At 40.6% G+C, this 57,671-nt stretch carries 45 protein-coding genes and 2 pseudogenes (1 of these 47 running past the window's edge); 19 read left to right on the top strand and 28 right to left on the bottom strand.

Going from position 1 to position 57,671, the window contains the following annotated elements; all coding sequences use genetic code 11:
- Both ACEYW6_RS24120 and ACEYW6_RS24115 read right to left on the bottom strand, forming a co-directional pair.
- A protein-coding gene (locus tag ACEYW6_RS24120; protein WP_190894075.1) for a pentapeptide repeat-containing protein crosses the window boundary here: on the bottom strand, positions 1-517 show its 5' portion. The gene continues 131 nt to the left of window position 1, outside the view; only the first 517 of its 648 coding nucleotides appear in the window; its start codon is at positions 515-517; the stop codon falls past the left edge of the window.
- A 159-nt stretch (positions 518-676) separates the two neighbouring features.
- Positions 677-1,171 (bottom strand): hypothetical protein, encoded by a 495-nt coding sequence (locus ACEYW6_RS24115; RefSeq protein ID WP_190894076.1) that lies wholly within the window; start codon positions 1,169-1,171, stop codon positions 677-679.
- A 600-nt stretch (positions 1,172-1,771) separates the two neighbouring features.
- Between ACEYW6_RS24115 and aroF the strand changes: the two genes are divergently transcribed.
- Both aroF and ACEYW6_RS24105 read left to right on the top strand, forming a co-directional pair.
- Positions 1,772-2,641, top strand: coding sequence for a 3-deoxy-7-phosphoheptulonate synthase (aroF, locus tag ACEYW6_RS24110; RefSeq protein ID WP_412981745.1), 870 nt, complete (start codon positions 1,772-1,774; stop codon positions 2,639-2,641).
- A gap of 28 nt (positions 2,642-2,669) precedes the next feature.
- The gene (locus tag ACEYW6_RS24105) at positions 2,670-2,990 is read left to right on the top strand and encodes a hypothetical protein (RefSeq protein ID WP_412981744.1); all 321 of its coding nucleotides are present in this window, start codon (positions 2,670-2,672) and stop codon (positions 2,988-2,990) included.
- A 221-nt stretch (positions 2,991-3,211) separates the two neighbouring features.
- Here ACEYW6_RS24105 and ACEYW6_RS24100 read toward each other — a convergent pair whose 3' ends face one another.
- From ACEYW6_RS24100 to ACEYW6_RS24085, 4 genes are all read right to left on the bottom strand, one after another.
- Positions 3,212-3,622, bottom strand: a complete 411-nt coding sequence (locus ACEYW6_RS24100; RefSeq protein ID WP_190894094.1) for a response regulator — start codon at positions 3,620-3,622, stop codon at positions 3,212-3,214.
- 195 nt (positions 3,623-3,817) lie between these two features.
- On the bottom strand, positions 3,818-4,528 hold the full coding sequence (locus ACEYW6_RS24095) for a Crp/Fnr family transcriptional regulator (protein WP_412981743.1): 711 nt from the start codon (positions 4,526-4,528) through the stop codon (positions 3,818-3,820).
- Positions 4,529-4,608: 80 nt separating this feature from the next.
- Positions 4,609-5,355, bottom strand: coding sequence for a Crp/Fnr family transcriptional regulator (locus ACEYW6_RS24090; protein WP_412981742.1), 747 nt, complete (start codon positions 5,353-5,355; stop codon positions 4,609-4,611).
- 189 nt (positions 5,356-5,544) lie between these two features.
- Positions 5,545-6,282: a Crp/Fnr family transcriptional regulator gene (locus ACEYW6_RS24085; protein WP_412981741.1), complete on the bottom strand. Its 738-nt coding sequence runs from the start codon at positions 6,280-6,282 to the stop codon at positions 5,545-5,547.
- 1,378 nt (positions 6,283-7,660) lie between these two features.
- On the opposite strand from ACEYW6_RS24085, the gene ACEYW6_RS24080 reads away from it, so the two are divergent.
- Complete coding sequence (locus tag ACEYW6_RS24080) at positions 7,661-7,807, top strand: CopG family transcriptional regulator (RefSeq protein WP_230966947.1); 147 nt, start codon at positions 7,661-7,663, stop codon at positions 7,805-7,807.
- A 914-nt stretch (positions 7,808-8,721) separates the two neighbouring features.
- On the opposite strand, the gene rpsU is transcribed toward ACEYW6_RS24080, so the two are convergent.
- Positions 8,722-8,913: a 30S ribosomal protein S21 gene (gene rpsU / locus ACEYW6_RS24075; protein WP_094333031.1), complete on the bottom strand. Its 192-nt coding sequence runs from the start codon at positions 8,911-8,913 to the stop codon at positions 8,722-8,724.
- Positions 8,914-9,033: 120 nt separating this feature from the next.
- A complete protein-coding gene (locus ACEYW6_RS24070) occupies positions 9,034-9,348 on the bottom strand; it encodes an RNA recognition motif domain-containing protein (protein WP_190730472.1) in 315 nt (104 codons plus the stop codon).
- Positions 9,349-9,658: 310 nt separating this feature from the next.
- Here ACEYW6_RS24070 and ACEYW6_RS24065 point away from each other — a divergent pair, with 310 nt between their 5' ends.
- Together ACEYW6_RS24065 and ACEYW6_RS24060 are read left to right on the top strand one after the other, a co-directional pair.
- Positions 9,659-11,053 (top strand): TldD/PmbA family protein, encoded by a 1,395-nt coding sequence (locus tag ACEYW6_RS24065; protein WP_412981740.1) that lies wholly within the window; start codon positions 9,659-9,661, stop codon positions 11,051-11,053.
- 430 nt (positions 11,054-11,483) lie between these two features.
- Positions 11,484-12,014, top strand: coding sequence for a pentapeptide repeat-containing protein (locus ACEYW6_RS24060; protein WP_412981739.1), 531 nt, complete (start codon positions 11,484-11,486; stop codon positions 12,012-12,014).
- A gap of 26 nt (positions 12,015-12,040) precedes the next feature.
- On the opposite strand, the gene ACEYW6_RS24055 is transcribed toward ACEYW6_RS24060, so the two are convergent.
- From ACEYW6_RS24055 to ACEYW6_RS24035, 5 genes are all read right to left on the bottom strand, one after another.
- Positions 12,041-13,228 (bottom strand): phosphatase PAP2 family protein, encoded by a 1,188-nt coding sequence (locus tag ACEYW6_RS24055; RefSeq protein WP_412981738.1) that lies wholly within the window; start codon positions 13,226-13,228, stop codon positions 12,041-12,043.
- A 129-nt stretch (positions 13,229-13,357) separates the two neighbouring features.
- Positions 13,358-14,008 (bottom strand): HMA2 domain-containing protein, encoded by a 651-nt coding sequence (locus ACEYW6_RS24050; RefSeq protein WP_412981737.1) that lies wholly within the window; start codon positions 14,006-14,008, stop codon positions 13,358-13,360.
- 450 nt (positions 14,009-14,458) lie between these two features.
- Positions 14,459-15,346 carry a M23 family metallopeptidase gene (locus tag ACEYW6_RS24045; RefSeq protein ID WP_412981736.1) on the bottom strand — a complete coding sequence of 296 codons (888 nt, stop codon included), beginning with the start codon at positions 15,344-15,346 and terminating at the stop codon, positions 14,459-14,461.
- A 211-nt stretch (positions 15,347-15,557) separates the two neighbouring features.
- Entirely contained in the window at positions 15,558-15,995 is a 438-nt protein-coding gene (locus ACEYW6_RS24040; RefSeq protein ID WP_190901688.1) for a DUF6918 family protein, read from the bottom strand.
- Between the two features lie 257 nt (positions 15,996-16,252).
- A complete protein-coding gene (locus ACEYW6_RS24035; protein WP_412981735.1) occupies positions 16,253-17,908 on the bottom strand; it encodes a mechanosensitive ion channel family protein in 1,656 nt (551 codons plus the stop codon).
- Between the two features lie 392 nt (positions 17,909-18,300).
- On the opposite strand from ACEYW6_RS24035, the gene ahcY reads away from it, so the two are divergent.
- Complete coding sequence (gene ahcY / locus ACEYW6_RS24030; protein WP_179071452.1) at positions 18,301-19,578, top strand: adenosylhomocysteinase; 1,278 nt, start codon at positions 18,301-18,303, stop codon at positions 19,576-19,578.
- Between the two features lie 100 nt (positions 19,579-19,678).
- Here ahcY and ACEYW6_RS24025 read toward each other — a convergent pair whose 3' ends face one another.
- On the bottom strand, positions 19,679-20,431 hold the full coding sequence (locus tag ACEYW6_RS24025) for an HNH endonuclease (RefSeq protein ID WP_412981734.1): 753 nt from the start codon (positions 20,429-20,431) through the stop codon (positions 19,679-19,681).
- 459 nt (positions 20,432-20,890) lie between these two features.
- Between ACEYW6_RS24025 and ACEYW6_RS24020 the strand changes: the two genes are divergently transcribed.
- Entirely contained in the window at positions 20,891-21,307 is a 417-nt protein-coding gene (locus ACEYW6_RS24020) for an element excision factor XisH family protein (protein ID WP_412981733.1), read from the top strand.
- A complete protein-coding gene (locus ACEYW6_RS24015) occupies positions 21,295-21,630 on the top strand; it encodes a XisI protein (protein WP_412981732.1) in 336 nt (111 codons plus the stop codon). The genes ACEYW6_RS24020 and ACEYW6_RS24015 overlap by 13 nt, the downstream gene beginning before the upstream one ends.
- A 120-nt stretch (positions 21,631-21,750) precedes the next feature.
- Here the strand turns inward: ACEYW6_RS24015 and ACEYW6_RS24010 are convergent, their stop codons facing one another.
- Entirely contained in the window at positions 21,751-22,998 is a 1,248-nt protein-coding gene (locus tag ACEYW6_RS24010) for a bifunctional sterol desaturase/short chain dehydrogenase (protein WP_412981731.1), read from the bottom strand.
- A 264-nt stretch (positions 22,999-23,262) separates the two neighbouring features.
- Between ACEYW6_RS24010 and ACEYW6_RS24005 the strand changes: the two genes are divergently transcribed.
- The gene (locus ACEYW6_RS24005) at positions 23,263-23,700 is read left to right on the top strand and encodes a hypothetical protein (RefSeq protein WP_412981730.1); all 438 of its coding nucleotides are present in this window, start codon (positions 23,263-23,265) and stop codon (positions 23,698-23,700) included.
- Positions 23,701-24,395: 695 nt separating this feature from the next.
- Positions 24,396-25,214, top strand: a complete 819-nt coding sequence (locus ACEYW6_RS24000; protein ID WP_412981729.1) for a PEP-CTERM sorting domain-containing protein — start codon at positions 24,396-24,398, stop codon at positions 25,212-25,214.
- A gap of 139 nt (positions 25,215-25,353) precedes the next feature.
- Here the strand turns inward: ACEYW6_RS24000 and ebsA are convergent, their stop codons facing one another.
- Positions 25,354-25,728 carry a type IV pilus biogenesis protein EbsA gene (gene ebsA / locus ACEYW6_RS23995; RefSeq protein ID WP_190893651.1) on the bottom strand — a complete coding sequence of 125 codons (375 nt, stop codon included), beginning with the start codon at positions 25,726-25,728 and terminating at the stop codon, positions 25,354-25,356.
- 622 nt (positions 25,729-26,350) lie between these two features.
- On the opposite strand from ebsA, the gene ACEYW6_RS23990 reads away from it, so the two are divergent.
- Positions 26,351-27,757: a glycosyltransferase gene (locus ACEYW6_RS23990; RefSeq protein ID WP_412981728.1), complete on the top strand. Its 1,407-nt coding sequence runs from the start codon at positions 26,351-26,353 to the stop codon at positions 27,755-27,757.
- Positions 27,758-27,823: 66 nt separating this feature from the next.
- On the opposite strand, the gene dnaX is transcribed toward ACEYW6_RS23990, so the two are convergent.
- Positions 27,824-30,427, bottom strand: a complete 2,604-nt coding sequence (dnaX, locus tag ACEYW6_RS23985) for a DNA polymerase III subunit gamma/tau (protein WP_412981727.1) — start codon at positions 30,425-30,427, stop codon at positions 27,824-27,826.
- Positions 30,428-30,812: 385 nt separating this feature from the next.
- On the opposite strand from dnaX, the gene ACEYW6_RS23980 reads away from it, so the two are divergent.
- Together ACEYW6_RS23980 and ACEYW6_RS23975 are read left to right on the top strand one after the other, a co-directional pair.
- Positions 30,813-31,499 (top strand): hypothetical protein, encoded by a 687-nt coding sequence (locus ACEYW6_RS23980; RefSeq protein ID WP_412981755.1) that lies wholly within the window; start codon positions 30,813-30,815, stop codon positions 31,497-31,499.
- Positions 31,500-31,797: 298 nt separating this feature from the next.
- The gene (locus tag ACEYW6_RS23975; protein ID WP_412981726.1) at positions 31,798-35,661 is read left to right on the top strand and encodes a tetratricopeptide repeat protein; all 3,864 of its coding nucleotides are present in this window, start codon (positions 31,798-31,800) and stop codon (positions 35,659-35,661) included.
- Positions 35,662-35,719: 58 nt separating this feature from the next.
- Here ACEYW6_RS23975 and recR read toward each other — a convergent pair whose 3' ends face one another.
- Positions 35,720-36,277 (bottom strand): recombination mediator RecR, encoded by a 558-nt coding sequence (gene recR, locus ACEYW6_RS23970; protein ID WP_199344772.1) that lies wholly within the window; start codon positions 36,275-36,277, stop codon positions 35,720-35,722.
- A gap of 238 nt (positions 36,278-36,515) precedes the next feature.
- Positions 36,516-36,866: a histidine triad nucleotide-binding protein gene (locus ACEYW6_RS23965; RefSeq protein WP_412981725.1), complete on the bottom strand. Its 351-nt coding sequence runs from the start codon at positions 36,864-36,866 to the stop codon at positions 36,516-36,518.
- Positions 36,867-37,087: 221 nt separating this feature from the next.
- Here ACEYW6_RS23965 and ACEYW6_RS23960 point away from each other — a divergent pair, with 221 nt between their 5' ends.
- From ACEYW6_RS23960 to ACEYW6_RS23950, 3 genes and pseudogenes are all read left to right on the top strand, one after another.
- Entirely contained in the window at positions 37,088-38,614 is a 1,527-nt protein-coding gene (locus ACEYW6_RS23960; RefSeq protein WP_412981724.1) for a glycosyltransferase family 39 protein, read from the top strand.
- 182 nt (positions 38,615-38,796) lie between these two features.
- The gene (locus ACEYW6_RS23955; RefSeq protein ID WP_412981723.1) at positions 38,797-40,743 is read left to right on the top strand and encodes an amino acid transporter; all 1,947 of its coding nucleotides are present in this window, start codon (positions 38,797-38,799) and stop codon (positions 40,741-40,743) included.
- 29 nt (positions 40,744-40,772) lie between these two features.
- Positions 40,773-41,379: pseudogene (locus ACEYW6_RS23950) on the top strand (Uma2 family endonuclease).
- On the opposite strand, the gene ACEYW6_RS23945 reads toward ACEYW6_RS23950, so the two are convergent.
- From ACEYW6_RS23945 to ACEYW6_RS23910, 8 genes are all read right to left on the bottom strand, one after another.
- A complete protein-coding gene (locus ACEYW6_RS23945; protein ID WP_412981722.1) occupies positions 41,376-41,552 on the bottom strand; it encodes a hypothetical protein in 177 nt (58 codons plus the stop codon). The pseudogene ACEYW6_RS23950 and the gene ACEYW6_RS23945 sit on opposite strands and share 4 nt — an antisense overlap.
- Before the next feature lie 57 nt (positions 41,553-41,609).
- Complete coding sequence (locus tag ACEYW6_RS23940) at positions 41,610-42,608, bottom strand: hypothetical protein (RefSeq protein ID WP_412981721.1); 999 nt, start codon at positions 42,606-42,608, stop codon at positions 41,610-41,612.
- Between the two features lies 1 nt (position 42,609).
- Positions 42,610-46,746 carry a hypothetical protein gene (locus tag ACEYW6_RS23935; RefSeq protein ID WP_412981720.1) on the bottom strand — a complete coding sequence of 1,379 codons (4,137 nt, stop codon included), beginning with the start codon at positions 46,744-46,746 and terminating at the stop codon, positions 42,610-42,612.
- Between the two features lies 1 nt (position 46,747).
- Positions 46,748-47,590 (bottom strand): hypothetical protein, encoded by an 843-nt coding sequence (locus ACEYW6_RS23930; protein WP_412981719.1) that lies wholly within the window; start codon positions 47,588-47,590, stop codon positions 46,748-46,750.
- A 206-nt stretch (positions 47,591-47,796) separates the two neighbouring features.
- Positions 47,797-48,426, bottom strand: a complete 630-nt coding sequence (locus ACEYW6_RS23925; protein WP_412981718.1) for a response regulator — start codon at positions 48,424-48,426, stop codon at positions 47,797-47,799.
- 6 nt (positions 48,427-48,432) lie between these two features.
- Positions 48,433-51,219 carry a PAS domain S-box protein gene (locus tag ACEYW6_RS23920; protein WP_412981717.1) on the bottom strand — a complete coding sequence of 929 codons (2,787 nt, stop codon included), beginning with the start codon at positions 51,217-51,219 and terminating at the stop codon, positions 48,433-48,435.
- A gap of 782 nt (positions 51,220-52,001) precedes the next feature.
- Positions 52,002-52,781, bottom strand: coding sequence for an SDR family oxidoreductase (locus tag ACEYW6_RS23915; protein ID WP_412981716.1), 780 nt, complete (start codon positions 52,779-52,781; stop codon positions 52,002-52,004).
- A 139-nt stretch (positions 52,782-52,920) separates the two neighbouring features.
- A complete protein-coding gene (locus tag ACEYW6_RS23910; protein WP_412981715.1) occupies positions 52,921-53,760 on the bottom strand; it encodes a nuclear transport factor 2 family protein in 840 nt (279 codons plus the stop codon).
- A gap of 84 nt (positions 53,761-53,844) precedes the next feature.
- Here ACEYW6_RS23910 and murG point away from each other — a divergent pair, with 84 nt between their 5' ends.
- Entirely contained in the window at positions 53,845-54,918 is a 1,074-nt protein-coding gene (murG, locus tag ACEYW6_RS23905; RefSeq protein ID WP_412981714.1) for an undecaprenyldiphospho-muramoylpentapeptide beta-N-acetylglucosaminyltransferase, read from the top strand.
- Between the two features lie 38 nt (positions 54,919-54,956).
- Complete coding sequence (locus ACEYW6_RS23900; RefSeq protein WP_412981713.1) at positions 54,957-56,300, top strand: hypothetical protein; 1,344 nt, start codon at positions 54,957-54,959, stop codon at positions 56,298-56,300.
- A 367-nt stretch (positions 56,301-56,667) separates the two neighbouring features.
- On the opposite strand, the gene ACEYW6_RS23895 is transcribed toward ACEYW6_RS23900, so the two are convergent.
- A complete protein-coding gene (locus ACEYW6_RS23895; protein ID WP_196513319.1) occupies positions 56,668-57,030 on the bottom strand; it encodes a VOC family protein in 363 nt (120 codons plus the stop codon).
- A gap of 315 nt (positions 57,031-57,345) precedes the next feature.
- On the opposite strand from ACEYW6_RS23895, the pseudogene ACEYW6_RS23890 reads away from it, so the two are divergent.
- Positions 57,346-57,671, top strand: a pseudogene (locus tag ACEYW6_RS23890) (photosystem II q(b) protein); the annotation flags it as partial.

Raw genomic sequence — 57,671 nt, 5'->3', positions numbered from 1 at the left:
GATCCGCTCCAATCAAATTAGCAGCGCGTAAATTTGCCTCCCTGAGATCCGCTAAAAGTAGGTTTGCTCGAAATAAATTTGCTTCAGACAAATTCGCACCTCTGAGGTTGACTTTGTGCATAAAAGTATCGCTGAGATTAGCACCGCTCAAATTGGCATAACTCAGATTTCTGCCAGATAAGTCTTTATTGCTCAAATTTGCCCGACTGTAGTCTTTGCCACTCAAGTCTGAATTTTGCTTTGGTGGTTTCTGGGTTGTTTGAGATGGTTTTTCCTGTTGAGGTGGAGGTGAGTGATATGTGGTTTGATGTTTGGTTTTTAGAGAGCGCAATTTTTCACGAGCTTCATTTATGGCTTTCAGCTTGTCTTGTGCTTTCTGCTGTAAACGGAGATTGTCTTTGGGAATGCGATCGGGATGCCAAACAAAGACTAAATCTTTGTAAGCCTGGTTCACTTCGTCAAGTGTTGCCCCAGGCTCTAATTCCAAAACTCTATAGTACTGCTCCAGATCGCTCATACGATATTTTGGTGGACAATCAACTTAATTATGAGTGATGGAGCCATCTATTCGCTGCATCATTATGTCATTGATCATGAGGCATTGGGCATGGGGCATTGGGAAAAGGAGGCAGAAGTTCTTTAATTTTGAATTTTGAATTTTGAATTGATTGCTCCCTCATCTCCCCATCTCCCCATTTCTCCATCGCGCGATCGCTCTCAAATATGCTGAAACTGGAATCTGATAAATTTCAATCACAATCCAAACAATAATTGATAAATGTGATAAGAAAGTTAATATAGTCCAAATATATGGCATCCAGGTAATGGGTTCTTTGAGATTAGCAGGAAAATAGTAAGCTACTATGCCAATTAGAGTAGTGGGAAGAATTACAAAAACTGCTGCTGCTAGTCCATAACCCCAACCTAATTCCACACCTTCCAACTGGCCTTCTGTCCAACTAAACCCATTCCAACGCCAAATTAAGGGTGGTTGCCTAGAAGGCATCTTGATTTGCTGTAGTTCTAAGTTGACTGTAAAAATCTCTTGGCAAAAGTCACAAGCCATAGCTTCCATCAATGGCATGTGAGAAATCTTACCTATCCGACAGACTGGGCAGGGGTAAACTCCATAATAGTCGAAAGATTGGGCTAAGATTTTGGAACTGGGCATAATGAAACTGAATGATCCTAAAAAGTTGATCTGGTCAATGAGGACTTGGGCAAGAATAATGTATGGCGATCATCAATTGTCTGCAATAAGCTTTCGCAAGATGAGATGACAAGTCAGGAGAATTATATATTTTAACTTCTCAATTCTGGTTACTGGTCTTGACTCCCACAGTTGTACTGAGTCTATCGCTTTTTTATGTTTTGTGGGGGTCTTGACACCGCCTACTCTTCCTGTTAATGTTACCTTACATAGGTATAGTTTTTACGTTTTCCAGCAAAAGCCCCGCAAATGCTTAAGACAAACTCCTACTTTTATTTTTGGTTTAGGGTGGTTCACCGGGAGTGAATTGAGTTTCCTAATGGAAACCGCCCGGTGAACCGCAGAGGGGACTCTGCGGTTTTTGTTTTTTTAAGGAGAATTTCATCGTCATGACTTATTTCAGTAACTGGTTTTATAGCTTTTACTTTTGGCCCAGAGTAAGTTCCGGGTAAATAGCGTCATGCCGATGAATCAGAACGCGCCCGGAACTTATAAAAGGTTCCGGGCTTTTTTGTTATCGCAAAATAGTACCCAATACTTAATTTTTAGGAGAATAGAACCATGATTAATGCCAAACTTGCCGCACAATCCCATCGGAATCACCAGACAATTGTTAAAATCTCAAAAAAAGTCGCTTTCGGGGGCGAAGAACTGGTAATTATCGGCGGCCCCTGCACTGTTGAAAGCCTAGAACAAATGGAGATAGTCGCCCAAAAGTTATCTACTGCATCCGTGCAAGGGTTGCGTGGCGGTGTCTACAAACCCCGCACATCTCCCTACGCTTTCCAGGGTATGGGAGAGTCAGGATTGGAGATTTTGGCAAAGGTGCGATCGCATTACAATATGCCAGTTGTCACCGAGGTGATGTCAATTTCCCAAATTGAAGTGGTCGCCGCCTACGCTGATATGCTTCAAGTTGGTAGTCGAAATATGCAAAACTTCGACTTGCTCAAAGCTTTGGGACAAGCTGGTAAACCGATACTACTCAAACGTGGTTTAGCAGCGACAATTGAAGAATTCGTCATGGCTGCTGAATATATCCTCAGCCACGGTAATCCTGATGTGGTGTTGTGCGAAAGAGGTATTCGCAGCTTTGATGATTACACTCGCAATGTCCTAGATTTAGGGGCAGTGGCAGCACTCAAGCAAATAACCCACTTGCCTGTGATTGTAGATCCTTCCCATGCTGTCGGGAAACGAGAACTAGTAGCACCTGTGGCTAGGGCTGCGATCGCTTGCGGTGCAGATGGATTAATTATTGAATGTCACCCAGAACCAGAAAAATCTGTTTCTGATGCCCGTCAAGCACTTTCTTTAGAAGATATGGTGCATTTAGTTGATAGTTTAAAGCCTGTAGCAACAGCCGTTGGGCGCAGTATATCAGATGTCGGGGCGGGTGTGGAACCTGCCCCGATTTTTTGGGCTGCTTAAATTTAGTCATTTTAGTCATTAGTCATTAATGACTAATGACTTCGATTTTCGCACGGCTTTTTATGAAAACGAGCGATCGCAGGAGCTTGCCGGAAAGACAAGCCTTTTAGGAGAGAGGTCAAAGTATATTGCTTCCATTCGAGAAGTGCTATATTTTGGAGGGCTGGAACAGATTTTGGCAAGCTCACTGCAAATGGAAATTTCTTTAGATGAGATTGCCAACCAAATTGTAAATGATGAGGAAATCGCGCGATCAATCAAGGCTTTGGCTCGATTGTTGAATATCATCGAGCAAAAGAGAATTTACAGGTATCTCAATACGGTTTGGTTAAGGAAAGAGACGCGATAAATCGCCGTCTCTACAAAGGACTGATTATTGTAAAGACGGCGATTTATCGCGTCTTTGTGATCTATAACTTTCATCAAAAAATCTTATCCGAACTGTATTGACAGGTATCTATCATAAAGCTATGGCTATGCCCGCCAAAAGCATCACAGAACTTTTCGGTCTACTGAATTGAGTTAAAGCTTTCTTGCTTACTGGCTTCTGCCTTGTTGCATCCAAATATGTCAAACGTATTGTTCGAGTCCAGCTAAACTAGCAACCGTAGAAGCTAAATCGTCTAAGTCTATCGGCTTACATCGGTATATATCGTAACCTGCTAATAATGCACGATTACGGTCTTCGTCCAAAGCAGATGCCGTCAGAGCAATAGCTGGAATCTTTCTCCCTCGCTTTTCTTCCAGATTTCTGAGCTTCATGAGCAGTGAGCAGCCGTTTTCATCTGGTAAATAAATATCACTAATCAGAATGTCTGGTTTAAACAATAACATTATTTCTAGAGCCTCACCTGCTGAAGCAGCTGTGATAACCTCCGCTCCGTCTAATTCAAATAGGAAGCTAAGTAACGTTCTCGTATCAGGGTCATCATCAACAACGAGTAATCGCAGACCTTGAAAAGACATCGATTGATTAGACATTATTCTCACCGCCGTCTGGCTCGAACACTTAGACTAGTAATTGCATCAAAAGGCACGTATTTGTAAATGCCATTTGATGCATACTTTACTAAATCTTAATAGAACTAATTAGCAAGCGTCTGTCCGGTTTCGGACATAGTAAGGTAAAATCATTCACTAGCGATGTCTAGGACGGGCTACGCCTACGCGCCTTAACTAATTCCCCAGCAACCGAGCAAATTCTTTTTGGATGACTTGATAACACTCACAGGAAGTTGCTTCCAAATCCCCTCGGTTCAGGATGTTAATTTGACCACGCTGATAGCGAATCATTCCGGCTCGGCTCAGGGTGCTAGCGGCTACTGTTACACCGGAGCGCCGTACACCCAGCATCTGGGCAATAAATTCCTGCGTCAACAGAAATTCTTCTGATTCCAAACGGTCAGATACTGTTAACAGCCAACGAGCCAGCCTTTCTTCTAGTGTATGAAGACGGTTGCAGGCACATGATTGTGTAAGTTCAGTATATATAGCTCGTAAATAGCGCAGTAGCAGCTTTTGAAGCGCTCCGCCCCGTTTGAACTCGTTTCGAACTACATCTGCATCCATCTGCATTCCAGCGCCCGAAATTTGCACAAATGCTTTTGTGGTTGTTGTATTGCCACCTAAAATTACTGGGATACCCACCATGCCTTCATTGCTCACTATCCCAACTTCCACTGTCGAACCATCTTCCATAATAGTGACTATAGAAACCACTGCATTTTGGGGAAAATAGACCTGTGTGATGGGTTCTCCTGGTTCGTAAATGACTTGCCGGGTGGGAAACGAAACTAACTTCAGGTGCGGGACAAGGCGCTCATAATCACTGGTTGGCAAAGCCGCGAGTAACTTATTTACTTGCGGCTTAAGAGTCTTTTCGCTCACTGAACATTAAAAGAGAAATTTGCTCAGAATACTTTAAATTAAGTTACTTTTGCGGGTCTGTTCGGTTTCGCACACATAACTCAAAAAAATTTTCTGGCTCGGTTACTCGGCATGAAGCCGAGTAACCGAGCAAATTCCTTTTGTATGACTTGATGACACTCGCAGGAAGTTGCTTCCAAATCCTCTCGGTTCAGGATGCTAATATGACCACGTTGGTAGCTGATCATTCCGGCTCGGCTGAGGGTGCTAGCCGCTACTGTCACACCGGAACGACGTACACCTAGCATCTGCGAGATAAATTCTTGCGTGAGGGGAAAATCTTCTGATTCCAGACGTTCAGAGACTGTCAGAAGCCAGCGAGCCAGCCGTTCTTCAAGTGTATGGAGACGGTTGCAGGCAGCACCTTGCGCCAGTTCAGAGTATACAGCTTGTACATAGCGCAGCAGCAGGTTTTGAATAGCTCCGCCCCGATTGAACTCGGCTCTCAATACATCTGCATTGATTTGCATCGCAGCACCCGCAATCTGCACAAACGATGTTGTGGTTGTGGTATTGTCTCCTAAAATTACTGGGATACCCACCATGCCTTCATTGCTTACTATCCCAACTTCTGCCGTTGAGCCATCTTCCATAGTGGTGACTATAGAAACCACTGCCTTATCAGGAAAATAGACCTGTGTAATGGGTTCGGCTGCTGCGTAAATAATTTGTTGAACTTGCAGCGGAACTAGCTTTAGATGAGGGACAAGGCGTTCATAATCACTGGCTGGTAAAGCTGCCAGCAGCTTATTTGGTCGTTGCTGAAAGAGGCTTTTATCTAGTGACATTAGAAATCACTCTCCTTAAGGTAGGTGACTCTAGAAAAGCCAACTCAAGGCATAAGGAAAGAATTTCAGAATTTGATCCTAATGTCGAAAGGTGTATTCTCTAAAGGAACATGGGGACGATCTAAAAAATCTTAAATGAACACAGTTGTTCAAGTCGGTGCAATTTCGTACATAGAAGCTCAAAAAAAATTATTTTCGTCGTTTATTGGGCTTATTGCCCAATAAACGTACATATTCATCTTCTATAATCTGATAACATTCGCAGGAGGTTTTTTCTAAAGCCTCTCGATTCAGGATGTTAATCTGACCACGCTGGTAGGTGATCATTCCGGCTTGGCTCAGGATGTTTGCTGCTTCAGTAACACCAGCACGACGTACACCCAGCATCTGCGAGATAAATTCTTGCGTGAGTGGAAATTCTTCTGATTCCAAACGGTCAGAAACTGTTAACAGCCACCGAGCCAACCGCGCCTCTAGTTTATGAAGACGGTTGCAGGCAGATCCTTGTGCAATTTGAGTGTACATACCTTGCACGTAGCGTAGCAACACGCTCTGAAGGGCTGTACCCCGATGGAACTCGCTTCTAAGTATATCCGCATCTATCTGCATAGCACTGTCTGGAATCTGCACTAATGCCGTTGTGGTTGTGATGTTGTCTCCTAAAATTACTGGAATACCCACCATGCCTTCATTACTCACTAAACCAGCTTCTACAGTCGAGCCATCTTCCATAGTGGTGATTATAGAAACCACTGCTTTATTAGGAAAATAGACCTGTGCGATGGGTTCGCCTGCTTCGTAAAGTACTTGCCGATTTGAGAGGGAAACTAGTTTTAGATGGGGGATAAGGCGCTCATAATCATTGGGTGGCAGAACTGCCAGCAGATTATTTGCTGGTTGCTCAAGGATATTTTTGTCTAATGACATTGGGATTCTCCTGAATGTAGCAGTCTCTAGAAAAGACAACTTGCGGCATAAGGAGAAAATCAAGAGTATAACCCTAATGTCAAAAGGTGGATTTTCTAAAAAAGTTGTAATAAAAAGTTTATCTTTTTATACTCATATTTATAATATAACATAACCAAATTATTTCTTCATAGTAATAAAAAATCTAGATTCTAGACTAAAAAACTTGGTATAAATGTCTAAAGTATCTATCTAAAGGCTAAATAAAATTAATACAAATTAAGAGGTCCTCATTAAGTACATACTACAGCAAATAAGCATATTGACGTTGTTAAATCCTGGCTTTAGCAAAGTTAATAGAAAGTATAAAAAATCTCTGTCCTCGGTTTAAAGGTAAGGAAACTCAACAATTTAAATTGCTAGTTTTCACTGTAATTGCGCTTGCGATCGCATAATTAACTATAGTTATGTTCACTTCCTTACTTTTCAGTATTGCTTTACTTTATAGTATCTAAATCTAAGCAAAATCTACTAACAGTAATAGCTGATTTAATGCAAAATTAAGTATTAATATGGCGCGTTATAGCTCTATATTAATGCATCAAAAATATCATCATTGTCTCAGCAAATATTTTGATTATTAGTATAACTTTTCACTTAGACTACTAAAAATATATGGTTATAGACATGAGCAGCATTGGAAGCGATCGCAACGGAAAGGGGCGATCACTAATTTTATGCAGTGTCATCACCAAAGCTGAGGTTAATAGATTTCCTTAGAAATAAGTTAAGGCAATAGCAATAAATCTGCCGATTGACCTTTTTTTAATTAAAAGTTAAAAATTAAAAATTAGTGAAGAAGAATAATTTGTAATTAATTTTGGGTACAGAGCCAACACTAAATAAAAGATTTAGTGGTATACAATCAGTGGTGGGTTCAGAGCCAACACTGATAGCCTCGGCGGTAAGCGAGTCCGCGAGCGTCTTGCAATTTTTAATTTTACATTTTTAATTGGAGCGTTCGCGCAGCGTCTCGTAGAGAAGCGACTTGACTGATATCGGGGTAATGGCAATCGCAAAAAAAGATAGAGTGCTAAATCAAAGGCACATGACTTGCTAAATTATCTTAATTATTTAAAATACGACAGTTGGTGAGAATACTTATTTTAAGTTTACTGTCTTTAATATGCTTTTCACATTCTATTTATAATTACTGCCCTAACAGTAGCTAAACTTCATACTTGAGAATATACCCTACTTCTTCACTATTGCTTAGAAAAACATAATATCTGCTTCATGATTACTTAAATTAAATGTCATTACTTATACCATTGTAGTAGCAGCTTAAAAGATTGATATTAGAGAAGTAGTTTAAAAATATAGCTTGTCTGTCTAGTACATGAATAAAAAATGGGCTGCTAAACGACTTACAATCAATCTCACATCAAGCGAGTCAGAGAAGCTTGAAAAATACTGTTCAATCACGGGGAGGCCAGCAACTGATGTGATTCGGGAGTTAATTCGCTCTCTTTCTATTCAAGAGTAAAAAGTTTCTCAAACCTAGTAAATCATACTGAACAAAAAACAAAATCATGATCTGCACATCTCAATTTCTGAGTGAAATATACTGTTTTACAGTTAAGCTGATGCGCGTCTAAAGGATATAAACACTCTTGATGGTCGTTGACTGTTGACTGTTGACGGTTAACAGTCATCAGTTATCAGTCATCAGGTAAATGTACAAATATAAATGCGTAACAGCTGATCAGTTATTTTCCTGCAAACACGCGCTATAGGTAGCAACTGAAGATAATCCCGATGTGATTATGCTGGATTTAGCCATCCCCAATATGGATGATTTTAAGCTAATAGTTCACCTAAAAGCGAATCTGCAAACCCATTCTGTTCTGATCATTTTTATTACTAGTATATTCGAGGAAAATCGCTAGTGGAGTTTAGAGGCAGGGGCAACAGCATTCCTGCTCAAACCCCTCTAGGTCAAGGAACTACTCAATAGGCTGTAATCGCTGCTGGGAATGAGATGTATGCACAATCTTCATCTCAGCAGTTTACCCAAGTGGGGGTTTTCATGCTACTTCCTCTCCTTTTCCGTCACGAGAAGGATTACAGGTTGGGCATTATCTGCTCATCGTGCCACAACTTTCCAAGACAGACCCTTCAAAAGTCTTGTTGACTATTAAGAGAATCCCAAAAATAAATTTTTCAGCCAAATTTTAGTAAAATCAGCGTAGCGATCGCCATCCCGGAAGTAACTATAAAAAGTTCTTTGTCAGTTGTGGGACACACCGTTATTTACATGGCTCATCCCATAATCAGTAATGGCTTTACCAAAACCTACCCTTTAGATTTACATGCAGGTGTACAGCGATCGCCTCTTCGACAGCTAAGAATCTAATGAGAGGATAAGTAAACTCCGCTTACCTTACGTATCGCTTGTTCTCAATTGCGACGGAAATTTCTCTTACGTTGCTTGTGCCTTGCAACTTCTTTGCGCTTGTGTTTTTCCAAAGGTGTTTCAAAGTGACGATGCTTTCTCATGTCTGGAAAAATACCTGCTTTGGAAACTTCCCTTTTAAATCGACGTAAGGCTGACTCAATTCCTTCATTTTCACCCACAAATACTTGGGTCATTTTCATCTCCTACTTAATTGGTACTGGGCAATTTTAAGCTATCCAGTAGACCGGAGCGCAAAAAGGGCAGATAATGATTCTGCCCTTTAGACGTTAAAACTTAATTTTTGATCTTAAAGCTTAGTAGCGTCCGCGAGAGTATCCGCCGCCGCCGCCACCGCGACGGTCGCCACCAAAGGAACCGCCTCTATCTTCCTTAGGTTTAGCTTTATTAACTTTGAGATCGCGTCCCATCCACTCAGCACCATCAAGAGCTTCAATGGCAGCTGTTTCTTCAGCTTCTGTGCCCATCTCTACGAAAGCAAAGCCGCGTGGACGTCCTGTTTCACGGTCAGTAGGTAACTGAACACGTTTTACAGAACCATGTTCCGCAAAAACAGAGGTGAGGTCTTCTTGTGTGACCTCGTAGGATAGATTACCTACATAAATTGACATGCGTTATCTCCAAAATCATAGGTGTGTAGAGATTTAGATTTCGGAGACAAGCTTGTTAAGACCAAAAGGGAAAAGCCTGTCAATACTAAAAACAAACACTGTAACCGAATTTTATTCTCACTTAATTACCTTAGCACATCATTCAGTTCTTACCCATCGTAAAAAAGGAAGTACTCAGAGTGAGCGATCGCTTGTGGACTCCTCAAACAACCTCTAGGTCATAGATTTATAGGCAACTCTAATATTTATTAGCAGATATTCCCCAAATAATTGCAAAATAAATGCAGTTCGTCATTGTTACTACTTGGAAATGCCGACTACACTTGCTGACGCACAAAATTTACTTTCTGACCTGATTGCCCGCTACTCACAGCGTGTAGATTATCTGATGATTCGCCTTGAAGAAGCAGAAGGGACTGATATCTTGTTGCGTGGCGACAAGGTAGAAACCCTCAGTGAAGGCATCTCCATTGGTGGACATATTCGCGCTTGTTATAAAGGTGGATGGGGGTTGAGCTGCTTTAACGAGCTGGCGACAATTAAGGAGCGGATAGAAGAAGCGATCGCTGCTGCGCGGATGGTTGGTGATGAAGAAACTTTACTTGCACCCATTGACCCGGTGCAAGCAGTATGCATCCTACCCCTAAAAGGCACCGATCCCCGAAAAATCCCACTATCGAAGAAAAAGCAATTATGCGATCGCTATACTGAATTGCTCAAAAGCGTTGATCGCCGGATTACCACTACCTCGGTGCGCTATGGAGACAGCGCCCAAAAAGTGATCATAGCTACCTCAGAAGGCACTTTGATCGAGCAATCTTGGGTGGATATGGAAATGCGCTTTGCCGCCACCGCCAGAAATGGCGAAACCGTACAAACTGGACGGGAAACTACTGGCTCTCGCAAAGCTTACGAAGATTTGACTGGTTTGGATGAACAGGTAAAAAGTGCTGCTCAAAGAGCGATCGCAGCTTTATCTTTGCCATCAGTCAAAGGCAATACCTACACCGTTGTCATTGACCCAATTCTTACGGGTTTATTTGTCCACGAAGCCTTCGGACATCTTTCTGAGGCTGATATGGCTTACGAAAACCCCGATCTGCTGGAAGTTATGACCATCGGGCGGCGGTTTGGCCCAGAAGAACTCCAAATTTTTGATGGTGCGGCTCCAGAAGGACATCGCGGTAGCTATTTTTACGACGATGAAGGCACGCCTGCTACTACTACTCAACTAATTAAAGATGGAGTTTTAGTTGGACGTTTACATTCTCGTGAAACCGCGGGCAAATTGGAGGAAGCACCTACAGGTAACGCCCGCTGTCTCAGCTATCACTTTACTCCCATTGTCCGAATGACAAATACCTGGATTGAACGGGGTAAAACGCCAGTCAAAGACTTATTCACCGATATCAAAGAAGGAGTGTATGCCCGTAATTGGTTAGGTGGGATGACGAATGGGGAAATGTTCACCTTCAGTGCAGGGGAAGCGTGGATGATTAGAAACGGCAAAATTGCGGAACCTGTGAGAGATGTAACGCTTTCGGGCAATGTATTTCAAACATTAGCGGATATTGAGGGAATTGGTAATGATTTTTACTGGGATGAATCTGGCGGTTGTGGTAAGGGAGGGCAAAACGGTTTGTCAGTGGGTTGTGGTGGCCCTAGTCTCCGAATTCGAGATGTAGTTGTTGGTGGGGAAACGTGAACTACTGGCCGCTATACCCGATATATCGGGTTAGCTTAGGTTTGTAATACACTGTGGCGGAAGTTTGCCTACCTTTAACAAGGGGCAAAATCCCCTTGTCTGGATTTGGGCCGAATTGTAGTCTGCAAAAGAATACGAATTGGTTTTGCCATAACCTCTGCTAGATGAGCACCAGAATTGAGTATAGCGATCGCTTTTTACTAATACTTAAGTTTTTAAGTCCCCGATCATCTATCCCAAGGATGAAAGTAACTCACATCTCTAGATACTAGCGCCAGCGGTTGAGGATGGCTAATCTAGACAAAGGTGATTCAGGATTCACTCTGGCTTAATTCACCACACCAATCCTCTGTGGCGCGTGCTGAGGATTTGCGGTCTCTGGTTAACCTGGATAGCCTCAATTAAATGTTCTTTAGCACAGCGACAGATTATGAAAGCAGATCAACTCCTGAAAAACTATGCCGCAGGTGTCAGAGACTTTAGTGGTGTCAACTTGAGCGAGGCAAACTTAAGAGAAGCCAATCTCAGCGGCGTAATTTTGGATAGAGCAATTTTAGATGGAGCTAATCTGAGTCACGCTAATTTAGTTCAAGCCAGTTTGATTGAGGCAGACTTAAATGGAGCAAATTTGAGCAATGCTGACCTCAGTGGTAGCAACTTAAGCGGAGCTATCTTGGATGGAGCTATCTTGGATGGAGCAACTTTGGATGGAGCAAATTTGAGTCAAGCTGATTTAACGGTTGCTAAGTTGATTGAAACCAACTTGAGTGAAGCCGATTTGCAGGAAGCAAGTTTGATAGCGGCGAATTTAGATGGAGCCGATTTGAGTGGTGCAGACTTAACTGTAGCCGACTTGTCCCAGGCAAATCTTACCCAAGCAGATTTGAAGCAGACAAATTTGAGTGGAGCAAATTTGGAGGGAGCCAATATAGAAGGAACAATCCTGGATGAGAATGTTTAAATCTAATAAGGATAATTGCTGACAAATCAGCCTGCTTCCAGTGACAAGTGATATTTTTGCTGCGATTCCAAGTTAAGGATACAGGCAATCAACCACACTAAACCTGCGGCATAGCCAGCTGTCACATCAGTTAGCCAATGGACTCCAAGATAAAGCCGACTGAAACCAATCGCAGCAATTAAGGCAAAAGTCAAACCATAAATCCAAAAGCGCCATTGAGGAAACTGCTTTGCCAGAATATAGCCCGTAAAACCGTAAATAACTATTGAGACCATTGCATGACCGCTGGGAAAACTGTGTTGACCCACATTAATAATATGCTTCCACAATGCTGGACGCGTTCTACCAAATAATATTTTCATTAAACAATTTAGCAAGATTGCACCGACTCCAGCCATGCCCAAGATCGTTGCATCCCGGTGACGGTTATAATATAAAGGACTAATTGCCAACCCTAAAGAAGATAACAGCATTACTAGTGGATCGCCCAGAAAAGTGATACTAAGCATAATGCGATCGAGCAGTGGTGTATGCAGTTTCTGGATCAAAAGCAAAATGGCTTCGTCAAAATTATATGCGTACAACAGTCCAGTGCCGCATACAAGGGCGCAAACAGTCCCGAATACCGGAATAAATTGACTGCCAGTTTGGTTTAATTGCTGCTGCATGGATATTTGTTGAAATAATATGCCTGAATCAAATATGTTTCGGTTATTACCCCCAACTGAAACAATATTTTCTTTAACATCAAAGGAATGCAACTTACTGTCTCCAATGACTGCGGCAGATGCTTTTGGAACCTTGACTAATTGGCTGGGTATGGAAGAAGCAGCTAATTTACTCCCTTTTTTCCTATAATCTAAGACAATTTCTTGGATGAGCAGTGCGATAGTGGTTTGCGTAGCGTCTCGTTGGCGCAGCCTCCCGTAGACAAGAGAAGACCCGCCTTGTCCTATCGGACACCCTTCGCCAAAGGGGTTCGCGTTTAAACTTTTATCTGGATGGAAAATAACCAAGATATTCCCTGTGTAAGTATTAGCACGAGCTTGCAAGATTATTTCCTTCTCTAATAATCTTGATTCGAGATATCTTTTGAGAGCTTCCGAATGGTAAAGCCCATTGACCTTATATCTGGCTCTTCCTTTAACGGCAGTATGTATTGCTTGAACCCAATAATCTTTATTAATCACTTTATGAGATTGAGGAGTACCCATTTTTATTTAATTGATAATAAAATGCTTAGACTAAAGACTAGGGAAGAGAGATTTTCATGAATTCTGCGAAATCCCAGTTATTTCAGGGCTACTTACTCTTAACTAGGAATAATTTTAATGCTTACTGTATTAGCAACTATACGAGCTAAGGCTCACTAACAGATTGTATTTTAAAGGCTGGGAGTTGACCTCGCTATTGCCGCGTAATCGCCATCGCTTGTTAGGCAAGATAAACATGGCGGCAGATTTTAGTTTCTTAATTATGCTTGTTGATGCAGAAAGTATTCGTTCCCAAACATCTTTCCTAAACCTTCGATACACAATAATATTACGTGCTTGGTTAATTTTGCGTGTACTATCAATTAGGTTAATTAGAGAGTCAAAGATAGTCCCCACGATTGATTTTGACGTTACCTCTTTTGGCATAACCTCATCTTGGGCAGTTTGAATCAGATTGACCAGACGCTCACGCATTTGATTATCTGAAATTACACCTACTTGATAATTGATGACTATGGATGCCGCTTTTGGGTTAGTACGAACATTTGTAACTCTAGGAGCGGATTCTATTACTAACTTGAGTTTATTAGCATACTCAGGATCTCTGGCTAGCAGAGGAATACGAAAACGAATGCGCCCAGGAATTGTATGGACAATGCTATAGAATATCTTTGGGGATGGTGCTCTTTTATTAGCTATGCTTTTACCTGCCTTTTTTGATGGTAAACGCAGATTAAGACTAGCACTTTTGTTAAAATTAGAACGTTTTATAGAAGTCATAGTACCAATTTTTAATTTCAAAAAGCACAAAAATCAAGCGAGGCTTGTTAACTTATCTATTTATGTTCTAAGAGAGGGTTTTCTTGAACTACGTTGACTTTACTTTAGTCATACCTATTCTTGTGAGTTAAAAAATCTATCTCAGTAGTGAATCTAGCTGTCACTGCTTTTCAGATTGGTTAAGTTTCCATAACACTGTGCTTTGCCAATAATAATGAAATAATCAAAAAGCTTTTTTGACTCCTGACTGTTGAATGCTGGTGTAATTGGGGACTTTATGGCGATTTTATTAAAGTCAGTAGACCGAAAAGTTTTGCGATCACTCCCTGATGGATACCTGCAAATCTGATTATTGTCTAAAAAACCGTACTTTATGATCCATTTTTGGGAAAATTTCTTGAGAAAAATAACATAAGGTAAAATTATTACAAAACTTTGCGTTCCTCGTTTTCAAACCAAAGTATCAAATCTGTCAGAACGTATCTGTGTGCCATTTCGCCAAACTTCTACTTTTTCAGGGCTGATTAAATAATAAAAACTACCATTATCTGCTCTATATCTACCTTTACCAATATTTAAAGCTGCTATTTTTATAGGCTTACTTGGGACTTGCTTCAACTGTCCAATATAAAATAACTGGCCATTTTCTTCACAGACTTTTACATGAATGTTTGCAGTCTCACCCTCAATTATGGTAACTCCATTGCATTTAGTATCAGTGTTAACAGGGGCAAAACCTATTGGAATTGGCTGTGAAGGTGAAACTTGCTTTGCTACCGGGGGTGTCCAGACTGGACGGTTCGGGTTATCCGCTTGCTGAACTTTTGCAGTTAAGGATGTCAACAGACGAAGGGGATCAACTGCTATTCGACCATTTGGATGAACTTCAAAATGCAGATGAGGCGCTGTACTATTGCCTGTAGATCCCATCTCAGCGATAATTTGACCTTGAATGACCTGTTGACCCTTGCTCATCAACAAACGGCGATTGTGACCATAAACAGTGATGCTGCCGTCAAAATGTTTAATAGTTATAGCATTGCCTAATCCCCAATCATCCCAAGCTGCTTTGATGACTGTACCAGATGCCGCAGCAACAATAGGAGTTCCAGATGCCCCTGCAATATCAATTCCTTCATGTTGATATTTGCGGAAGCCCTGAGAAATAAACCCTTGAGTCGGCCAGATTAAGTTAGAAGCAGGAATAGGAGTTTGCTGAATTGGCGAATCGCCTGCTAACTGTGTCAGGGCAGATGTATTTGTACTTACTACGGCGGTTAAGGATATTAACCCAATTAGTCCATAAGTGCGGTATCGATAAACGGTAACTTTTTTCATAAGTTGAAAGTTTATTCAAACAATAATTCAGATAGTTTCTGATTATTTGCTGTTTCAAGCTGACTTGGAAAATATCAGGAAATTTAGCAGATATGGCATTTCCAAGACCCTCGCCAAACGCCTTGGCGCTACAAATTTAATATCTGCCCCGTATGCCAGCCACCGATGTATCGAAGGGTGGCATACGTTTTTGTGATTCTTCCCTTCTGGCTCAGGACTTAGTGTAATTATCAATTACTTTGGCTAAGTCGGGCACTGCTTCTTCTACGTGCTTTTTGGCTGAACCACGAAGTTTTTCATAGGTTCCTCGCACGATTTGGCGCTTGGCGTTCTTAACTCTAGCATCGGTGACACCCAATAGCGCGTCTGCCGTATGAGAGCGATTCGCATTCAGGTATTCAATTGGATCGCCTTTCTGTATGCCTTCACTCCAGATAGGATCAAGTGCTGTAAAGCACTGCGGTAGGATCTGTTCAACGACATAGGGGATATACCCTGGTTTGACCCCCTTTAGGGCGGCGAAGGCAGTTTTCAAAGCAATGCCGCTCATACCTGATTTCGATGCAAGCTGTCCTTCTATCATGTTGCAACAGTCATTTATGACCATAGCCTTTTTGGTCGGGTTCAAAAGTCCCTCACTCAGTCCCATTTCACTTTTCCTTATCTATCTAAGTATTTAATTTCTATTCGACTAATTTTTTTAGCAAGCAGGAAATTACAGAAAATCGTATCAGAGTTAGAGAATGTTATGAACATCACATTTTCACTCCTTAAGGCCTTGCTGATAATGGGTGCTTCTCATTCTTCAGTTCGCGTTCTTGTAGAGCTTTTTAGTTAGGGGGGGGAGTGTGCTTCGCGCACACTACGCGAACGAGGTTTCAGGTTTTGAGTGCCTAAATCCTGTTTCTAATTAGCTTTGCCATTACTCTGAAAATTTAACAACTGATCATCATTGACCCAAATTGCTTGCTGAGGTACAGAAATAGAAATTCCGGCATGGTCTAGGGCAACTTTCAGACGGCGGCGAAACTCCCGTGCTACATCCCATTGCTTGAGGGGCTGTGTTTTAATCCATACACGAATAATCAAACCGCGATCGCCAAATTGATCTATTCCCAAAACTTGCGGTGTTTCCAGTATTTGACGCTCCCATCGCGGATCTTTATCCATCTCAAAGCCAATACTTTCAATCAACTTCAAAGCCTTTTCAATATCGGCTTGGTAGGCGATCGGGATCGTTAAATCGGCTCGTGACCAACGACTAGAAAGATTGGCAACAACCTTAATTTCACTATTGGGAATCGTGATCAAGCGCCCTTCAGAATCCCGCAGTTGGGTCATCCGCAGATTCAGATTTTCTACTAAGCCTCCCACGTCTCCCACATTAATCACATCGCCTAAAGCGTACTGGTCTTCTAAAATGATCAGGAAACCGTTAATCGCATCTTTAATTAAGTTTTGCGAGGCCAGAGACACGGCAACACCAACTAAACTGGCACCCGCCAGCAAGGGAACGATATCTATCCCCAATGACACCAGCGCTAGCAAGAAGCCTACTCCTACGCAAATACCAGTAGCGATACTTTTAGTCACGCCAGAAAATGTGGAAACTCGCAGTCTCAGCCGTTCAGAACTTTCTGGAGTCAATAAAGCACCACTGCTAATCAGAGTGGTGGTGAAGCGATCAATGAGGGCGTAGATGAGACGGATTGCTACATAAGTTACCAGGAACACAACACCTAATCGCAAAGGAAATTGGACGGCATTGAGAATTATTACCTGAAATGGTCGTGTGTAGGGAAATAGACCCAAAATAAAGAAGCTTCCACCTCCCCAAATTCCTGCTTGACTTAGCTGGAATAATCGTCTCTTAACTTCTTGGAGATGTCGGTGTTGCTGTTGATTCAGTTGTGTTGCAATTGGTTGAGCTGCTGCTGCTGGTGAAATTTGAGAGTTGAAGGGGTCTGTGTTGGGTTGAGAGGCGATGGGATGTACTAAATCCTTTTTGGAACGCTGCTGCCAGCTATATACCCCCAAACTCATGAGAATCATCACCAATCCAATACCCGCAGCAATTTTAGCTTGGTCGATTAAAAATTGAGTTTGTCTTTCTTGCTTTGCTTGTTGCAAATCTTCTTGTAACGATTCGGCGATTTGATTTGCCGATGTCGATATATCTACCTGTCGCAGTCCAGCATCTTCAGAAGTGATGGTCATCAGATATTGATTGTTGACATAAATGACTGGTAATCCGTTGACCTGGCGAACTTCTACGTTGATTGCTGTTTTTGCTGGTGACTGAAAGTAATTTTGGCTAATTTTCTCCAACTTCTTTTGGATGTCTTCTGAACGCTCAGGAAAGTTGGTTTTTGATGCCGCTATCTGAAATAACCGACGACCATCTAAATAAATCCAGCCCGAAACAATTCTATTATTTGCATCATTACTCACACTGCTGGGAGTTGGCAGCTGAGGTACAAAAGGAATCTGGGCTGTGGCTTTTGGCATAGATACAACGGCTATGGCCATTGAACTAGCGATCGCCAAAAATTGAAAACGCACTCAAACACCTCCTTGAAAAAAATTGACTATTGACTACTTCTATAACCATCCTCCGCAATTGTTTTGAGTAAATGTACCTATCTAAAGTTGAGGTTTTCCCTTTAGATAATGAAACTTTGATGTTTTTTTGTTTGTACTCCATCTTTAGACAGATGACAATGTACTTCAAACCAGCAAGTAAGGCTTAGAAAAGTCTTACTCTTACCAAAGATAAAACAAAAAGGAAGAACCTGGGGATGAAGTTGACATTAGACTGATCAAACGTCAAGCTAGTTTTGAGGACTATTAACTGGTAGTTTTGCTAATTACAAGCAAAAATCGCCAGTCGTAGAATAACCTAGTAGAGTGCGTAAAATTTACGTAGCTTTTTTAATTTTTTGAGGTAACTTTTGATGACCGCAACTTCTCCCCGATTAAAGCACGAGGTTAAAGACCTCGGCCTAGCTGCCTTGGGAAGACAGCGCATTGAATGGGCTGGACGCGAAATGCCAGTTTTGAAGCAAATTCGCGATCGCTTTGCGATTGAAAAGCCTTTCGCTGGTTTACGCCTTGTAGCTTGCGCCCACATTACAACAGAAACAGCACATTTGGCGATCGCTCTGAAAGCCGGTGGTGCAGACGCGCTTTTAATTGCTAGCAACCCTTTATCAACTCAAGATGACGTAGCAGCTAGCCTCGTCCTCGACCATGAAATTCCCGTCTTTGCTCAAAAAGGCGAAGATAACGAAACTTATAACCGCCACGTCCAAATAGCTTTAGATCATCGCCCCAACATTATTGTTGATGATGGTAGCGATGTGGTTGCAACTTTGGTACAACAACGCCAACATCAAATCGCTGATTTGATTGGTAGCACCGAAGAAACCACCACCGGCATCGTGCGGTTACGCGCCATGTTTAGAGAAGGCGTTCTCACCTTCCCCGCAGTCAACGTCAACGATGCTGACACCAAGCACTTCTTTGATAATCGCTATGGTACTGGGCAATCTACCCTAGATGGCATTATCCGCGCCACAAATATTTTGTTGGCTGGTAAAAACATTGTCGTCGTCGGTTATGGCTGGTGTGGTAAAGGTACAGCCCTCCGCGCTCGTGGGATGGGTGCTAACGTCATCGTCACCGAAATCGACCCCATCAAGGCAATTGAAGCCGTAATGGATGGCTTCCGCGTCCTGCCAATGGCAGAAGCTGCACCCCAAGGTGATATTTTTATCACTGTGACTGGTAACAAGCACGTCGTTCGCGGTGAACACTTCGATGTGATGAAAGACGGTGCGATCGTTTGTAACTCCGGTCACTTTGACTTGGAACTTGATTTGAAATACTTGGCTGCACAAGCTAAGGAAATCAAAGAAGTTCGTCCTTTCACCGAAGAATATAAGTTGAAAAATGGTAAATCAGTTGTCGTTCTTGGACAAGGACGCTTGATTAACCTAGCTGCGGCTGAAGGACACCCCAGCGCGGTAATGGATATGAGTTTTGCCAACCAAGCTTTGGCTTGTGAATTCCTGGTGAAGAATAAAGGGAAATTAGCCCCTGGTTTGCACTCAATTCCTGTTGAAGTCGATCAAGAAATTGCTCGATTGAAGTTACAAGCTATTGGTATCACAATTGATAGCCTAACAGCAGATCAAATTGAGTACATCAATTCTTGGACAAGTGGAACTTGATACATTGATTAGTTGATTTTTTGAGGGATAGGCTTTTGGGCTTATCCCTTTTTTTATTAGTAAAATATCAATTACTCATCTTCCAATCACATGTACTTAATTATTGAGTTAAACAACAACCTTCAGTAAACTTAGAACTGTTTGCCATTCCTTCATGCAATACTACTTTCCAGTGATTGTTGGAAAATCTATCCCTTAAACGTTCAGCTTCTTCTAATAAAAATTGTCTCACTCGCTCAATGGATTTTGCTTTTATGTGTGTTTTAATACTAGATTGTGTTTCTGATAATACTTCTGGTGAATACTTGCGAAATCTTTCTAGCAATTTTAATTTAGTATAATGTGATTTGATTAAACAAAATTGACTATCAGAAATACCACTTGTTTGCATTAAAGAATATTCTGCAATTGGGACATCATCCTTGTAAGAAATAGAAACATTTAAATAACGCTCAGATATCAAATTATCATAATATAAATTGATTATTTGTCTTTTGCCTTCTAAATTATTAATAAATACGTTAGATTTGTGCTTATTACAGGTATCGCAGCAAGGCAATAAATTTAAAGAGAAAACTGCAAAATCGGGAAAAATGCTTCTTGGCAAATAGTGGTCAAATGTATTAGCAGAACCGATCCCACAGTACTGACATTGACTACGTATAGGCAAATTCTGTGACTCTATAATATCAGCCAAAAGTCTATTCAGTGGATTTGTCTTACCTAAATAACAATCTTCTAAATCTTCTTTCTCTAATCCGGTAAAACCTATTGGATACATTACTGAAAGGTCAGATATAGAATCACAATAAATTTTATAATAATTACAGATTTCTGGAGCTATTCTTTTCAAACGTTCTCCTCTTTCTAATCTTTTAGCTGAAGCTATATCATTAAATACCTGATGCGGTATTCCATATCTTGCCCAAGAGAGACATAATCTTTATCTAATGAATCAAATATTTGACGTATATTAGTATCATATTCACTTATGTGCAAGTTTTTTATACTTTTCTTGAATTGCAAATTAGCATTATCATCATAATAATGCATATCAAAATAAGTCTTGTATCCATAATCATCCCAATTATCATAGAATAGTACAACACATGGATATTCGGCATTTTGTGGCGGTTTTTTGCCGCTGACTCGCCTTGCTTGCAACTTATAAAATTTCATTGCCAAAGAATAAGTAATTAGGAGTTACGTTATTTATGCATTTTATATAATTAAAGTCAATAATTTCTGCGCCTTTATACGAAACAAAAATCAAAAACTGTGCTAGTACATATTGTAATATAAATTTACCCCTATGCCAGCTAGAGACATTTACCATAATGCCGTTAGAAATGCCCTAGAAAAAGATAGTTGGCAAATCACCAAAGATCCATTTATTCTCAAATGGGGTACAAGAGATTTATATATAGACTTAGGTGCAGAAAAACTCATAGCCGCCGAAAAAAGCGGAGAGAAAATAGCAGTCGAAATTAAAAGCTTTATAGGTGCTTCTCCAGTCACTGACCTAGAAAATGCTTTAGGGCAGTATATCTTATATTACGATATTCTTACTCGCTTAGAACCTGTTCGTCGCTTGTATCTGGCTATTCGTCAAGAAAGCTACTCAGAACTATTTCAAGAACCAATTGGTAAAATATTATTAGAAAATCAACGCCTTTGTTTACTTGTCTTCGACTCAAAACGAGAGGTGGTACTGCAATGGATACCTTAGATAATTATCGCCAAATCATTCAAAAAATATTAAACGAATACGCACAGCTACCCTACGCCTACGGAGAGCTAGAAAGACAACTAATTATAGACCAAACCGCTAACCATTACCTACTACTAACATTAGGCTGGGAAAATAATCAACGGGTGCATGGTTGCTTAGTCCATATTGACATCATTAACGATAAAATCTGGATTCAAAGAGACGGTACAGAATACGGTATAGCCAACGAACTTGTTAACGCTGGTATTCCTAAAAATCAAATTGTTCTCGCCTTCCAACCAGTCGATATCAGACAGTTCACTGAATTTGCAGTTACTTAATTAAGTGTAATTTAGTAGGTGCGTTACGCTGTCGCTAACGCACCCTACGAAAGTTGTAGGTTCTCAAGTCTAAGATCCTAAACTATTTGAAATAGTCACTGGCTTATAATCTGGCAATTATTAACTTTTCGCTGTTCGGCTGAAGACTCGATAGTATAGTGACGTACTAGTTTCTTTTAAGGGAAACAGCAAATAGGTGAGAGGATTTATTGCCACAATAATATTTCGGAAGTCTCGCCGCGCAAAAAATAAGATAGCACGAGCAACTTGCTGTGCAGACATCACTCCATAAGGATTAAGTTGACTCTTAAACGGGCCAAGAATTAACTTGCGAATTACGCAATCCCCGTTCAAACGCTTGAGGGTAACAATCTCTCCTAGCGATCGCTTGCTGAGTTCATAAAGCGGACTCAACGCTGGAGAAACCTCAGCCTCAGAAGTGTTTACCCAGATTTCCTTGGTTGCTTTTGCTTGTGGGCCTGTTACAGTTGTCAAAAATATATCCATCAACCGCAATGCTGAAAAGGTATTCACTTCATAAGAAGAGTTGATAGCCTCCGGTGTGCGACTGGCATAGACATTGATCCCGTGGTTGATAATTAAAATATCTACTTTCTCTAAACTATTCCTCAGTTCGGCTTCGTTACCCAACTGCCAGGGAACCACCTTCACCCCAACTTGTTCTACTAATTTTTCTGGATTAGTGGTTAATGCCACAACTTTAGCATTATTCTTTACAAGTTCAGCCGCCAACGCTTGTCCCAACGCTCCTGATGCTCCGGTTAAAGCGATGGTTTTACCCTTGAGAGACAGTCCTGTGCCAAGAATTTTATCCACTAGGGGAAAGACACCACTGTAATAAGCGTTGACATCATCAAAATGATGCCGCCAATGGTAAGACCGATTTACCCACCAAATGGATGGAATTGTTTCTAAAGGGCCGGGTAGGTGGTTGTAGTCTGTATCAATTTTTCCCTGGAAATATCGCACAGACGCGCCATACAAGAAGGTGAAACCATAAGCTACTCCTAGCCATAACCCCATTTGCTGGACAATTAAGGCAATTACCACCAATACCACCAGCAATAAACTCGACTCTAAAATGTCGTGATAGAGCTGGGATTCTTGATAAACTTTCAGGGAAACTATTGATAAATCGCGGCGATAAGCCATGTGGTGCTTGTTGTGCCATTTAGCAAGCCAATTGACTTGGTGACACAAAGCATGGTAACTGTCTCTCAATACCTCAGCGAGTAAAAGTGAGAAGAGTGCCCAACTAGCAAACTGCAAGCTGGCATTTAGCCAAACCCAATTAATTTGTAATTTTGCCTCAATTCCAATCAAGTTTTCAGCTAGCATTTTTATCATGTTTGTCTATACTCGTTTTTCTTAATCATTCTTCATGATCTGATAAAGGTGCGTTAAGGTCGAGTCTAGAGCAAATTAAAATCAAAGGAAATAGGGAACAGGTGACAGGTGGCAGAGGAATGAGGAGTAGGCAGGGATAGTAAAATGTAACTTTTGTTGTAAAACAGGATGAAAAACAATTTGTCTTGAGTTGTCAGCAACCTAGCTTTGTGTCCTCCGCCCACGGCACATTGACGAGGCTTGGTCTGTTGAGTCTCAAAGTATATGCTGCTAAAGCTGGGCATTAGACCATCAAATGCTTTCCGGTTCAATCAAGTTAATGCCCGCAACAGTCGATCTTGCTTCAGCACACCTTCAATATTCAGCATCATCCTTTGCCTAGCACTGCTGTCTATTCTCTCTTATTTCCCGACAACTCTAATCAACTGTTTCAGATATCCTAAACTAGTAAAAGATATAAACTCTATATTACAAAGAGAGCTGGCGGGTTATAAATTTGTCGGAGCTGTATTTACAGATATCACCAATGAGCAAAAAATTGAAATGCTTGAGCAAGCAGTAGATGATAAAAATTTTCCTGCTGTGTCCAGCCATTTGAAGCGCTCCCTTGCTTTAATGAGTGACAAGGAAAATTCTGACTATATAAACTCTATAAAAGAATCTATTTCTGCTGTTGAAAGTGTTCAAAAGCTATTACTGTAAAACCAAAAGCAACTTTAGGATAAGTCCTGAAAGTTCTAGAAGTTTCTAACGAGTTATATCCCGCTTTAAAAAATTCATTCTTAAACCTGTATGGACATAAGACCTCTTGCAAAAAGCACTTTTGCAAGAGGGGGAAAAGGTTAAAGGGGAAGGGGACAATACAGAACCTTTTCCCCTTCCCCCTTTCCCTTTTCCTGACTTATGCAAGAAGTCTATACAAGTGATGAGGGAGGTATCAGACATGCTATGTTGACTGAGCCTGATCTAACTATTGCTTATGCAAAGTACTTTTTACTTTCATATACGTCTTTCATAAATTACCTGAAATCGAAGATTTAGAGCGCGATCGCTTTTTGGTTATATTTTGGGATATGAGGAGCGATTATCTTCGACACGCTCCGCGATCGCCTTGTTTCTTTGTGTAGAGATGAGAAGGAAGAAATTCTGAGTTGTACTAAATATTAGAGGTTGTAATCTAAGAACCACTTAGATAATTTAGTTTAAAAAACTGGTGATAAATTTGGTTTAGGCAGAAGCACAACCCTGCAAAATGTTCCCGCTTCCGATGACAATATTTTTTGCTATCGATGAAACTTACATCGCAAACTTGGGAATAATAAATCGTGCCTGAGAAATATTTGAAATGAATCTCGGCAGATTAGGTGTGTTTTCTCATTGGCGATTAAAGGAGCAAATTGTTAATAAAAGAGAGTTCATCAGGGATTAAGCTAGGCTGTGCAATTGTTAGCAGCACTTGTTTAGCAGCAGTAGCGATCGCTTTAAACGGAGCGAGTGCTTTTGCTGCTCAATTCATCACAATTCAAAGCACTGGCACATTATCAGGAACTATCGAACTTCCCAGAAATAATCCCAATTTCAATAACAGTATTACTCGTATTGATACGGATGACACTGGAACTTATTACCGGAACTTAGGTACTAATAATAATCCTAATTATGTTCCTGTATACCAGTCAGACTATTTACAGGTAGAAACACGCTCTGATGGAAGTCTGCATTACTTTGTTGACTTTAAAGGTATTCCCTTTGTCTCTTTCGATGGTGTTCTCACATCGCCAGTTCTCTCTGGTGGTCAGTTGACACCCTATAAATACCAAGGACAATTGGCAGGAACCACATTTCAAGGAGTAGTTCAAGATGAATTTAATTTCATAAAAGCCTTATACACTGGTACTGTAACTGACCCAGGCACCGGAAAGCAGTATCAAGGCACTTTTGAAGTGAGTGGATATGGGGTACGATATAGCGATCGCAATGGTAGTTTAACTCCCACAGTCTTTGATTTTCAGTCCGATATCCCAGGTTTGCCAAGTGTAAGAACCTTGACCATCACTAATGCTACCTTGGCGAATTTAAGAATTAAAGTACCTATAGATGAGACTTCTATTCCAGAACCCGCTAGTGTTTTGGGAACCTTTCTAGTAGCTGGTTTTGGTATGGTTTTGAAAAGAAAAAAAGACATCTGCTTTAAAAGGATGTTTGAAAAGCCGTAAAGTATACTAAAAAACCCTCTTTCGTTCTTGAGAGACTTTGAAATAGCATTCCCGCACTTCGTGCTGTTGCACGAAGTGCGGGAATGGGGTTTAGGTTTCTAAACACGAGCCGAACTGGCAAAAGCCCAGCTGAATTTAATCAATCATCTATACGCAGTAGTTTGCGGTAAAACGGCTGTGAAAAATCAGTCGCACGATGACGTTTATAGTTATCCATAAGTTCAATTAAAAAATTAATAAACTCGAAACTAGCCATCATCAGTTCATAACTCAGGTCAGCGTTGCCATCAAACTGGATTCGGCAACGGGTTAAGTCTGAGGGTAAAGTCGCAACATTCCAGGAGGCGACAAAGGGGACATGTTCACTGGCTTCTATTTTCCGGTGTCCCTCCAAGACCCCTTTTTGATAGAGACTGATGGCATAAGGTAAGAAATTGCGCTTAGTACCTTGAACATAAGGTAAGTAAACACTGGCTTGTTGTTGAGTGGCCGGCTGGAGTTGGTCAATAGACATTGTTCAATATTCCTCAAGTTAGTTTGCAACTGGGGATATTAGTGGCTGTTAGTAGTATTCCCAAAAGATGTGTCTAAAGCACATAGTAGGAAGTGGGGAGTAGGAGAAAATTCCTCTCCTCTGCCCCCAGCCCCTTTGCCTCTTCCCAATGCCCCATGCCCAATAAATGAAGTTACTGCTAAGAAATATTAAAATTTCGGTTAGAATAATGCTGCATTAACTTTTATCGAAACGGAGAGCAATAACATAAAAAATCCCCACTGTAAAGTTGTGGATGTTATTATTGCTGTTTCTCCCAACAACAAGCTGCTGCTACCTTGCTATTACTCTTTGCCCAAACCGGAGTTTTCATTAGAGAAAGTCCGACTCTACAAGCTTCCTGCCCAAGTGGCTATTAAAGGAATCAAGCCTCTGTTTAAGAGTAGCTAACGTGGTTAATGCGAGGTAATTACGCAGAGTGGCGGTGACAACAAAGGTAGTCCCAGCGGCTTTTGGCTTAGGGATAGCGGGTATTGCAGTTTGCCCATTCCGATTAATATCGGAAAAAGTAGCTTAGGGATATTTGTCCGTAAAATTACTAACTGTAGACAAATAGTGGTTTTTGAATCAAGCAACCTAACCTATGCCAGCGAATTCCTGGCCCGAAGAAGATTCTTATCAAGAGCTTGATCCGCTCAACTCCTTGTTGTCTGACCTATCAGTAGATGAGGAGTCAGTGTTAGAGACAGATTCTATGTCTCTACCATCCCGGTTTCAAGGTCGTAGAGGCAAAGCCGCTCTAGTCTTGACTATCGTCTGGAGTGGCACGATCGCTCTACATTTAGTTTCTTGGGCTTCCATTTTTATTCTAGGACTGACCACCATTCTAGGATTTCATGCTTTGGTGGTGGTGTTTACTAAATCCCGTCGCTATCCAAAAGAAATACAGGGAGATTTGCCCTTTGTATCTGTGCTAGTGGCTGCGAAAAATGAGGAAGCAGTAATTGCTAAATTAGTCAAAAATCTTTGTAATCTGGAATATCCAGGTGGGCAGTACGAAATTTGGATAATTGACGATCACAGCAGTGATGGTACGCCGCATTTATTAGCAGAACTCGAACAGAAACATGACCAACTGAAAGTACTAAGGCGTTCAGCAGAAGCTACTGGTGGTAAGTCGGGGGCGTTGAATCAGGTACTGCCGCTAACAAAGGGCGATATTATAGCAGTATTTGATGCTGATGCCCAAGTGACACCAGACTTGCTGCAACAGGTAGTACCTTTATTTCAAAGAGAAAACGTGGGGGCGGTGCAGGTGCGAAAAGCGATCGCCAACGCTAAAGCAAACTTTTGGACTAAGGGTCAAATGGCTGAAATGGCCCTTGATACCTGGTTTCAGCAACAGCGGACTGCCCTTGGTGGCATTGGCGAACTGCGTGGCAATGGTCAATTTGTCCGGCGTTCAGCCTTGGAAAGCTGCGGTGGCTGGAACGAGGAAACCATTACGGATGATTTGGATTTGACAATCCGCTTACATTTGGATAAATGGGATATTGAGTGTGTTTTCCATCCAGCGGTGCAAGAAGAAGGAGTGACAAGTGCGATCGCACTCTGGCATCAGCGCAACCGTTGGGCAGAAGGCGGTTATCAGCGCTATTTGGATTATTGGGATTTAATTCTCAAAAACCGCATGGGAACTCGGAAAAGCTGGGATTTGCTGATTTTTATGCTGATTATGTATATATTGCCAACAGCAGCAGTCCCAGATTTATTAATGGCGATCGCTCGTCATCGTCCACCAATGTTAAGTCCCATCACAGGCTTGTCCGTTACTATGTCGATGGTCGGCATGTATACAGGTCTAAGGCGGATACGTCAAGAACCGAAATTCCCACTTTCAACGTATTTTCTGATGATCGTGCAAACGCTGCGTGGCAGTTTATACATGTTGCACTGGTTAGTCGTCATGAGCAGTACTACTGCTCGGATGTCGGTAAGACCAAAGCGCCTGAAATGGGTGAAAACCTTGCATACGGGGAATGGGGAATAGCCCCTTTGGGGAATTCAAAATTAAAAATTAAAAATGCAAAATTACCAAAAATAATTTTGCATTTTTTTATTCATCATCAATTTCTGATTCTTCTACCCATTCTGGTGTAGTTATGGAATCTGAGAATTCTGGGAAATCATCTGCAAAACGGATAATTTGTCCATTGAAAAATTCTGCTAGACGTTGAGCTGCGATCGCTACTTCGTCAGGTTCCCAATCAGTTGCGGGTGTTTGTTTTGGGGGTGGAGGCACAGTTTGCATCCCGTTTCCATTTACACCATTTCCATTTACCCCATTTCCATTTCTTCCTGCCAACTCGGTTTTTTGTGGTGCTGGTGGTGAATTAATTGGTTGTGTTACTGGCGCTGGAGGCGAAATTTGCTGGTTGTAACTGGGTGTGGGTGGTTGCTGAACGCGAGTAGAGTCTTTTGGCGGAGGATTTTTTTTAGCTGAGGTAGAGTTTGAAGAAATTCCTTTTTCTATATTTATCTGGATTTCACGCTGGAAAGTCTGCTGGAAAGCTGCCGTAATCATCGGTAGATAAGATTTCCCTTTGTCATACCATGCCTGTTTGATAGCAATTCGAGCCACAACACCGTCGAACTCGATAAGTTGGCTCATTTGACGCAGCATTTCTTGCCTTGATTTTGGCTGGAGGTTAGCAAGCACTTGTTGCCAAACCTGAGTTAAGTCATATTCTGCTTCCCCAACCACTTCTGAAGTTACTGGTTCAACGTTCACAGGTGACACAGGAACAGCTACAGGTTCTGGGGTTGGTGGTGAAACTGAGTTAGCAGCAGAATTGTGATTTGTTTGCCGTTCAACAGGGGGAGATGAAACGACGGGCTGATTGTGGGTAGCCGCTAGATGATGGTTTGCAGAATTATGATTTTTTTGCGGTTCAGCTACAGGTAAAGAAGAGACTGTATGATTTTGGGCAACTGCTGGAGGATAGTTTGGAGATACAACAGGTGTGTTAACTCGCGGCACAACACTTGGCGCTTGTGGCTGAATATTCGTCGCACTGGGTAACAACCCTAGTAATGTTACCTCCAGCCACAAACGCGGCTGGGTGCTGTTTTTAATTTGCACTTCCGATGTTCGCAGGTGTTGCTGTCCTGCCAAAATCATGCTTATATCAAAGTATTGAGCAAACTCAACCAGCGCTGTCCAGGTTTGCTGAGTACAAGCAACCAAATCGTGGCGATTGGGTGCGGTTTTAGCAATGAGTAAATCGCGGTAGAAGGCGGCGAGATTTTGCAGAAGAGTTAGGGGTTCTCGACCACGATCTAGAATTTTGTGGGTACAGTCGAGAACTGCTTCGGGTTTATCTTGAGCGATCGCATTTAGAAGCCCCAGTAAGTCCTGTTCACTCACTGTCCCAACCAAATCCCAAACTCTATCCGGTGTCACTTCACCCGCTAATAAACCCAATTGGTCAAGTAAACTTTCGGCATCTCGCAACCCTCCCTGAGAAAGTTGGGCTACCAGGGTGACAGCATCAAGTGAAATATGAATGTTCTCAAAAGATGCGATCGCACTTAAATGCTTAACCATCGCTTCTAACTGAATGCGTCTAAAATCAAACCTTTGACAGCGCGAAATAATTGTTGGTAATACCCGTTGCGGGTCTGTTGTCGCTAATACAAAAACTACGTGTCTCGGTGGTTCTTCTAGGGTCTTAAGTAGCGCGTTGAATGCCTGAGTACTGAGCATGTGGCAATTGTGTACCAAAAGTCCATTTGCCACAAAATTATGATTATCTGCTACTTCAATGTCATAAACTCGCTCAACCCCAGCGAGGTGAACAGATTCGACTGTCTCCAAACTTGTAATCCATCGAGGGGATGGAATATTGTTTAAGGTCTGCCAGCCATTTTCTACTGGTGCTTGCGCCCATCTGGATGTAGTGGTATGTTTTGCTTGTAAACTGGTGTCCGCTAGCAAATCTCCGGGTGCGTCCATCGATACCAAATTTGTAAATGAGGATGCCGCATCCACATTCACAGGGGATAGTATCTTCACTCCTTCTTTTACGTCCTTTGCTGGTAGCCATCCCTGGTTTGTCCCAATTAAATGATTACCCGTACATCTAATTTCTCGGTTAGTTGTCTTGATAACCAGGGTTTGCCGTTCTCCTTGATCTAACCACCTGACAACTTTCTTGAATTCCCACTTACCTAATGAGTCGTTGTAACTCAGAACCTTCTTGTCTTTAATTTTGGGATCATCAATTCTTTGAAGTCCCTCATCAGTCAAAACCAGAGAATCTCCAGTTAAGCACTCATCGATTACATAAACCTTGTAGCGGCACTGCACAGGAGCAAACTGGGCTTTTTCAATCAACTCACGGATATTATCAACACCAGTGTTGCTAGCGGCGTCGATTTCAATTACGTCTAAGGCGTAGCCCTTGGTGATCCCCTGACAAACGTCACACACGCCGCAGGGTGCAGCGGTGGGCTTGTCACTTTTGAGACAATTAAGGGATTTAGCCAGAATCCGGGCACTAGAAGTTTTCCCCGTACCTCTTGGCCCAGTGAATAAATAGGCGGGGGCGATTTTGGATGTGCCGATCGCGTTCGTGAGGGTGGTGGCGATCGCCTCTTGACCCACCAGTTCAGCAAAACTCTTGGGGCGATATTTGTGGTGCAGGGGTTCGTAAGACATGGAAAAATAGACTTCAATGCCTTTCAACGTGAATTAGTAGCACCGAGTCGAGTTTAGGATTCAACTATTTTAAACTCTCGTACCTGCTTTGTTTATCGATGTTGCCATAGCCCTTGCACTCAACTCATGCCGTAAATTTTGGCACTCAGGAAAGCAAGAAACCAGAGCTTATCCTCTACTATGATTTCAACATCAATGTATCGGAATTATAGCATATCATTTAGTACATTTGTTCTAATAAAGGAGTGGGAGCAGGTGAGAAGAACTCTTGACAAATGACAAATGACTAATGACAAATAACTATACATTTTATTGAATGAACTAGCGTCATCGTCCAGTGCGATCGCTACAATTTTAGGATAAGCAAAACTCGATGGTGCAGCAGATGCTCAAGCGGCTATTTCAATGGCTCAAAAAGCTTTTTCAGAGCTTGTTTGGTGGAAAACAGACTACCTCAAAATCAAGAGGAAATGTGAAAAAAGAACCAGCCCCACCCCTAAGCGATACGGATCTGGAATTTCTTTTCAACGAACTGTTGCAAGGAGTACATCAAGCACGAGGAGAAGAGTGGGCACGGAAGTGGTTGCATAATATTGAACATCGCATCTCCACTGAACGCTGGGTTGAGTGGTTAGGGCGCTTTGGCGACAAATTGCTTGCATCACCTACACCTAATAATGAAATGGCTGCGCGGTTAGTGCAACTGGGTGAGTTGGGCATCGGGGAAATTGCAGATGTTGCCTATAGTATCGGGATGCAGTTGTTAACACGCAATCAAGGCGAACCAATTTGGGAATATGAAGGGCCAGATGCTGTTAGTACAAATTTGCCCTCTGAGCCAACTACCCTAGTATCAGAGTCAGCAGATGCACCAGAGAACCCCCCGGAGGGAGAATACCAAACTGTCACTCTAGAAGAGTTGTTTGTGATGTTGCAGGAAGATGAAAGCTTACGCCAGCAGATTGCTCAACAGCTTGCCGTTGAAACAGATGATCCACAAGTGCTTGTCCAGGCATTGATTAGTCAATTATATCCTGCTGGTCAATCGACTACAGAGCAAACAGAAAATTAACTGCTGCGTAGAGTCAACAGATTTTGGATTTGCGTTACCCACAAAAGGTGTTAACGTAGCAGGACGTTAGTCTGTTATGAACCAAAAGAATCTTAAATCTAAAATTGGCAAAGTCAAAATTCCAGAGTCGAATCTGGAAATTGTAACGTTGTAATGCTATGCTCTTGAAGATTTGTATATTTTTTGCTAACCTGCTACGGAAGCGCTGTCCGAATCTAATGGGTTTTTACGTAATTGATGATTTTTTTAACACAACGATGGCTACAATCTAGAAAAACAAAATCCAAGAGTGTGGCAGATGCTCAGGCGGATATCGCAGTCGCTTAAAAGGTTTTTAAAGCGCCTCATTGCAAGTCAGCAGACTAGTTCTCTCAAGGGTGCGAGAGGACACAACCTGGTAGAGGTACTACCAGAACTAACCAATGCGGATCTGGAACAATTGTTTATCCAATTGTTAGAAGGCGTGCATCAAGCACGAGGACGACAGTGGGCATTGAGGTATCTGCAACGGCTCGAAAATCGGATTCCGGCTGAACGCTGGATAGACTGGTTAGTGATGTTTGGTGAAAGCTTGCTAGCTTCACCTACACCAAATTCTCTTTTAGCAACACAGATGGTGCAATTGGGGGAACTTGGTGTTGGCAGAATTGGAGACGTTGCTTATGACATTGGTATCCGACTGATGCAAAACTCACCTACACAGATAGAGCATGAGGAGAATCAGGCGCAAGATGTAATCGAAACTACACCTACTCCTGGGCAAGAACTGATCCGTGATTTGGGCGAACAGTTATGGGAGTATGATGAGCCAGATGTTGGAGAAACTACTCCTGGACAAGAACTGATCCGCAATTTGGGTGAGCAGTTATGGGAGTATGATGAGCCAGATGTCGTAGAAACTATAACCGATGAAGAAATTCTCCCAAGTTCCCCTGGACAAGAGCTAATCCGCAATTTGGGTGAGCAGTTATGGGAATATGATGTGCCAGATGTTGAGCCAATAATGTCAGCACCTCAAAATGCCTCTTTGGAGGAAAGATTGCCCGATAACTTAGAGGAACTGGTATTAGAGTATGAACGGGAAGAGACCCAAGCCACAATATCAGAAAATGTCCCTCTCCCCGCTGCGGAAGATTCAATCACCTTGTTAACCCAACTGAGGTTCGAGGATGAAGAAGAAGTTGTTCAAATTACAACACCAACAAATCTCCTTTTCACTAGACAAAGGACTGAATTAGCAACGTCTCCCTCAGTGGAAATCTGGGATAACACTCTGACGAATTTAGAGCCAAATGTAGCTAATACCCTAGATGAATTGTGGGTGAGGTTGGATCAAAGTACCAATTTAGTCCAGCAACTTGCTTCTAACTTGGCAGTTCAAAGTATTAATTCCCCCGGTATTATTGAGCGACATAGTGATCATCCGATTACCCATGCTCAAGGTTGGTTTTACCAAGGTCTTCAGCAAGCTAAAACAGGTGATTTGTTAGGCGCGATCGCATCTTATGACCAAGCCATTGAACTTCAACCAGAATTCTCAGAATATTGGTTTAACCGAGGCTTGACGCTGTTCCATTTAGAACGTTTTGATGAAGCGATCGCATCTTACGAAACAGCCACACAACTGAAACCCGACTTCTACAAAGCTTGGTACAACCGGGGTGGAACTCTCGGAGAATTAGGATACTTTGAAGAAGCGATCGCTTCTTTTGACAAAGCCATAGAAATTAAGCCAGACTACCAAGAAGCTTGGTCTAGCAAGGGTTTAGCGCTGCTGAAATTAGGTTGGCTACCAGAAGCTATTGCTAGTTATGACCAAGCGCTACACTTGGAACCAGAAGACCAGGAAAACTGGTATCACCGAGGCATAGCCCTAGCTGTCGGCGAACAATTTGCAGAGGCGATTATATCTTACGACAAGGCGCTAGAAATTGACTCAGAATATCATGAAGTTTGGATAGACCGGGGTGTAGTGCTATTTAATTTAGGAAAGTGGTCAGAAGCGATCGCCTCCTGGGACAAAGCCCTGTCAGTTCAAGCCGACTTCTACTTAGCTTGGTACAACCGAGGTATAGCATTAGATAACTTGGGACGTAGACAAGAAGCGATCGCCTCCTATCGCCAAGCGATCGCCATCAAACCAGACTTCCACCTAGCTTGGTATAATCAGGCAGTAGCACTGTTTTATTTAGAACAATTTGCCGAAGCGATCGCTTGTTATGACAACGCTTTGCAAATTAAACAAGATTATTGGGAAGCTTGGATTGGTCGGGGAACTGCGATCGGTAATTTAGTCAACTCTGACGCATTGCTGAATTTGTCGAGTAGTATCACAGCGACAAATCCCGCCTTACAACAGGGCGGCTACGAGGGTAAATTAGCCAGCTACGAGGAAGGGTTAAAACATCTGCGGACAGATACCCACCCAGAAGGTTGGGGTAGATTGCATTTTGCGATCGCTAATACTTACTACGAGCAAGGCAAAAAACATACCAATACCCGCGATTATTGGCGTAAAGCCGCATCTGAGTACCATCAGGCACTGTTAACCCTTACACTAGAATATTTTCCCCAGTTGCACCTAGAGGTTTTACAATCTCTAAGCAAAGTGCTGATGGGCTTGGGACAAACAACACAAGTTCAAGAATTGCTGCAACGCGGTACAGAATTATTGCGACAATTATTGAGTGAAGAAACTCGCTCAGACGAAAGTAAAAAACAGCTAGCTTTAAAATTTGCAGGCTTTGATCAATTGGCAGTTGATTTAGCCGTAGAGTCTGGTGATTTGGTCGAAGCGTGGGAAATTGCCGAACAAGGTAAAAATGCTTGTTTAAACTGGCTGCTTTATGGCTGGAATGATAATATTTACTCACCTTACTATGGAGCAATTCAACAACTATTCAATCCCACAACAGCAATTATTTACTGGCATATTAGTCCAGTTGCCCTACATACTTTCATTCTCAAAGACCAAGCGCCATCGCCCATCCTCCTCTTTACACCCATGCAAGATACTGGGGTAATACCTTTAGGAGAAGACGCTATCCGTCTAAATGAATTGCCCCTACCTGAAGCAGTGCAACGCCTAATTGAATTTGAAGGTTGGCTAGAAGATTGGCATCAACAATACCAAGAATATCGCAGCAGCGCCCAAGACAAGGAAAGTAAAAGCCAGCATTCTTGGCGAGTTGATATGGAACAAAAGCTCTCACAGTTGTATGAAATTCTGAATATTTCCACAATTGCACAGGAACTCGAAGGCATCACCCAACTGGTTTTAATTCCTCACCGTGATTTGTACAGATTGCCCATTCATACCCTTTTCCATCTTTCTTCGCCATCACCGGAAGAGTTGCCGAATGTAGAGTCAAATTTCACCTTCACTTATCTACCTAGCGCCCAAGTAGGTTTATCAATAAAAACTGAAGATATTTGGCAGTGGCAAAATCAGTTATTGCTCAGTGTTGAACATCCTGATAATACAGCTTCCCCCGCACTGAAATTTGCCAAACTTGAGTCGGAAGTTGTTAGCCAGATGTTCAATAACATCCAACGAATTCAGGGTTCAGAAGCTACAAAAAATATTGTCGAAAATGCCTTATTTGATAATTACAATATCTTTCATTTTACGGGTCGTGTTACTAATAATTTAACTGAACCTAAAAAGTCAGAATTAGCATTAGCAGGTGAAGATAAACTTACTTTAGATGAAATCTGTCAACACAATCTAGCAAGTTACAACCTTATTACTCTGTCTGCCTGTGACAATTTAAATACTAGCAACCACACTATTAGCAGTGAATATGTGAGTTTAGTCAGTGGTTTTGTGAGTCAAGGTGTTCCTCATGTAGTAAGTACTCTTTGGAGTGTAGAATCTTCAGCTAGTGCCTTGGTCATGATAGAATTCTACCGACGATTACAGCCCAACAAATCAGCAGTTACTGCCTTAGCTGAAGCAACACGATGGCTAAAAGAACTAACTGCTGGAGAACTGACAAAATGGTATGAAGATGTTTTGAATAATCTGCATCCTGAGGAAGTCAGAATTCAAACTTATTTAGCAACACAACTATATAGAAATAGCAAAATGGCATCAGATAAAAATCTTTATAATCATCCTTACTACTGGGCAGCATTCATGATTACGGGTAAGCCGAATTAATCGTTTGAAACTTGTCAAAATAATTTGTAATTTATAATTCGTAATGCGTTTGTTGAACCTAATCTAACTCCCGTCGTCCTTCTAATGCCCTTGCTAGGGTCACTTCGTCGGCGTACTCTAAATCACCACCTACAGGCAAACCAAAGGCGATCCGCGTCACCTTGGTAAATGGTTTCAGTAGCTGACCGATATACAGTGTTGTTGTCTCCCCTTCTACACTCGGACTAATTGCGAGAATTACTTCTTGAGGTTTTTGCTGACTCACCCGCCGCTGCAAAGCCAGAATAGTCAATTGTTCTGGCCCAATTCCATCAATTGGAGAAATCACCCCACCTAAAACGTGATATTTACCTTTGTACTCGCGGGTTTTTTCCAGCGCAATCACATCACGAGGATCTGCTACGACACAGATAGTGTTGTTGTCACGGTTGGCATTGCGGCAGATTTCACAAACAGGTTCAGCAGATAAGTGAAAGCAAACAGAACACAAGCCTATCTGTTTTTTTGCCTCAATCAACGCCTGTGCCAAAGCTTCTACCTCTGCTTCTGGTCGCTTCAAAATATGCAAAGCCAGTCGTTGGGCAGATTTAGGGCCAACTCCCGGTAGGCGTTGCAATTGCTCAATTAACCGTGCTAAAGGACGTGCGTAAACCGTTGTCTTATCTCCAGGATGTTTTCACTTTAACTATGATGACATTTTTTGGGTGCTTCCATCTCTCTAGAATGGCTTGGCTGGTAGAAATAACAATCCCACGGCTTCAAGCAGTGGGAGCGTCAAATAAATATTCATTTATTATATACAGTGATTTTTTTAGTGATGAATCGCGTCTATAGACACAATTCATCCGGTTTTATCAACCAGGGGGCCAGTCTAACTGCCGCCCTCCCAAAATATGCAAATGTAAATGGTAGACCGTCTGACCACCATCATCACCAGTGTTGATAACAACTCGATAACCACTTTTCAGTCCAGCAACTTCTGCAACACGTTTGGCGGTTAACAAAAGATGTCCCAACAAAGCGTGATCTTGAGAGTCAGCATCAGCTAGTGTGGGAATGGGTTTTTTGGGAATGACAAGGATGTGAACGGGCGCTTGGGGGTGAACATCTTTGAATGCCAGGGCCAAATTATCCTCATAAACAATATCAGCGGGAATTTCCCGACGAATGATTTTGCTGAAAATCGTTTCAGTAGCTTCACTCATACTTAATCAACCTACTCATCTGCTAAAGATTTTAAAATTTTACTGTAGTGACTTGATCTTCTACCCAACAAAATACTCCTTAGTTATGATAAAGTCTTGCATAGAAACATTAGTCCCATCCCAGCATAGAGACAAAATCACAATCTATCACTCGACAATAGAGTGGGTTTTTCGTGTTTAGAAATTTGCATATTTTGTGTAGCAGTGCTTTGGAGGTTTGCGTGAAACAGTCAAAATACTATTTTATTGTTTTTATTATTATTATCATTAGCATATTTTTGCGTTTCTATTTGTTGCAAAATCAAAGTCTTTGGTTTGATGAAGGCTGGAGTCTAGCTTTATCTGATCGTACAACCTTTCAAGAGAATCTCTCCGCAATTGTAAATCGAGAAGCTGGTGACAAATACCAACCGCTTTATTATTTGGTCTTGTTCTATTGGCGTTCGGCTTTTGGAGATAGTGAATTTGCTATTCGCTCCCTCTCAGCTTTGTTGGGAGTCGGCTCAGTAATTGCCGTATTCTTTACTAGCCTACGTGTTTATGGAAAAAAACATGCCTTATGGTCATCCATGCTCCTAGCAGTTAGTTCTTTCAACGTATTTTACAGCCAAGATGCCAGACCTTATGCATTATTAATATTTATAGCATCACTTCAAATATATTTTTTTAGTTATGCAATGAGTGTAAATAAGAGTAATAAAATTATTTCACAATTGCTTTTTGCTATCTTTACTGCCATAGGAAGTTGTGGCAGTATTTTGTCAATAATCTTTAGCTCATCTATTTTTTTGTCTCATGCTATTGTTTATAGAAACTTAAAAGAATTAGCTAAATGGTGGATAGCTCCAGTAGTTTTTTCCTCCCCAATGATTTGGTTCTATTTATCTTCATCGGCTGTATCTGATCCAACGGCTACTGAGGTTACTCGGACTGGATTACCTATACTTCAAAACATTATGTTTGTGATCTACGGTATATTAGTCGGTACATCCTATGGGCCACCAATGGATAAATTACGCGATGATGAAAAGATAAATGTTTTACTTAGTTACTGGCCTGTTTTACTAATATTTATTATTGTCAGTACTGTGATTTTTATAGCTTTAGTAAAAAGCTTATTAATACCCAGTAAGAGAAAAAGATATCAACGGGCTGATTACTTTTTCACATCAGTTTTGTTCACATCATTTTTACTAAGCTTTCTGTTTGCCCTGGCAACCAAAATTAATTGGCTACCACGGCACTCTTTTTATCTATGTATACCACTTGTAATTCTGATACCATCAGCTTTTCTACACAATTACCAGCATAAAAATAAATTTACTCTAGCTCCTAAATTAACAAAGTTAGCTACAGTTACTTTGTTAAGTATGAATGTTTATTCAAATTTTCAATACTATTTAAATCCAGCTTATGCAAAAGATGACTACCGTTCGGCTGTTCGCTACCTTCTAGAAAATAGAAATGAATCCGCAAAATCTGTATTGTTATATGGACAGCCTAAATTACTCCGTTATTATGGAGATTCATCAACTACATATCTTACAAAAACTGTGAAAGGAAAAAATATGGCAGAAAAAGTTAGTATTTTGACCAAAAATGCAGATACAGTTTTTTTGATAGTTAATCGTGAATTTGATTGGGAACTCAAAGATGTTTTCAAAAAAGAAATGAGTTATTTATATAACTTGGAAGATCAGGCTGATTGGCCTTATATGAAAATATATCGATTCACAAAGAAGAAGTAAAAAAAGTTTAGATGATATTCTGCCTCGTTAAGTGTAGGTGTAGAAGATAGTGAGAAGCGTAGGTGTAGACATAACTGGCTGGAAATTTTGCAAATCGGACAGTAAGCTTAACCTACAATAATAATGTTATATCTTTGTAGCTCAAAAAAATCACAAAGCCGATTGTAACACAACCGTATTTGATGGCTAAATCAATTGTTTCAAGAAAACGGTTCAGCAGCCAGTTAATCGACTGGTTGCTTGAAGAAGATAGACGAGAGAAGGAAGGGCCTTACCGCAAGGAAGAACCACATCGCCAGCATTCTTGGTGGCAGGTGATGTGCTTGACTGGTGTAGATTATTTCTCGACTCTTGGCTATCAACCTGGGATTGCAGCATTGGCGGCTGGCGCTCTTTCTCCTCTAGCTACCCTGATTCTGGTTTTGCTGACGCTCTTTGGAGCATTGCCAATCTATCGGCGCATTGCTGCCGAAAGCCCTCATGGTGAAGGGTCGATCGCAATGTTAGAGCGTTTGCTGCCTTGGTGGCAAGGCAAATTACTTGTACTGTGCTTACTCGGCTTTGTGGCAACTGACTTTATTATTACCATTACCTTGTCAGCTGCTGATGCCACAGCTCATATCATCGAAAATCCACTGGCTCCAAATTGGCTTCACAATCAAACGATCGCAATCACCCTGATATTAGTTGCATTACTAGGCGCAGTTTTCTTAAGAGGTTTCCGGGAAGCGATTGGTATTGCAGTCGTTTTGGTGGGAGTTTATCTGCTGTTAAACTTTATTGTCGTTAGCGTCGGTCTGTATGAGATCGTAACTCACCCTGGAGCGATCGCTAACTGGCAGACTGCACTTTTTACCCGCCATTCCAATCCTTTGATACTAATCGGCATTGCTCTCTTCATATTCCCCAAATTAGCACTGGGATTGTCAGGTTTTGAGACTGGTGTAACCGTTATGCCCTTAGTCAGAGGTAGCAGCAACGACACCCCACACCATCCCAGAGGGCGGATTCGGAATACACGCAAGCTCCTCACAACTGCTGCTCTGATTATGAGCTTCTTTTTGCTGACCACCAGCTTTATAACCACTTTACTGATTCCAGCCGCAGAATTTGCATCTGGGGGCAAAGCCAATGGACGGGCCCTTGCTTATCTGGCACATCAATATTTAGGCAATGGCTTTGGCACAATTTACGATCTAAGTACTATTTCCATTTTGTGGTTTGCAGGTGCATCTGCAATGGCAGGGCTGCTGAATATTGTGCCTCGCTACCTACCACGCTATGGTATGGCACCCAATTGGGCACGAGCAACGCGACCTTTAGTGTTAGTCTACACAGCGATCGCATTTGTTGTCACAATTATCTTTAGAGCAAATGTGGAAGCGCAAGGTGGGGCTTATGCAACTGGTGTGCTTGTGTTAATCACCTCAGCCGCCTTTGCCGTTACCTTATCAGCCCACCGTCACCGAGAAAAGCGGGCAAGACTCGTTTTTGGAATTATCACACTGTTATTTTTATACACCACTATTGTCAATATTATCGAAAGACCAGAAGGGATTAGGATTGCTGGGTTTTTCATCGGTGTGATCATTTTTACCTCGTTGGTTTCTCGCGTTTGGCGTTCAACAGAACTGCGAGCAGAGCGGATCGAAGTTGACGAACTTGCTGCCCAATTCCTTGCTGAAGAGAGCCAAGGAGCAATACGACTGATTGCAAATCGATTGAATACGGGTGATGTCCTAGAGTATTTTATGAAAGAGAAAGAGGTACGCGAGGATAACCATATTCCGCCCAACGATCCAATCCTTTTTCTAGAAATTCAGGTATCAGATGCTTCAGAATTTGCGGATATCATCAAAGTAAAAGGGGTGCAAGTTGGTGATTATCGCATCTTGCGGGCTGAGAGTGCAGCAGTCCCTAATGCGATCGCGGCTTTACTGCTGTATATTCGTGACCAAACAGGTAAGATTCCCCATGCCTACTTTGGCTGGGTTGAGGGCAACCCCATACAATATTTACTGCGTTTTATCTTGTTTGGAGAGGGTGATATTGCTGTAGTTACCCGTGAAGTACTCCGTCGGGCTGAAAAGAATCCCCAGAGGCGACCTGGCGTTCATGTCGGGGGTTGAGTCAGCATCTTGAATGATTGAAGAGGGAAATGACATATATTTCCGCAAAAACCTTTGCATTTGGAAATTTTGTCTCTCAATACCGAGATAATCCCCGCTATGAATTGGCTGATGGAGAACTTATTGACATGGAACCCACTGGGCCATACGAAACGGTGAGTGGCAAAGTAGCAACCCAAATTGGTATTTACTTTGTTGCAGAACAACTCCCCTGGTTTATTCCTCGCACTTGTTTATATTTACCCCTTTGCAGATGCAGCTACAGTTCGTCGTCCTGATATCGTCGTTCTTGATGAAACCGTTCTCAACCGTGAACCTCTTTGGGAGCGAGAGCCTGTAATTACAATGGGACGATCCATCAAACTGGTGGTTGAAGTTGTTAGCAGCAACTGGGAAACTGACTATGCTCGCAAGGTTGAGGAATATGCCCTCTTAGGCATTCCTGAATATTGGATCGTAGATTATCGAGGATTGGGCGGTGTGGCATTCATTGGTAAACCCAAACAACCTACTTTCACTGTCTGTCAATTGGTTGAAGACACATATACTCAACAAAAATATCGGCTAAATCAATCAATTAACTCACCGCTTTTGCCTAGTCTGCAACTTCGCTTAGATGACATCCTGCCTCGTTAGGTGTAGGTGTAGCCCGTCTTAGACATCGCCTGCTTTAACCCTGTCATGAGAAGTGCGATCGCCTGTAGTAAAGTATTAGATGCGATCGCATGAAGCAAGAGTATGAATATTAAGGTGCGATCGCCTGTTTTAACCCTATCAACAGAAGTGCGATTTTCCAGAGGCGATCGCACACGTGGATAGGCTATTACATTGCTACATTTAAATCAGCTTTTGTCAAATTTACATCATTATTTTTTATGAAATAATGGTTTCTGATTTCTGATAGATGCTTTTTCTTCTTTTACTTGAGTAGTAACCTCTTTTAGCTTCAGAATAAGTACTTTTGCCAATGGTTGAAGCTGTTGAACCCGTTTACTTAAGTCTTCTTGTATATTATTAGTGCTACTCTCTACAAAAGAAGCTAATTGTAACGCCCTACCGTTGAAAAGTGCGTTTAAATACTCAAAACTACTATTTTTTATTATCTCCAGAAACTCAGGAGGCATGTTTTTTAACTCTGAGAAATAATCAGAAAGAGTTATTTTAAAGTTGAATCGAAGACTTAATGGAAGAAGTTCTCTCTCTAGATTCTGAAACAGAATAGCAAGCTTATTCGCATCTAGCTCATTCTCATCTGTTAATTTCGTTAACACCGTGAGGTCTTGTATTGTCAATTTATTATTTACAATATCTATTAATTTACTTTCTTGTGGTGACTGTTCTGGTGATCGTTTTATATTTTTTATCTTTTTTATAGCATTTAACCAATCATTAACCTCTGAATTTATCCAATCTCTATATTTTACATCTTGTTGATAGCGTTTAAAAGATAAATAAGCATCCTTATTATCAGTTAAAACAGAAGACTTATGAATGTATTGACCTTTAGTTTTTGAACAGTTTGAGCTACTTACTGGTGTTGAACCTTTGCAATCTATAATTTTTAGCCACATATCGTTTTCGTTTTCAACAGTTAACTCAACATCATTAGATAGCTTTAAGCACTCAGGAAGATTTGCTGATGGTGCTTCAGGACATTGAAAAAAACTTGGAGTTCCGTAAACAGTAATATTTGTGTATACAGGTAAAACATAAGCTGTAAAAGAAGACGTCTGACCTGTGTCAGCAAGATAATAGTCAAAGCTACTGCTAGTTACGCCCAAAATTGAGGAAACTATCATTGATGGCAATAAAGAAATTCTTGCCCAGCTAGCCAGTTTTTTAGTATTTCCTTTTTTTAGCTTCATTTTAATCCTCTTGTAAAAGTTTACTTTTGGAACAAAACATTTCATCAATTTGAATACAGTTTGGATCTTTCCAAGCTAGAATGTGTATTGCCGATTGTAAGATATTAATTGTTAAGCCAGATCTTATCTGCTCAAAAGATGATTCAAATTCCATTAAATAAATTAGAAATTTACTAGATGTTTTTACATTAGAAAAAACATTGAAAGCTTCTTTAAATAGTTTGATTTGAGCTAAAGTTAATGCTAATTCAGTTTTTGTCATTGACTGATGAGCACTAGCTCTAATCTGATTAGAAACCTTCTTTGCTTCTTTAATAACATTATTAGCTTCATCAAAATCTTTAATCTGGGCATAACCTCTTGCCAATTTACTTAGTCCTATAGCTTTCAAATAATCATCCTTGACTAAGTTTACAATGTTTTTTGCTTCATTCAATTCTCCAGCACTAACTAAATCTGCTACTAGTTCAATTACTATTTCTGGTTCATTATCAATATATTCTTGTAAAGCAAATGCAATTTTCTTAGCTTCACTAAAAATATTCCGTGCTTTATTGATATTAGTTTTAGCTACTTCTACTGCTAATCTACTCATTGCTGATGCTTTTACCGAATTTTTTTCAATTTTTTGTACAACTTCCTCTGCTTCGGAGAAATTTTTAGCTTTAGCAAGTCCTTCTACTAATAAGCTCAGTATTTCAGCCTTAAGATAAGCATGATTTTGAATAGCATTAGCGATTTCTTTTAATTTTAAAAAATTCTTATCTATCGCTAAAAAATGTGCTATATCAATCAATATTCCGCCCTGGTTATAACCAATAGTTAAATGTTCTTTTGAATATAAAATATCATCTATAATTTTATCTATATCTGTTAATATCAGCCTTGCTTCACGCCCACTCCGAACTAAAGCTATTGCTAACTTACTAAGAGCCTCTCCTTTTTGTAAATTTTCTGTTAGGCTTTGAGCTGCTTTTTCAGCTTCTCGAAAAATCACACTTACTTTATCTTTTTCATAATCGGCATTTGCCAAAATTGTTCCTAATTTAGCTAGTACTTCTGATTTAAAATCTTTTTCGACTACATCTCTAATTTTATTGAATTCAGTTGCTATCTCCTCTGCTTTCTTAAAATTATTTACTTCTCCTAAAGCTTGTATAAGTTTACTTAAAGCTCCAAGCTTATCTGATTCATTTTCAATTTTATGTGCAATTTCATGAGCTTTATTTAAAAAATCTTTAGATTCATTTGCATTTTTAGTATTAGCAATAACTGCTAATCTACTTAATACTTCAACTTGTTTTATTTTCTGCTTAATATTTAATGCTAATATTTTTGCTTCACTAAAAATCCCTGTCAAACCTAAAGCAATTGCTAATTGCGTTTCTAAAATTAATTTATATTCATTATGCACATTACTTAAATCAATAATCTTAACTTTATCTAGTATAATTTTAGCTTCGCTTTGAAATCCAGTTTGAGCTAACGCAACTGCCAAATCAATCAGTATATTTGCTTTTTTGATACCTTCCGAAACTTCATCCGCAATTTGTTCAACTTTGTTAAATAACGAACTCGCACTATTCAATGTGGCATGATTCATGGCAATTGCCAATTTAAGCAGCACATCTGTTTGTCTCCAGATATCTTTATCCTTGTTAATAACGTTCTGGGCTTCTTCAAATAAGATTTTTGCTTCTTCTCTACATCCAATCTTGGTCAAAGCTGCCGCAAATTCTACCAGCATTTCTGCTTTATAACGATAGCTCGTAATTATGTTTGTGACTTCCTGAGCTTGTGCTACAACTTTCCATACCTCAGTAAAGTCGTCGGTACAAGCTAGAGCATTTATCAATTTAATTAGAGTCTTTGCTTTATAATACGCAACGGGAATTTTTTCTACAACTTCTGCTGCTTGATGCAAAACAGCTTTTGCTTTATCTCCATATTTTGCTTCAATTAAAGCTACTGCTAATTCAATCAGCGCTTCGGCTTTATTTAAGCTATCCTCCCGAATTTCCTCTGCAATTTTTTCTGCTTCATTGAGAAGGTTGTTATCTAACTGTTTTTTTTCTTTCAGTGCATTATGAATTGTCATCAAAGCATCAAACTTATTTTTAGCATCAGGCATTAGACGAGCATGACTGAGAGCCTCCGTTTTGTGTCCTAACCAAACTAAGGTTTTTAAATTAGGGATGCTCACTCGCTGGTTAACAACCTGTAACGCTGTATAAAGCTTGACTAGTGTTACTAGCTGGTTTGCCTCCTCCAACGGATCATTGAAGTTATTAATCGCTAACTCTAGATCATCAACATAAGCTGCATTGCCAAGGTTATTAGATTTTGCTTTCATCCATTCTGGCGATCCAGTTAGCAGCGTGTAGAGTTCCTCTTGCCTTCCTGCTGCATTCAAGTGTTTTGTTAAATGCAGAAACCCATACTTAGCCTCATACTCATCTTTATTAGCCGAGTTTATGTTTTCCCAATTTATGTTTTTCCAAGATTCAGACTCTTTTTTATAATAAGATGCAATTTTGCTATGGTACTCTACTTCATCCAACGAGTAATCTTGATTACGTCTACTGTCTAGTAAATATTCATTCAACGAGATGTGATAGAAGCGATAGCGTTCTTCTACCTTTCCTTTTTCTACCTTTTCTTGAAATTCATCCATAAATTGCTTAAGTTCAGCAACTAGGGAATTTACGTAGTCGTCCTCTACGTTAGAAAATCTAGCCAATTGTTTTCGGTTTAATGCTTCTTTGGCAACTGCGAGAACACCGATAATTGGCAGATACTTCTCCTTCAAAGTTTCAGGGTCTCTTCCCTTCTCACGTTTAACACTATAACGATCAATATCAACTCCAAGATCGAAAGCGTCCATTAAAAGTTCAAATTCTCTGTCAGCATTTTTTAGAATTACTGTGACTTCATAACCAGATATTGTAACTTTGTAAATTTCATCATCTTCTTGCCATTGGGAAACCAATTTATCGGGAAACTTATTCCTAACGGTAAATTTAATTGAATCAGGTATACTTTTAAGAATTCTTTCTAATACGAAAAACTTATAAATATCATCCAATTTCTCAGGGAGAACTATCTCTCTTAAATTTGTCTTTTTTAAATTTGTGTTATCGTCGTTAATAATTTCTATAACCTGATTAAAAAAGTGGTACAAATATAGAAAATTGCCATCACTTTTCTGTTCAATTTCAGCAATGTAACTCTTTTTTTCATTAGGTGGTAAAGCCTCGATTACATCGAAAAGCGGTTTTTCTGCTGTTCGCTTCTGAATGTAAACTTTTGCGTCCTTAAGAACTTCTTGTCGGCAACCTCCTTGCTCAACATTCTTTTCTAAAAACAGCAAGTCATCACGTCGGAATTTCACTAAATGATTTCCCTGTCGAGAAGTCATCACTAGACGCAGATTTTTCGGAAAACCTGCATCTGTAGCTAGAGGGATGATGTCTATAATTCGCTTACCTGTATGTTGTAAAGACTCATCTAGAGCATCAACCAAAATCACAACCGTTTCGTCTGGATAAATCTCCTGAATTTTCCGAATAGGATCGAGTACTGCCACATGTAGTAGAGTACTTTCATCAAGTTGTTTCGAGCTATCTAATCGCTTTCCAATCTGTTCACCAGTTACTTTGCTATGACCGGACACTTGATTGGCTTCAACCAATACATTTCCCTTTAAAGGCAGGAAAGGCAGAGTATATGATTCTTTAGTAGATCGCCCAACAATCTCTGTATTATCTGTAATATTATTTACCTTTACAATAGTATCAGAAATATTCTGATCAAAAATATCTTGACCATATTTTTGGTAAAGTTGTGCGCCTAAAGAAACGAGGAAAGAGCGAGTATCCACATCACTGGCATCACTTTTATTCTCAACTCTAATAAAGTGACGAGGACAATTCCAATATTGGGCTAGGTAAGCCATGAAAGTAGATTTACCACTTCCTGGCTCACCCACAATAATTAAATGTCTCCCCTTGGGATTTTGCTTGAACTGCTCAATTTTTTTAACTAGCCATACACGCTCTACAAAAAATTTATCATCAGGATTGTAGAAACGAGTAATACTGTCCTCGTAAGTTGTTATTCTTGGAAATGAATAACTCATTTTATATTGCTCTATCTATTTTGGCTTTGGTTCTTAGCTGTTGTTGACGCAAGCTCATAACAGTACCCCTCAACTCATTACGATTTTCATCATTTAATTCTTGAATATCTTTTATCAGACTCCTCAACTGATACCCATTTTCCTTATTTATTTTTTTTAAATGTAGTATGAAAATCCTTAAATCGTTTTGGTTCTCCTTATCTAGTTCCTGAAAAAGTTGAATTAAATCATCATCTTCAAAAGATAAACCTACCACAGTTGATCCTTCTTTGATGTCCTTCGCGTCTAATCCTATTTTGAATTGTTCTAAATTCAGACCCTTGGGTGCATTCTCAGTACCCAATACCTTACTATTAGACAGCTGTTCTACCTTCATGTTGAGGTTGAGATTTTCAGTTTGTAGCCCAGCAATTTTCTGGTCTGTTTCAGCTTTTATCTTTTCAATTTGCGTCTGTGCATCAAGTCTCAATTTCTCTTTTTCGGCTTCTATTTCCGCTTGTCGCTGTACTGTTTGACGGAGTAAATTATCTTTGGCAGCTTGTGCTTCTGCTGTCAACTGCTGCCTGCGGAGCCAAAAATAAGGACCTACACCTAGAACAGGAAGAATGTATAGAAGTGTGCGAAGTTCCGTAGCAAGCTTTGTTCCAAACACTCCTATTCCAATTAGTAGCATGGTATAGCACAACAAAAAGATAAAAATCTCAGATGTTAGTTTTTCAATTCCCTTACCTAGAACATCTTCAAAGGGTGCTTTAGAATCTATAGTATTTGCTGGTAAAGACTCATCCAAACTGTTTTTTTGGGAAAGATTTGATGTCAAATCAGAACTGTTTGATTTAGTCATCTGGCTAGCTTTTTACTCTCGTCTATTTTTTGGTTTGTTTTTGAACACTGATAATTCAAGTTCAGTTTGGAAAAAGTATGTACTCCTCACAGACGTACAAATTAAAACTAAGTATATATACTAAGGCTAGACAAAAATCTTAAATTTGTCCCTAGCGAAATGTTGGGTTTTAAACCTGTCAAAATGTGAGGTCAAGAAGCTGCAAACTATAGCCTGACAATGCCCCGATTCAGCGCGGTGACTAGGGCTTGAGTCCGATCGCTAACCTTCAACTTCCCGAAAATATTATTGGCATGGAACCTGACGGTACTCTCAGCGATATTAAGGACATTGCTAATCTGCTGGTTATTCTTGCCCTTGGCGATCAGGCGCAGCACTTCTAACTCACGATCGCTCAATTCTTCACTACCCATCCGCTCGGCTAGCTTGGCTGCTATAGTGGGCGGAATATACCTTTTACCTTTATGAACAGTGCGAATCGCATCCAAAAGTTCGTTCGGTTCCGCGCCCTTGAGGAGATAGCCCTTTGCACCCGCCCGTAATCCCCGATAGATGTCTTCATCGCCATCAAAGGTAGTCAACACAACGATTCGGGCGTGTTTAAACTTAGCACAGATGGCTGCGATCGCATCAGCACCTTCCATCTTCGGCATTCGCAAATCCATCAGCGCTACATCGGGTTGATGTTGGCGGAAAAGTTCTAACGCTTCTCGCCCGTCGCCAGCATGGCCAATTACAGTCATATCTGGCTCACATTGAAGAAACATTGTTAAAGCTTGCCCCAAGATGGGATGATCGTCAGCAAGTAGGATGCGAATGACATTGGATTGGCTCATAATCATTTACTCTCGGTAGACTAATACTGAAACTTCTGTTCCCTGTCCTGGCGAACTCTGAATTGTTAGTTTTGCCCCGATGCGTTCAGCCCGTTCGCTCATGACTAAAAGCCCAAAGCTGTTGATAACAGATACACTGGCGATGTCAAACCCTTGACCATCATCTTTGATTCGCAAGCTGCACTGGCTTTCTTGATACGCCAGTTCAATTTGAATTTCTCCAGCTTGGGCATACTTGAAGGCATTGGTTAATGCTTCTTGTCCAATGCGGAGTAGGTTATTTTCAACATCTGGAGACAAGGGGTATATCTCGCCTATTAATTGGCAGACAATATGTGTATTGGTAGGGGAAAACATTTGAGTGGCGAAGCGATTGAGAGCATTAAAAATGTCGCCGTCTTCTAATAATTGCGATCGCAATGCTTTAATCGAACGGCGTGCTTCAGTTAGCCCAGAATGAGCTAAGTCTCGCCCTGCTTTGATTAATTTATGTGCTACTTCTATATCTGTTGTCAGTTTTCGTGAGGCGGTGTCTAAGTGGACAATAACAACGGTGAAGGCTTGTGCTAAAGTATCGTGAATTTCCTGTGCCAAGCGGTTACGTTCTGCCAATACGGTTGCTTCTTCAGCCTGCTTACGACTAGTAATATCCTGTATTGCAGCCATCCTGATGGTACGCCCACGATATGACATGACTCTGGCTCTGATCTCAGCCGGAAATGTGCTTCCATCCTTGCAAAGACAAACGGTTTCATAAATTCCTTCATCTCCTGAGCGAATCTTCTGCATCACCTGTTCCCGGTATTCAGGAGCAGTAAAATCCATGACACGCATACCAACCAACTCAGAAAGTTCATAACCAAACATCTCAGCACAGGTTTGGTTAGTGTCTAAAAGTATGCCTTGTTCGGTAATAGCGATCGCTTCAAATGTTGCCTCTGCTAATAGCCGAAATCGCGTCTCGCTTTCTAAAAGCGCTACTTCTGCCTGCTTGCGTTCAGCTATTTCCCGTTGTAGTTCCAGGGTACGTTCAGTAACCTGTTGTTCTAAAATCGAATTATAATCAGCTAGAATCTTCTCTGCTTTTTTGCGTTCGGTAATATCAATACAAACGGTGAGCGCATATATTACTTTCCCTGATTCATCAAAAATTGGGGTGCTTAAAACTTCTACAGGGATAGTTTTATTCGGGTGGCGAAACTCAAGATTATCAACATGGACAGTTTTACCAGCTAAAGAATATACAATTGGCAGTTCATCAGCAGGACATAACTGGTCAGTTCCAGCTAGATAAATTTGATAATATTCTGCTATATTTTCGTATTCGATAAATGGTAATAACTCTACATTGACTAACTGTTGTGAAGCTCGATTAGTATAATAGAGTTGCCCACTACTATCATCTATCGAAACACTCACAGGTATAGCGTCAAGAAATTGTTTCAGACGGGTTTCACTTTGCAATAAAGCTTTGTTTAAATCCTGCATTTGGGAAAACTTTTCTTGGAGTTGATCCGCCATACTATTAAATGACTTGGCTAATTCCCCCAATTCATCGGAACGCTCTATTCTTATTCTTTTTTCCCATTCACCTTGAGCAAGCGCTAAAGCTGATTTTTTTAAAGCTAGAACTGGTTGAGTAATCCACCGTAAAATTAAAACACCGACAGCTACAGCCACTATCAAAGCAGCAATACACAAGAAAATAGTTGTGCGGGTGTTAGCATTAATTTCCTGCATGAAGTCATCTTCTGGGACTACTACCACAATTAACCAGTCAAGTCCTCGATTATCTTGGAAGGGTAAAACTTGAATAAACTGCCGCTTCCCATCTATCGAGAAATATAATTGCTGTGAGCTATTAATTGACTTAAATTGATTAAATTTATTTTTTAAATATTTACTAGTAAATTGTGTTTTTTTATCATTACTATCTATAGCTAAAAATGGCTTAATTCTATTCTCTGCTAATTGTGATTCTAAATTATTTGAGCGGAAGGGCTTTTCATTAGTTGAGGTTGCTACCAATCTTCCAGACTGACGCTCAACAATAAAACTTATTCCTGTTTTACCAATTTTTAAATTTTGCAGAAAAGTGCCAATTTTGGATAAATTTAAATTTGAGAGTAATACACCTTGCAAATTGCCCTGTTTATCGTAAGCAGGCTGACTAGCAGCGATGTACAAGGCAATGCCAGAATTATGAGGATAAATTTCACTCCAAATTGGTCTTTCTTCTGCTATTGGTTTGTTATACCAACCACGTCTTTGAGTATCATAAGGTTTGCCAAAATCTTTTATTCCCGTGCGTGTGCCTTGTTTATCAGTAGTATAAGTCCGTAAATTATACTTAGTTGATTTACCAGATGCTCTGATTGTCAAAGAGCCATCAGGAAATATTTCTGCTGAAATAAACTCTTTGTTTTTATTGGCAAACCCAATTAGACTAACTTGACTAAATACTTTTAATTGTTCAAAAAAATATTTTTCTAAGATAGCAAAATCTTGTATATTTAATTGACCAAGTTTAATAGCATTAGCATTATTCTGATTAATTTGCTGGGGAGTTTCAAGAAAGGTATGCAGATTTTGCTGAACACGCTGGCTAATTTCACTTAGTAGCCGTGTGGCAATATTATTTACTGCTTTTTGCCCATTTTTGAATGAGAGATAACCCGTTAAACTTACCACCGCTAAGATTTGCAGAATAAAGGGAACAATCAAAACGGTTCGCAGAGAAGGTTTAATGGGAAGAGAAAGAAAGTATTGAAGATATGATATTTTGTTAAACAATAAAATATTCCTTTTATTGTCAAGACTATAAAATTTACTTAATAAATTTTTAAGTGTCTGAAGCAGAAGTAATTCAGGCTTTTTTAACTCATCCTGCATTCACTACAGCACTTTTATTTTGATTAATAATGAATCTTTCCTTTAAGTTGTATAGTCAGCACTTTTGTTTGGATAACATATATGAATTTTATGTAGGAGTAAAAATAATTTTTGCATAATCTAGTTCTAAAAAATGCATACAGAAAGATTAACCCTAAAAAATCTATCTTAGGATAGATGCTTGTTTTATTTTTTGATAAGCAGAAATTATATAACTACAAGACAATCAAAACAATTTCCGCAATCATCTACAACCAAAAGCTATAATTTTTTGAGAAAATTGTAATTTTATGTATTTTCTCAGATTTTCCAACTAGCCTTAAAGGATGTTTTAAAAGTAGTTGCTTGTTATTCCAGGTTCTTATTGATCCCCCCTAACCCATGCCAGTCGCTCCAGTTTGCAAGACCAGAATCAAAGTCCCCCTTTTTAAGGCAATACAGTTCACATAAGACCAAAACACTTGTAGAGACGGCGATTGATCGCATCTCAAAAACCCAAAAATTTGTACTTTTTAAGGGGGATTTAGCAAGGTGGTTTCATACGAAAAAAGAAAAATACATTTAAAAAGTATTTTTAGTAACATCAAAATATTCCAAATCTAACCAATGGTTTTTTGGAAATGAGCGTAGTAAAATTTTCAAAATATGTGGGAGTGTTTAGAATTTCATCTTCTTAAATTGGGTTATTTTTCTGTTCGCCGATTAACTAACGTAGCGCTAGCTTGGTCAACAGGCATCAACACAACTTCGTTAATATTGACATGGGGCGATCGCGTCACACAGAAAAATATCACATCAGCCACATCATCTGCTGTCAGTGGCGTAACTCCCTGGTAGACTGTTTTAGCGCGTTCAGTATTTCCGTGAAACCGCACCTCGCTAAATTCCGTTTCCACCATACCGGGGTCAACGGAAGTTACACGTACCTGCGTTCCCAATAGGTCTTGTTTTAAACCTTCAGAAATTGCTCTCACAGCAGCTTTGGTAGCACAGTAGACATTGCCACCGGGATAGGTTTGATGTCCGGCAATGGAACCTAAATTTACCACATGACCGCGATCGCGACTCACCATTCCCGGAACAACATAACGGGAAACATAAAGTAAACCCTTAACGTTAGTATCAATCATGTCTTCCCAGTCTTGAAAGCTGCCTTCGTGCAACTTGTCTAAACCGCGACTTAGACCAGCATTGTTAATGAGAATGTCAATTTCAGACCAGGCAGAGGGTAGAGTAGAAATGGCAGATTCAACAGCGTTGCGATCGCGCACATCTAGCTGTAATAAATGAATTTCAATACCAAATTCTTTAATGAGAGTATCTGCTAGCTGCTGCAAACGTTCTAACCGTCGTGCCGCTAAGATCAGTTTTGCACCCGCACCAGCAAAAATTCTTGCACAAGCAGTACCAATACCACTACTTGCACCAGTGATCAAAATGATTTGATTTTCTAGGGAAGTCATTAGGATAGTTAGGAGTGAGGAGTTAATAGTTATGAATTATGAATTAGTACAAGTTTCATAGTTCATAATTTATCATCAGTCGTCTATAACTCCTAACTCCTGTACAGACGCGATTAATCGCGTCTCTCTTAACTCTTAATTACTTCTTCACCACTTGCAAGCGCTGAGTTACCATCGTCATCCCATTACCCCGCAGGATGACAGCAGAAACCCATTGGCTACCAGGGGTAGATGGTGCTTGTCCCGTTTTGAACAGTCCACCAGATGTTAGTAATTCCAAATCCACGGATGTAGGGTTGAGAAATTTATCTGGTTGGATGGGTTCCTCTAGCGCCGTTCCTAGTAGAAAATCATCACCAAGTGGCTCTTGGACGATCGCATCAAAATTATACTTCTGACCAACTTGCACCTTCTCTGGTAATTTAATATCAATTTGGGGCGGCTTGCTGCCAGAGGTAAGTTGGGTGCGTTCTGACAAAATGTCTTGGCGGGTGATTTTGCCATTTTCAATGCGCTGACGCGATTTAATCGTGGCATTGAGAGCCGAATTATTACTGTTACCGGAGGATAAACCAGTTATCTTCGTTTCTGTTTCGGCAATAATCGCATTACCCTCAGGTTTTGAAGATAGCAGTTTTGTACTGTATTGCAATTTGGGATATCGTTGCCAAAGTGAAATCAAAGACTTTTCCAAGGTTTGGAGGTTTAATCCATCCCCATGAGTGAAAGTAGGGCTGTAAAATTGCAACACCCCTTTGACATCGCCTAGGCTGGCGGCGGCATCAACTTGTGTTAGCAGATTTTTCAGATTGGCTGGTGCATTTTGGGGTGTAGTGGTTTGGGATAATTGCTGTGGTGTCGTCGCTTGAGTGGGTTGCCAACCACTTGTTAAACCAAGGGTTAGCAGAAACGAAACCAGCCAGATATTCGCTGGAAATCTGATTTGTCGTCTCACTAAGGCAGTAATAATGTTAGTCATTGGTAAGAGTTTACTGATTTGATTAGAGAAAGTAAGGAAATTGTTTTATCTTAGTTAAGCTAGACGCTAAACGGTAGAGGTTTGATGGCAAACGCACCGATACGATTATTAATAGCTGCCAGTGGGACTGGTGGACACTTGTTTCCAGCGATCGCACTGGCACAAAAACTGCCAGATTATCAAATAGAATGGCTGGGAGTACCCAATCGGCTAGAAACTCAACTTGTCCCTAAAGAGTATCCCTTGAATACTATTGCAGTTGAAGGGTTTCAGCAAGGGTTTGGCTTCTCCTCGATTCGTACCTTGGGTAAACTCGCTGGTTCGATTATAGAAGTCAGACGAATTCTTAAACAGGGAAATTTTCAAGGGGTATTTACCACAGGGGGTTACATTGCCGGGCCAGCCGTCATTGCGGCGCGTTCCCTAGGTTTACCCGTGGTTTTCCACGAATCTAACGCAATACCTGGTAAAGTAACTCGCTTCTTTGGCCCTTGGTGTAGTGCGGTAGCCTTGGGATTTGAAGTAGCTGCTAAGTATTTGCCCCGTGCCAAAAATGTCTGCGTTGGCACTCCTGTAAGAGCGCAATTTCTCGATGGGGCAATTGATGCACCATTGGATTTAGCTATTCCTGAGAGTGTTCCCTTGATTGTCGTCTTTGGTGGTAGCCAGGGTGCAGTTGCAGTTAATAAGTTGGTGCGTGAATCTGCAAATGCTTGGTTTGATGCTGGTGCTTATGTAGTACATTTAACTGGCGATCGCGATCCAGAAGCAGATAGTCTCAAACATCCACAGTACATATCCTTACCTTTTTACAACAATATGGCAGCGTTGTTGCAACGGGCAACTCTTGCTATTAGTCGTTCTGGCGCAGGTAGCTTGACAGAATTGGCAGTATGTGGAACGCCAGCGATTTTAATTCCTTATCCCTTTGCCGCAGAAGACCATCAATCTTACAATGCAGACGTATTTACAAAAGCTGGTGCAGCATTAACCTTAAAGCAATCGGAGTTGACGACTGAAGTATTGCAAAGTAATGTGTTGAATTTATTGCAGTCACCGCAAGAATTAGCAAAGATGGGGGAAAAAGCCAAAGCGATCGCAGTTCCTGATAGTGCCGAAAAGTTGGCGCAGTTAGTGCGTGAGGTTATAGAAACATAATGTTGATTATTTAGCATTAAAAATTGATTTTCCAAGTTATGAATATCTTATCCAGCCAAAAATTTCGCTTCACACTAGGTTGTGCTGCCTTATTGCTTGTAAGTTTAGCCAGTAGTGATGTATATACTCAGTCAAAAACTAAACAGCTAGCTCAACAAGATAATTCCTTTACTCAGCAAGAAAATTTTGCCTCACTTGAATCACAGATTTCCTTCACATCAAATCAAATTCCTGATCAACTTACCTCAGGGTTTCAAAATCCTTTAATCCCTCAACAAACATCTGCTGAGATTACAGGTAAAGAAAACGCTTTTTCATCTCAACAGGATTTTTTAGCAGCATCTGCACCCTATCCAGTTATCGATGAGTTCAAAAAATATAAATTTAGTATTAATGGCAACCAGGTTGTTACTCCAGTCAAACTGCCAAGTAGTAAGGTTAATTTCAATCAAGGAGATTTATTAACTGTTCTCGTTAATACGAGAAAATATTTTCAAGATTATAGTTCACAAGACCCAGATATTCTGCGTACAGGAATACTCACCACTCAAGGCGTTACTGTACAAGATGTTCTCAAGACTTTAGATTTTATGATTGCTGTTTTAAAGGAGGATATTGCTAATAAGCGAGCTACTCGTTTACAAGACCCTAAATTTATCAATTCCAATTTTAGAGTTATCAAATGGACTGCCTATAACCCCAAAAATAAGAAACAAAAACAATTACGAATTACCAAATATGCTGTATTTACTCACCCCGGTTCTCGCAAGAAAACCTCTACTTTTAATACACCAATTTATAGCCTAAAGGATAGCTCTAATAACAATACTTTTTATACCAAATATACCAAACAGGATGTTTTGTCGGGTATTTATGAACCAGGTGGTAAAGAATTTGGAAAAGTTAAAAGTCTCGCTTATCTAACCAGAACTGGCTTAGAAGAAGCGTTAATGCAAGGAACAATCCTGATTAACTTTACAGATGGTTATAGGGCATTTTTTAATGTAGATAGAAATAATGGAATGTCTTATATTCGCGGCTTAAAGGCAACAGCACAAAAGCGTTATTGGTATTTTAGAGAGGTTGATGCCATTAAAGGCTATGGATATAAAATAGATGCAAAAATTTCCATTAAACCAGGAGTAACCTTTGCTGGAGATGTTTTGAATATTGGTTTAGGTAAAGTGATTATTATTGAGCATACTAAAGGCGGTCGCAAACATCTGCAAATGGGAGTTATGGCTGATACAGGCGGAGCATTTTTACCCAATCTTTATCAACTCGATTTTTTAGCAGGTATTTTTAAGAGTCAAAAAGAATTTAGGCAAAATATCAGCCAATTGCCGGAGTATGCTACAGCATATTTTTTAGTAAAGAAGTAATGCATTGACTTGATGTCAAATATCTATTAACGGTCAAAATAATTCGTAATTATAACGCTCTCTATGAGATGCTGCTCGTAGCTTGCTTCCTCGCAAGGGTAGATAGACTCGCTACCCCTAAGCTATCAGTGCAGGCTTGTACCCTCTTAATTACGAATTACGTTAGCGTAGTGGTAGCGAGTCCGCGAGCGTCATTACGAATTACGAATTACGAATTACGAATTACGAATTAGGGACTTCCAGTTAAAAAAACATCCCATTGCTGCGGGACACTCCGCGAACGAAGGGGTGCAAGGACTTGCGCCCCTTCCTGTCTCCATGTACTTTGGGATTATTTATTTTTTACAAGTCCCTTATGAATTACGAATTATTTAGTCAACAGTTCTAAGTTATGACCATTGGGGTCATAAAAATAGAAGCCACGACCTTCATTCCGGTGGTTAATTTGCCCTTTATTCTGATGCATAGGGTCGCTACTGTATTCAATACCCGCCTCTTTGATGCGTGCAAAAATTGCATCAAATTCCTCGTCACTGACATGGAACGCATAATGATGCGACTCAAACGCTTCAGCATCGGCGAAGTCAAGCGTCAGTTCATCATTTATATGCACAGCAGCGAAGTGACCAACGGGAACCTCAACCTCTAAACCAAAAATTTTGGCAAAGAACCTCGCCGATGCTTCTTTGTCATGTACGGGCACTATGGTGTGATTTAGAGTAATTGTCATGTCACACCTTCCCTCCTAATTGTTGGTAGTAATTAATATCAACTCTCTATTTCTGAGTCGATAACAACATTGTTCCTTTCTATTTTATCTTTTGGGCGCTAACACCAGAGTAAACATATCTAAATTTTGTGTTCAATGTATTTGGAACACCCGCAAACACTTACATTTAACTCTTAAATAAGCAAAACTCATGACTGATATCAGCTTTACTGAAGTGATAAAACTTGATTAAAAAATGTAAAGCATTGTAAAGTGAATCCACAGGCAAAGACAAACGAGCCTGATTCATAAATAACTAACCGCACTTATAAAACCATGACAGCAACCTTACAACAGCGCTCAAGCGCCAACGTATGGGATAGATTCTGCGAGTGGATTACCAGCACCAACAACCGTATCTACATCGGTTGGTTCGGCGTAGTCATGATCCCTACCCTACTAGCCGCCACAGCTTGCTTCGTAATCGCCTTCATCGCCGCACCTCCAGTAGACATCGATGGAATCCGTGAACCAGTAGCAGGTTCCTTGATTTACGGAAACAACATCATCTCTGGTGCAGTAGTACCTTCCTCCAACGCCATCGGCTTGCACTTCTACCCAATTTGGGAAGCAGCTTCCTTAGATGAGTGGTTGTACAACGG

It is taken from the genome of Nostoc sp. UIC 10607, assembly GCF_047228265.1.
Classification (GTDB): domain Bacteria; phylum Cyanobacteriota; class Cyanobacteriia; order Cyanobacteriales; family Nostocaceae; genus Nostoc; species Nostoc foliaceum_A.
This window is presented reverse-complemented; position numbering and strand designations above follow the sequence as displayed.

What these genes read in the sequence shown, in the direction of transcription:
- dnaX (WP_412981727.1), bottom strand. Translation starts at nt 30,427, where the DNA reads ATGTCTTACGAACCCCTGCACCACAAATATCGCCCCAAGAGTTTTGCT.
- ACEYW6_RS24085 (WP_412981741.1), bottom strand. Translation starts at nt 6,282, where the DNA reads ATGTCATTAGACAAAAATATCCTTGAGCAACCAGCAAATAATCTGCTG.
- ebsA (WP_190893651.1), bottom strand. Translation starts at nt 25,728, where the DNA reads ATGTCTATTGACCAACTCCAGCCGGCCACTCAACAACAAGCCAGTGTT.
- ACEYW6_RS23965 (WP_412981725.1), bottom strand. Translation starts at nt 36,866, where the DNA reads ATGAGTGAAGCTACTGAAACGATTTTCAGCAAAATCATTCGTCGGGAA.
- ACEYW6_RS24050 (WP_412981737.1), bottom strand. Translation starts at nt 14,008, where the DNA reads ATGACTTCTATAAAACGTTCTAATTTTAACAAAAGTGCTAGTCTTAAT.
- ahcY (WP_179071452.1), top strand. Translation starts at nt 18,301, where the DNA reads ATGACCGCAACTTCTCCCCGATTAAAGCACGAGGTTAAAGACCTCGGC.
- ACEYW6_RS24070 (WP_190730472.1), bottom strand. Translation starts at nt 9,348, where the DNA reads ATGTCAATTTATGTAGGTAATCTATCCTACGAGGTCACACAAGAAGAC.
- aroF (WP_412981745.1), top strand. Translation starts at nt 1,772, where the DNA reads ATGATTAATGCCAAACTTGCCGCACAATCCCATCGGAATCACCAGACA.
- ACEYW6_RS23940 (WP_412981721.1), bottom strand. Translation starts at nt 42,608, where the DNA reads ATGAAGCTAAAAAAAGGAAATACTAAAAAACTGGCTAGCTGGGCAAGA.
- ACEYW6_RS24020 (WP_412981733.1), top strand. Translation starts at nt 20,891, where the DNA reads ATGCCAGCTAGAGACATTTACCATAATGCCGTTAGAAATGCCCTAGAA.
- ACEYW6_RS24045 (WP_412981736.1), bottom strand. Translation starts at nt 15,346, where the DNA reads ATGAAAAAAGTTACCGTTTATCGATACCGCACTTATGGACTAATTGGG.
- ACEYW6_RS23980 (WP_412981755.1), top strand. Translation starts at nt 30,813, where the DNA reads ATGCTCAAGCGGCTATTTCAATGGCTCAAAAAGCTTTTTCAGAGCTTG.
- ACEYW6_RS24115 (WP_190894076.1), bottom strand. Translation starts at nt 1,171, where the DNA reads ATGCCCAGTTCCAAAATCTTAGCCCAATCTTTCGACTATTATGGAGTT.
- ACEYW6_RS23915 (WP_412981716.1), bottom strand. Translation starts at nt 52,781, where the DNA reads ATGACTTCCCTAGAAAATCAAATCATTTTGATCACTGGTGCAAGTAGT.
- ACEYW6_RS24100 (WP_190894094.1), bottom strand. Translation starts at nt 3,622, where the DNA reads ATGTCTAATCAATCGATGTCTTTTCAAGGTCTGCGATTACTCGTTGTT.
- ACEYW6_RS24010 (WP_412981731.1), bottom strand. Translation starts at nt 22,998, where the DNA reads ATGATAAAAATGCTAGCTGAAAACTTGATTGGAATTGAGGCAAAATTA.
- ACEYW6_RS23930 (WP_412981719.1), bottom strand. Translation starts at nt 47,590, where the DNA reads ATGACTAAATCAAACAGTTCTGATTTGACATCAAATCTTTCCCAAAAA.
- murG (WP_412981714.1), top strand. Translation starts at nt 53,845, where the DNA reads ATGGCAAACGCACCGATACGATTATTAATAGCTGCCAGTGGGACTGGT.
- ACEYW6_RS23955 (WP_412981723.1), top strand. Translation starts at nt 38,797, where the DNA reads ATGGCTAAATCAATTGTTTCAAGAAAACGGTTCAGCAGCCAGTTAATC.
- ACEYW6_RS23895 (WP_196513319.1), bottom strand. Translation starts at nt 57,030, where the DNA reads ATGACAATTACTCTAAATCACACCATAGTGCCCGTACATGACAAAGAA.
- ACEYW6_RS23975 (WP_412981726.1), top strand. Translation starts at nt 31,798, where the DNA reads ATGCTCAGGCGGATATCGCAGTCGCTTAAAAGGTTTTTAAAGCGCCTC.
- ACEYW6_RS24065 (WP_412981740.1), top strand. Translation starts at nt 9,659, where the DNA reads ATGCCGACTACACTTGCTGACGCACAAAATTTACTTTCTGACCTGATT.
- ACEYW6_RS24055 (WP_412981738.1), bottom strand. Translation starts at nt 13,228, where the DNA reads ATGGGTACTCCTCAATCTCATAAAGTGATTAATAAAGATTATTGGGTT.
- ACEYW6_RS23900 (WP_412981713.1), top strand. Translation starts at nt 54,957, where the DNA reads ATGAATATCTTATCCAGCCAAAAATTTCGCTTCACACTAGGTTGTGCT.
- ACEYW6_RS24080 (WP_230966947.1), top strand. Translation starts at nt 7,661, where the DNA reads ATGAATAAAAAATGGGCTGCTAAACGACTTACAATCAATCTCACATCA.
- ACEYW6_RS24005 (WP_412981730.1), top strand. Translation starts at nt 23,263, where the DNA reads ATGCTGCTAAAGCTGGGCATTAGACCATCAAATGCTTTCCGGTTCAAT.
- ACEYW6_RS24105 (WP_412981744.1), top strand. Translation starts at nt 2,670, where the DNA reads ATGACTAATGACTTCGATTTTCGCACGGCTTTTTATGAAAACGAGCGA.
- ACEYW6_RS23910 (WP_412981715.1), bottom strand. Translation starts at nt 53,760, where the DNA reads ATGACTAACATTATTACTGCCTTAGTGAGACGACAAATCAGATTTCCA.
- ACEYW6_RS23990 (WP_412981728.1), top strand. Translation starts at nt 26,351, where the DNA reads ATGCCAGCGAATTCCTGGCCCGAAGAAGATTCTTATCAAGAGCTTGAT.
- rpsU (WP_094333031.1), bottom strand. Translation starts at nt 8,913, where the DNA reads ATGACCCAAGTATTTGTGGGTGAAAATGAAGGAATTGAGTCAGCCTTA.
- ACEYW6_RS24090 (WP_412981742.1), bottom strand. Translation starts at nt 5,355, where the DNA reads ATGTCACTAGATAAAAGCCTCTTTCAGCAACGACCAAATAAGCTGCTG.
- ACEYW6_RS23935 (WP_412981720.1), bottom strand. Translation starts at nt 46,746, where the DNA reads ATGAGTTATTCATTTCCAAGAATAACAACTTACGAGGACAGTATTACT.
- ACEYW6_RS24040 (WP_190901688.1), bottom strand. Translation starts at nt 15,995, where the DNA reads ATGGGACTGAGTGAGGGACTTTTGAACCCGACCAAAAAGGCTATGGTC.
- ACEYW6_RS23925 (WP_412981718.1), bottom strand. Translation starts at nt 48,426, where the DNA reads ATGAGCCAATCCAATGTCATTCGCATCCTACTTGCTGACGATCATCCC.
- ACEYW6_RS24015 (WP_412981732.1), top strand. Translation starts at nt 21,295, where the DNA reads ATGGATACCTTAGATAATTATCGCCAAATCATTCAAAAAATATTAAAC.
- ACEYW6_RS24060 (WP_412981739.1), top strand. Translation starts at nt 11,484, where the DNA reads ATGAAAGCAGATCAACTCCTGAAAAACTATGCCGCAGGTGTCAGAGAC.